The sequence below is a fragment of the Ktedonobacter robiniae genome (genome assembly GCF_016587375.1).
GTDB lineage: Bacteria > Chloroflexota > Ktedonobacteria > Ktedonobacterales > Ktedonobacteraceae > Ktedonobacter > Ktedonobacter robiniae.
On record NZ_BNJG01000001.1, the window covers coordinates 3,785,071 to 3,842,741 of the forward strand.

A 57,671-nucleotide genomic window follows, 5' to 3' on the forward strand; every position below is an offset into this window, starting at 1 on the left:
CATAAAATAGCTTGGATAGCCTCTCATCGCGCTCAGATGGTATAGCGAGTGCCCTATGCATTGTGTATGACTGTACCATCCGCCTATCCACTGGCCTATATCGTGCAAGAGAATAGAAAAAAGAGATAAAACAAGCAAAGCAAAAATAAAAACAGCGCCCCTGGGCGAAAAATGAACAAAAACCGAGCAAAACTAAGAAGATAGAGGCAGTTAGCGCAAACCTCGTGGTTATAGTGTATGTATTAAGAGGGAGAAGCGTCAAGCTGTCAGCTAAAATGTACTATAAAAAACATGAATGGGTGAATATCAGTATTTAAACATTATAAGTATAAGAGCTGAAGAAAAGATATATAGAGTTACTAAAATTGGATACAAGAAAAGTGCTGCGTGTATGTGATTTCGTGGCTAAGAAAGAGAGGAATGCCTGGAGTGATCAGGTGGATACATGCAATGGGGCAGATATTTGTGCATCTGTGTATGGTTTAATGCCTGCCTGTATACTAATAGCAAATGTCAGGCGTCTTTCTTGAAGATGACCAGAGATTTGATCCCTGGCTTCTTGTAGCGAACCCTCGATTCTGGGTGTGGGAAGATGTGGAAAGTGTCATCACGAGATTGCACATCCTCCTGAGCACCTGCTGAAACCTTGAGGCAGGAACCGCTTATGGCTGTAGAACATCGGCTTGAGAGTATTATTACGACCAGCAGGCACAAGGGAGGACAACTGTACGAGGTTGAGCCTCCCAAAGAACTCCACGCCAGGCATTTGCTTGCCGTTCTCATGCTCGTGGTACTGGCGGTTTCAAGTTTCAATGGATTGCGCCTGGTACTGGCTGCTGGTGGCGTCTTCTGGCTGCTGGGATGGGTCTTTATTCTCTGTTATGCCTATGTCCTTTTCTGGCTGGGGCACAATGTTTCTCTGGCTGGTGGACATTTCGCCTGGATCTCGCAACTTGCCAATCAGCAGTGGGGCCGCTTAGCTGGGCTGTGCATCTGGATTTGTTGCATTTTGTTTATTTTTCCTACATTTCAAAGTGCTCTCCTTTTCCTCTATGCTGTCAACGGTGGCCTTATCCCCGATATAAACGCTGTTCTTTGGGGAGGAATGGTGTGCCTTGTTATGGCTACGGGCCTGGCCTGTATTCCTATGCGCTATCTAAAGCATATCTTGCTGCTGGTTGCTGCGCTCTATACAGGGATGTTTATTGCCGCGGGGATACTTGGTATCTGGTGGGTTGGAACTGGCCACCCGCCTGCGCTGGAGCATATCGTCTGGCAGAATCGTGTGCCACATCTTCCCAATGAAGGGGCCTTTGGCATGATTATCTGGACGTTATTAGGGATCGAGACGCCTTTCCTGTTGATGGACGAGGTAAAAGGAGGTGTCATACAGCAGCGACGTGCCTGTCACTTTATCTGGTGGGGGATACTTGGCCTGGCTATTGCATACACGCTGGCGAACCTGGGATTGCTGCTGATTGTGCCACCCAGATTTGCGGGAGAGGTAGGAAGTTTTCTCCTGATATTTACCATCTGTTTAGGCGAATGGGTGGGGTGGGTTACCCTGAGTGTGCTTGTCGTGAGCCAGGTGGTAATCGCGGCTGTGTGTCTCTTGTTAGCGGCTCGCATGTTTATATTTATGGCTCGGCAAAGGCTGTTGCCGCAAAAGCTGCTCTCCCTGGATCGTTCTGGCGTACCGCGTTATGGAATCATGGTTCAGGCACTTGTGACCTTTGTATTTCTGTTGTTTATATATGGTCTTGTACCACATTTTGTTTTGTTTCCTGCCGCGCCTGTTCCTGGCTTACGTATCTATATCATTACTGAAGCTATTACCACAATTATCTGGTTGCTTCCTACCGCACAATTGTTTGTTCTTGTCGCATGGTCCATGCTCAAGGTGGAGAAAAGGTGCCAGCACAAGGAGAGCTATGAAGGAAGAGCTATGCAGAGAGGGTATACAAGGTGGTTGCTTTTTGGAGTCTCCCTGGTAGGGTTACTGCTGGCGGTATATGGGGTGTTCTCTACCCTGAGTCACTCATGGATACCTGACCTGATAGCTACGCCAAAATGGATGTGTTACGTTGGTCTCTGGTCGCTGATATTTTTGATTGTCAGCTGGCTCTGCATTGAGGTTCCCTATCAAGGGCGTCGCCTGGCGGACTTGAAGAAATTAATCACGAGCGAGAGGCAGTTACGGCAACAATTGCAAGCATCCTACCATGAGCATGAATTCCTTGCTCTCTCCCAACAAAAGCTCCTCCAGAAGCGCGATCAGCTCTATTGTGAGCAACGGTTGCTAGCGATTACCGATGCTGTGACGGGTTTATCTAATCATCGCGCATTGATGATGCGCCTGGATGCGGCGTTTGCGTATCATGGGAAGCAGAGAGAACATTATGCGCTCTTTTTTATTGATCTTGATCACTTCAAGCATGTGAATGATCGGTATGGACACCTGGTTGGCGATTTGCTTTTGCATGAGGTTGGCGTGCGCCTGGCACGGGTGGTGGGGGATGGAGGAATCGTAGGGCGGTATGGGGGAGAGGAGTTTGTCGCGCTGTTGTGGGTGCGTGATTTCTCCCATATGCGCGAGGTTGCTGAACGGCTGCGCATGCAGATAATGAAGGAGCCTTTTCTCTGGCGGCAGGAGAGGGAGCCTGTCCCCATTTGTTTGCGGATGACGGTGAGTATAGGTGTAGCTGTCTATCCCTTGCACGGAACCAGGCGACAAGAGTTAATCGCCCTGGCCGACAGAGCGATGTACCGGGCCAAAAGCAGTGGACGTAATTGTGTCTGTATCGTGGATCCAGGCGAGAGGGTGCAGATTGCAAAATGGAATGGAGAGCAGAAGTCAGATGCGGAGGAAATGGCTCTTCAGGCTTTACTGACCATGTTAAAAGTCCATAACGAGCCAATATATTGGCATGGGCAGCGCCTGGCTGTGCTGGCTGAAGCCGTCGCCAGGCGGTTACATTGTCGCGAAGAAGATATCGCGCACCTGCGCGTAGCGGCCATGCTCCATGATGTGGGTAAGATTGCAGTCCCTAAGGAGATTCTCTTTAAAAAGGAGCCTCTAGACAGGTCTGAATGGAGGCAAATGAGGCAACATCCGATCATTGGCAGAGCCATTATGGCGCAGGCAGGGGGAAGCTTTTCTCTGGTGGCGTCGATTATTGGTGCGCACCACGAGCGTTGGGATGGCACTGGGTATCCAGATGGGCTGGAGCGAGAGGAAATCCCTCTCCTGGCACGTATTCTCAGCGTGGTGGATGCCTATGACACGATGACCTCTGTGCGCCCTTATCATACGCCAAAGCGAGTCGATGAGGCGTGTAGTGAACTGGTACAGTGTATGGGAGCACAATTTGATCCTATTGCGGTACGAGCTTTTCTAGAGGTGTTATCGCAACGCGAAACTGAGGCCTATTTGCAACATGTACGGATGAGTGAAGCGGTCAGTAGTAAGCAGAAGCAAGAGAGGGGAGGGAGCACCTAGCTCCCTCCCTCTCGCGAGGAAGATCTTAAGCGTAATCGTGCAGCAGATGGATCTGGATGGGGTGGCGTAGCGTGCGCAACGCCTTGACTTCTATCTGTCGGATACGCTCGCGCGTCAGCTTAAAGTACGCGCTTAACTCTTCGAGTGTATGGCAGTAACCATCATAGAGTCCATACCGAAGCTCGATAACCTGGCGTTCACGCTGGCTCAGTGTTTCAAGGGCGCGCGAAATATGATCGCGTAGTACCTGATGCGTGACGACTTCAGCCGGAGCCGCCGCATGCGTATCCTCAAGCATATCAGCGAGATGGTACTGTTCATCCTCAATAAGTGGCGCATCCAGAGAGATGGGGGCCTCTGCGATACTTTGTAGCTCTACCACACGTTCTTTTGTTAGATTGATGGCCTGAGCGATTTCTTCGGGGAAGGGGTCGCGACCGAGATCCTGGTAAAGCTGCCGTGTGATGCGTTTCATCTTGTAGATGAGTTCAACCACGTGTACCGGCACATGAATTGTACGGGTGTGCTCGGCGACTGCGCGACTGATCGCTTGACGAATCCACCAGGTGGCATAGGTGCTAAAGCGAAAACCTCGTTGAGGGTCGAACTTCTGTACAGCGCGAATAAGGCCGAGATTGCCCTCTTGAATGAGATCGAGGAGCGATATGCCTTGATTATTATAGCGTTTTGCGATGCTTACGACGAGACGTAAATTAGCTTCGACCAGGCGTTTTTGTGCTTCCATATCACCATTGGCGACGCGCCAGGCAATAGTAAACTCCTGTTCAGATGTCAGCAGTGGGAAGCGACCGATCTCGGCCAAATATTGACGAATGGCATTGTCGACCTCTCTATCGCTTTCTCCCTCAGTTTCAGCCTCTTCTTCCTCTTCGAAAAAGACATCGTCCTGCATTTCGTTCTGAGCTGCTTTCCCTCTGCGGCGTCGGGTTGGCCCACCTGACTCCTCATTTGAGGAATCTCCATCGAGGAAGCTTTGTTCGCTGGAGTCTTCTTTCTGCCCTGAAGTCTTGCGTGTTGAGGGGCGTCCAGGTTTGCGGCCTCGCTTGCCGCGACTCTCCGTGGTTAATTTGCTTGCACCCTGGTGTGTATGCTGACTGGCGGATAATCCTTCACCCGTCACAGAACTTTGCTCGGGAAAAGCGAGATGAACAAGTGATTCAGTCTCTTGACGTTGTGTACTGGCTACCATATACCTACTCCTTATACCTCAAAACCCATTCCACTAATTGGTAACCGGGACTGGTGATGCATCATAGCAGCCGTTGTCCTTTTCAGGCTGCGTTTTGGTGTGTGGGCTGCATCGCCTATGCTCTTATGCGGAAACCAACCCCATTCGGGGCTGCGGCGTCACTGTCGTGACCAGCGCACCCCCATTCGGGGACCACCTAACCCCCATTCGGGGGCACAGCGGCCGCACGCTCAAGTTTCCGAATAGGCAGTATGTCCAAAAGTTTTTTAGACACATCCCCCTATCTCTCTTAGTTGCAAGATGTGTGCCAATAGTGAGGTGCGAAGATATAAAAGTGTGAATGTTTTTATAAAAATAGATGTAAAGGGGCTTTAGAAGCTACTGGAGGCTTGATTGATAATATTATATATTGGCGCCATTTAAGCGGAATGGTGCATTTAATCTCAATGGAACACACCAGAAAAAATTTACGTGTATTGTGGATATATCCACAGTTTAACTGGTGATCTATTTTACTGCGATGCAAGGCCTCCATGCTCTCTCCATGAGAAAAAAGCCTTGAGCCACGTTTATTTGTGCTAGAGCAGACAAACAGTCGTTCGCATGCTGAAGGGGACAACTACTGTGGGACAACGCAAAAAAAAACATACAAGGTCTCTCCCTGCTTATGCGCATCAGGCGCCTCAACCTCCTATCCAAAATTTAGCGCAGCCTCAGACGGAGGCCCAGCCGCGGCGAGCGCCTGAACAACGAATGTCACAAAGGAACAAGCTTACTGAGAATATTACGCGTCTCCCTACTCGCCCCTCGGGGCAGCCTTCTGAGCGGCGCGAGACCTCAGCTCTTTTTGTTACTGAGAGCAGCCTCCAGGCACTCTCGCTGATCCTCGCGGAGACGTCTCCTGTGTTGTCGGCTGTAAGCAGTGAACCCCCTACATTAAGCACGGATGAGTATAAACAGGCCTTAAGGCGTGAGACTCCTGTGCCCCCAGCCCTTACCCCTGCTACACCATCTGGGACTATGCCACAAGCCGTTCGAGACGATGGACTTGCTCGGGCAACCAGTGCCGCTGCTATGCAGCCTCGGCGTGATAGACACAGCTCTCAGGCTGAACCTCTCTCGCTCTCTCGGCCCTCCTGGCCACATGCAAACGGCCCATTTAAATTTGGCTGGCGCGACGCGTTGCGCTGGTGGCTCCTCTATCCAGGACGCATGGAGTTCTTACTCTGGCTGCTTGGCTCCCTCCTCCTCACTATTGTGACTGGCGCCTTGATTGTGGCGGTGTTGTGGAGCGTGGGCTGGCTGCACCTGGCTGTATCCACATCTCTGATCCTGAATTAGAGCTTGCGTTGCTGATAAAGAGAAAGTCCCACTTATATCAGTATATGCCGGTATAAAAGCATGTATTTGTTATAATGTTTTTTGGGTTAAGTAAAGCCGAAATTTTTACCATCTATTTGTACATAGGCTGCTTGTTTTATAAGCATGGATGGGGATGTTGTAAAGTTGTAGGGAAGGTTGTTTCACGTTTATGAGGATGCGTTGGAAATCTCTCTCTCGTCGTGTTTGGGGTTGGGGGTGTGGCATAGTAGGGGTCGCATTGATCCTGGCACTCGTTCCCCTTTGGCGGGCCTGGCAGGCAGAAAACAGGGCCGCAGGCGCCGCTCCCATACGTCGTAGTACATATACCACGCCTGCCGCACTCCCCTGGCGTGCCGCTTCTGATCAGAGTGGGCACATATGGGTGACGTTTCCAGGGTGTGATCCCGCTCCACGTTGCGCGCATCCCTTGCCTGGAAAGTTGGCCGCCTTTAGCCTGGCCGAGAGGCGTTGGCAGCAGACCGTGACGTTACCCCAGGGCTTTAGCCAGCCGCTCAACCTGGTGGTGGATCGGCTAGGGCGTATCTGGTTTACCATGTTTATGACCAATGCTCTGGGGATGTATGATCCCGGGCTGAAGGTATTTAAACAGTGGTCGCTGAAGACCAGGGACGCTGGCCCGTGGGATCTTGCCATCGATAGTCAGGGGCATATCTGGTTTACCGAGCATTATGTCAATAAAATTGGCTCTTTTGATCCAACGACCTGGGAGATGGGGCGAGAGGTAGCAACGCCAGCATCTGATAGTCATCCATACGGCCTGGCTATTGATGCTCATGACACGGTATGGTTTACAGAGAATAATGATGCTGTGGCTTTGATTGCCTGTTACCACCCCAACACACAGGAGGGCTTACGCGAGTACCGTATTCGCTCAAGGGGAGCCTCTATGAGTGGTGTGACGCCGCATAGTATACGCGTGGCCTCGGATGGCAAAATCTGGTGGACCGAAGGCTGGGCGAGTGCTTTGGGAGTCCTGGACCCGATGCTGGCAGTGGCGGGGACCAATCAGGGAGTGAAGGAGTATTTCTATCCAGGTATGGGGGCGACTCATACCTCGGGACTGGCCATGGGCACGCGTGGGGAGGTATACTTTACCGATTCCTTGCGAGAAACGGTAGGGGTGCGTACACCAGATGGTCACTTCGCTTTTCTGAAGCTGGCGCCGAATGCCCATCCTCATGATGGCGTGCTCCTGATTGGAGGCGAAACACTCTGTGTGCTGGAAGAGTTCGCGAACAGGCTTGAGCTGCTCGCGGTGCCTCTGAGCATAACCCATCCATAGGGGCTTGCTCGACTTGTCTTCCTCAAAGTGGTACAATGGCCTGCGATGAGCACAGGGGATGCACACACCGCCCAAGAAATGTAAGGAGAGTGCCATGCCGCGAGGTCGGGATAAACACGAGACGCCTCAAGAGAGTATCGATAGTATTCTGCTGGCTGTGAGTAGGCGTGAAGATATCGATCATGAAACCTTGTCGCATTATTTTGATCGCTTAGATGAAGAATGGACACAAGGGGCACGTGAAAAGGTCTTGCATCTGCTGCGGAGCCACGATGTCTCCGCGCATACCGCGGCTATTCTCATTCTCTCTGAACTGGCGACCGACTTCGATCTGGAAGAGCTTGAGGACTTTGTGACGGATCCTACGGTCAGTGATATGGCCAAACTGGCGCTCTCGCCGATTCTAAAAGAGCTTGGCTCTGAGATGGCCGACGAAGGCCTGGTGGAATACCTCAATGATCCAGCCGGGGCGATGTTGCGCATGCAAATGAATCTGCTAGAGCTGGTGGGGCAGAGCGAGAAGGGTGTGGAGTCGGTGCTGGAAGATGTTGCCTCCATGCCGCTTGAACGCAAAATGGCCTTTATCAACTGGCTGGGGAACAGTAATGATCCACGAGCCGCAAAATTGCTGATCCCGTTGATGGAGAACCAGGCGGGGAAGGTTGTCCTGGCGGTACTTGAAGCCTTGGAGCAGTTGGGCGCGACCGCCGCGACCCAGACCATTCCCGCTTTAAATTACCTGGTGTCGACGACCTCTAATCGGCAGGTCAAACAACAAGCGCGGGCCGTGCTTGGGCGCTTGATGATGCATGCCTCACCAGATATCGAGATGGAAGGGAACGTGGTCGCGCTCCAGCATCTGCATCCCTACCAGGCCCGTGTCAGTTTTATCGACGGTTCGGGTGCTCAGATGGTCTTGCTGTCCTGGCGGCGTCCTGATGGACGGCTTAAGGGTGTCAATGTCTTTATCCATGACCAGTGGGGTGTGAAAGATTGCTATGGCATCGATGATATGGAGTTGGAGCGCTGGGTAGAGCTTACCAATGAAATGCAGGGCCAGGGCTTTGGGAGCTTCCATGTCTCCTTTGAGTATGGCCGTGCCCTTATTATAGAGCACCGTTCCCTATCGAAGCGCCTACGCCATAAGCTTCCCATTGCCTATAATGTCTGGCGCCCCCTGATTGAAGCACGCCCAGAGGAATACGAGGACGCGCAACATGCAGAGCAGGCTCCACCAGAGGAGGTCCTGCCCGCGGTGGTCGCGGAGCCTTTGACGCTTGACGAGAAGATGCGTGCCCTTGTCGCCAAGGGAGCGGATCTCTATAAGCTTGCCGAGTTTGCCTCCTGGATGTTTGACCCGGTTGCACGCCTGGAGCCCTATATCAATCGCTACTGGAGCACGCACAGCGCGCAAGAGCTCCTCTTTCCCCCTACCACAAAACGCAAGCGACGCGGCGTAAGCGAGGAGCAGGAGAAGCAGGTCCAGGAAGATGTGGTACTGAACGAGGCCATCGACGAACTGATAGATGAGCAGTGGCAGACTCTCTATGAGACGCGCCTAAGAAAGCAAGCTGCACTCTTCGCCTATGCCGGGCGCAAGAAAGAGGCTCGGCTGATGAACGCAGTTGCCGCGGCCCTACATCCTGCATCGGGCCTTCCGGCGCGTGAGCAACCCTTTGTGCGGATGTTGATGAAGACCTCGATTGAGCAGGGGCCCCTGCGTATGATGGTTGAGGCCCTCGGCTCAGGCAGTGCGGAACCACTCCCAATAGCCCTCTTTGGTGATGAACCAGGCGAATAAGTCCGGTTCTGATAAATGATGTGCTACGCCCTGGTTGCCGAAGACAACCAGGGCGTAGCACATCATTTATCAGAACAAGCGCCGTAGGCGCGAGAAGTCAAGCGCTACATGTTAGCGCGCCGAGGCCAGGGCGGGTGCCTTCAGAAGCTCCTGGGCCGCATATTCACCGCTGTGCATGGCGCCCTGAATACTGCTGGATTTGGTATATTCACCGGCCAGATAGAGTCCTTCAATCTTTGTGCGATTGCCTGGAAGCGTGTCATAGATACCAGGCGGTTGTTCGAATTGAGAGAAAGGGACGCGATAAACGGCGAGCAACTGCCAATGAGCGAGATTGCGCTCGGGGAACCAGCTCGCAATCTCCTCGCGGCAGCGCTCGGCCAGCGTCTCATCATCCTCCGCGGGATTTCCCAGAACGGTTGCGCTCAGCAGATGCTTGCGCGGTGGAGCGTACGTTGGCGCAATGTTCGTCAGGAGGACGGCGTTGTTGACATAGGCGTGCTCATTGGCGTTCAGCAAGATTTTGCGTTGAGAGTAGAGACGTTCATCGCCCGCGAAATAGACGCAGACCGACCCGACTGTCTGAGTTGGTAGTGGCTCCTTGAGCCAGCGAGCCGCGACCGTGCTGGGGGTTGCCAGGACGACCTGCTCGGCGTGAATTTCCTCGCCATTGCTCAGGCGTACGCCATTGATACGCCCTTCGCTGATGAGTAACTCTTCGACACGTGTGTTAAAGCGGATGCTCCGTGGGGGGAGCGCGGCTGCGAGCTGCTCAGGAATACGCTGGATGCCTTCGGCGGGGAGAATGATGTCTCCTGTTGAGAGCGTCTTAAATGTGAACTGAAACATGCGTGCGCTGGTGCGCAGTGAGCGATCCAGGAAGATCCCGCCATAGAAAGGACGCGCAAAGTTTTGGATAAACTTCTTCTCCGAGAAGCCCAGGCGGCGCAAGTAGTCCTCAGTCGATTCGTCCTGTCCCTCGGGCTGCTCTTCGCCCGCGAAGATTGCGCTGGTGGACTCCCCCACGAGCTTGTTACGCAGGTAGAGTATACGCGCTTTGTCGGCTGGCGAGATCAACGGATTGAAGATGCCAGGGAGCAGAGCCTTGGGATCGCGCAGGGGATCTGAAATTTCATAGCGTTTCCCCTTTTTGACCAGGATGGCGCCCGGCTCAAACTTGCGGATCTTGAGCCGCTCATAGTCGAGGTGACGGCTGGCTGCGGCGTACGCGGTAAACAATACCTGAAAACCACGATCCAGGCGATAGCCATCCTCATGGTAATCTGTGCGCATGCGCCCCCCAACCTGGTCCGTAGCTTCCAGGACCAGGACGTCTTGTCCAGCCTCTACCAACTTTTTCGCGCATGTCAGTCCTGCCAGACCAGCACCGACGATGAGAATCATCTTCAGCTCCTTACCATAATGGGTTCATCACTAGTCCAGTGATGAGCTTGGGATAGAGATAGGTGGATTTCTGCGGCATACGATCATCTGCCTGGGCTACTTCGCAAACCTGTCGCAGGGGTGTGCTATTGAGGAGCAGAGCGGCCTGCGCCTCTCCCTTTTCTACTGCAGCAAAGACGTAGTCCGCGTCATGTGAATAGCGCACATAGGTTCCCGCCGTCATATCTTCTGCACGTAACCCCAGCGTCTCCTCTAGCAAGAGGCGTTGGGCGATCGCGACATCCAGATGCTTCCAGGCCTCAGAATGCTCGCTCGTTTGCATATAGTGGCGGCCTTGCTCCGTCAAGCGCAACAAAAGTGCCTGCTCGTTAGCGAGGATGACAAACGCAGGTTGCTCCTGCCCGGCCTTCTCCAGGTGTGCGTTTACGTCCTTGCTGGTGCGTGTCGCGAGCGCCTCTACCGTAAAGTAGCGCTTGAGCTGCTCGCCCGTGAGTTGAGCTTGCATCGTGGGCGCCAGGTTGGTGAGCAGGCGATGAGTCGGTAGAACCAGCATGCCTGGATCGTCGACATCAATGAGCGACATCAAGGTGAAATTGGCGGCGTCGCCAGGGTGTAGCTCTTTGCGCTGCTCTTTCAGTTCGTCCCGATATGCCAGCGCTGTCTCGTAGCGATGATGTCCATCCGCTATATAGAGTTGACGCTCACTGAAGAAATCCTGGATAAGCGCAATATGCTGTTGATCTTGAATGGGATGGAGGCGATGTTCTACGCCCTCTTCATCTTGAAACTGAATCTGAGGATGTTCGGCGTAGGTCGCGAGCAGGCGGCGCATGCGACCCTGTGGATCCTCAAACAGGCTCATAATCGGACTCAGGTTCGTCGCGCATGCGCGGTAGAGATTGAGCCGATCTGCTTTGGCCTTTTTCATCGTGTGCTCATGCGGGAGGACGACGCGGGCGCTCCAGGGTTCAAGGCGCACACGAGCTAGCAGGCTGGTACGTGTATATACCTGGTCCGTGTGAGTAAATAGTTGCTGATAGAGGTAGTAGCATGGCTGCTCCTCCATATGGAGCACACCCTGATTGCGCCATTCAGAAAGATAGGCCGCGGCACGTGTATAGACATTGTCTAGATCATTATCGTGATCGGTAGTCTTGCCTAGTTCCAGGCGAATAATATTATAAGGATCACGCTCATAATAGCGCGCTTGTGCCTCTGGAGTGATAATGTCATAAGGAGGAGTAACCACGCGAGCCAGGTTCGACACGCGGTCCTGTGCATAGCGTAGTCCACGCAGCGGTCGTACATCAGCCATAAAACGGAACTCCAATCTCTCTATTTACTTCTTCTCCGAAACCCTGAGCGCGCTTGCCGTGTCACCGCTTGCCCCCGAATGGGGGAAGCTCTAGTCACGCCAGTGACGTTGGGTTTCGGAATAAGATCTTACTACCTAAAGGAAGAAGTTATGGATGTTGGCGTGTAGAAAGTGATCAATCTGCCTTGAAGATGTACCAGGAGGGTGTTCTTGACCCTGTCTGGGCTACTATATCTCTTGCTCATTGTATCACAGGGTCATCGACGGGAAGAAATGCAGCCTTTTCTGGTACAATAAGAAAAAAAGTTCAAGAAAAGGCTTGACAGAGGGATGAGGCTATGGTAGTATATCGCTTGTAGAACAAAGGTTCTAAATGCTCTCCCAATCCCCATAGACTCCTCCGTATCGTCCTCATTCAGCGGTCGGGTTCTCCTCTCTCTCCCTCCCGACCGCTGGGGGTGGTGGAACTAGAGGTCCCTGCTTCATCAAGCTTTTCATTTTATCCTTTCTCTCTTATGCACATACTGGTTATAAGCATCAAACGCTCGATCTACCCACAAGTCCTACTTCGTGCGAAACGCATTGACGTGCACTGATACGGTATGTAGACTGATTGTAAGAGATTAAGGCCTGAAAAGAGCATCTTTGGATGGGTACTAAAGAAAAGCGAGCTTCTATGGGTGTTCTTGCATGCATAATCGAATGGTAGATCGTATCTGGAGTTGCATATGCACACATTTGTAGTGGATCAGCTTGTAGGACAAATTGTAGGTGGGGATGACTACCTCGTCGAGCGTTTCTTGGGGAAGGGGCGTTTGCAGGCTGTATACCTGGCGCGCCAGATCTCTACACAGGAGCATGTTGCGCTCACACTTTTTATCATACCAGAGCATTTCTCCTCTGAAGCGTGTGAGCGTTTTCAACAGCGCTTTGAGCGCGAGGCAGGTAAACTTCAGGGGCTTAAGCATCTACATATTCTGCCCGTATATGCATATGGCATATACCAGGGCTATCCATATATGTTAACGCCGTATATGATGCATGGTTCGCTGGTAGATGTCATCAAGCGGAAAGAGCGCCCGGCATATACGGATGTGGCACAGATCCTTGGGCAGGTAGTTGGGGGACTCAGCTATGCACATCGACGTAATATTGTGCATGGGGCTCTCAAGCCTGCTAATATTGTTCAGAGTGCCCAGGAAACGATGCAGGTGGCTGGTTTCGGTTTGATGCATATCCAGCAGATGTATGGTATTGAAGAGCATAAGCATCCATTCGCGCATCTCCTGAGCGTGGCTGGCACGTTTGTTACACCACCAGCATACCTGGCACCAGAGGTTTTGCGCGGCGAGAAGGTTGATGTGCGCTCAGATATCTATGCATTGGGCGTGATCCTCTTTGAGCTCCTGTGCGGACGCGTCCCGTTTGCTGGGAAGAAGCCAGCAGAGGTCTTGCAGCAGATGCAGCAGGAACCTCTCTCCTCGCTGCGTGGGTTCTGTCCTGATATGCCTATCGCGCTAGAACTTGTGGTGAAGCAGGCATTAGAACAAGAGCCGCAGCGTCGTTTTGCGCAAGTGGAAGAACTCGCCGAGGCCTTTTCCCAGGTCGCGCGCGGCTTGGGAAAGAGCGCCCGCCCGGCGCCGTATAAGAAGCCTCAACGCGAAGACGAGCCGCTACAGGATGAGCGAGACCCCTGGCAGCTCTTGCCTCCCATTATTACGGGTAAAAGTCCTGCATTGCATATTTTTCCTGAACCGCAGAAGTCACAGCCTCCATTGGCTGCGCCTCTTGTGCATATGTTACAGGAGGAGCAGGTTGCCCGCTCTGCCTCAGTGCTACAGCCCGATGCCCTGGTGCTTCCGCAGTCTCCTCGAGCACAAAAAGTCATTCTTCCGCCTCCCGACGCTGTCGCTTCCCAACAATATGCCGAGAGCGAAATTGATCTACCTCCAGACAGAGGAACGCGGTCAGGAGCACAGAGAGGCCGAACTGCGCCGCGACGTGCTGCGTCGTCCTATGAGCAACGAGTCCAAAGACCGGAGGCGCAGGAATGGGAGCAACAGCCACCAGTATTACCTCCTCTGTCCTCCGGGAAGCGTGCCGATCCCTGGCTCTCCCTGGCTGGCGGTGACGAATTTGAGTGGTCGCCTGATGTACGTGGTCCGCAGAGCGTAAAACGTCCACTTGTTATCCCGCCTGGAGCTGGTCTGCAGCGCTCTGGCTCACGTGTTGTAAATCGGAGACGTGTGCTAGCGTCGCTGGCCACGGGCGGTGTCGCGTTGGCGGGTCTGGCATTTGTGTTGCATCCAGCCTTGCCAGGAATCCAGGTACAGCCTGCTCCCAAGACTGGCCAGGGCCAGACGGCAACCACGGGAACACAGCCACAACCTGGTTCTGGGGGCGCTCCGAAACCTGGAGCGGGCAATGTCGTCTCGCTGCCAGGAGTCAACCAGTTGCCAGCCAATGGCGCACTTAACTTTACCAATCCTGTGGATCAGAAGGCGAGTATCCTGGTGCATATGACAGATGGGACATTTGTGGCTTTTGAGCGCGCCTGCACCCATGTGGGGGTGAGCGTCAACTATGACAAGGGGACACAGATGCTTGTGTGCCCAGCCCATGGCGCAGTTTTTGATCCCGCCAATGGCGGGGCGGTTGTCCAGGGGCCCGCCACCAAACCCCTTCCTAAGCTGGCTGTAAAGGTCAATGGCGATGGCACGCTTATGATCTCGTAGCGGCACCAGGGGCAGGGCGCGGCGAATGTATGCTAGCTTGCTAACGGCTGTACAAGGCGCTACAATACAATCCTGTCTATTGTTGCTGCCTGGAGAGAAAAGGATCTGTGCTTCATGAACCCGACGCTGATTACATATCTTGGCCTCATCGTCGCACTGGCTATTTTAGGCTGGGGTGGGCTTGTGTTGTTGCGTTACTACCATAAACCGCGCGCGAGCACGCGCCAGCATACGCGGAAACTAGATGCATGGGTCCCCTTCAATCCGATCTCTTCCAGTGAGGAGGAGTACCTGGAAGCGATTGGCGAGGATGAAGAGGACTCATCCAGTCGCTTGCATGCGCGTGCGCGCCAAAACGGTCACTCGCAAAATGGTCACTATAATACAGAGCATAAGCAAACCCGCTAGCGATTAGCTTCTGCATAGAGAGGAACTAAGAGACAGAGACGGAAATAGAGATCAGAGCAGATCCTGGCCTCTCCTGGGCGAGCGGTAGCAAGCGGCCGCCTCAGCGTCTATTTACCCTGGCTCTCGAGTATGCGTGTGACCTCGGCAAGAATGTCCTCCACATTTAGGTCAGGCAGTTCTTCCGTGGTTGTCTGCTGAGAGGCATACTGCTCTGTATCGGTGCTCTCCTGACCTGACTGGAAGAATTCACGTTCACAGCCCTGGATGGCCTCCAGGATGGGTTGATTCTGTTGAATGATGCGGGGGAAGAGGCTATGATAAATACCCACTGTTTGCATGATGGCGCCAACTGCCAGCTGAAATTGCTCAAAGGAGAGATCGTGAGTGGCGAGAGGAATCGTTTCTTCCAGGCGTACCTCACCATCTTCGAGATCCATACCAAATTTTCCAATTGCGATACGATAGTTGACAGCCATCAATGCCTCCAGGCATTCCAGGCGCTTGCGCTGGGAGACGCGCATGAAGTGAGGCACGACCAGCATCAACTTGCGTAAATCATCGCGACGCTGTAGTCCGACGATTAAACGCCACTGACCATGCTCACCGTGAAAGACCATCTCTAACAATTCCTGCTGCTCATCGATGCGAGAGATCTTCAGGCCCATGCGATTGAGATAGTCTATAAGTTGTGGAATGCCAAAGCTGTGTGACATGAGGTCTCTGCTCCTTCGTATTTCCATGTCCAAAATATTGGAGAAATGCTGCTAGTTTGCGTTCTACTGAAGAAGGAGGGGGTAGAAGGATCGTCTCGCGACCGCCTCTCTTCTGCTGTGTTGCTGAGCAGCACCATGTGGTTGGGTTCTCACTGTCTATAGATGTAGATTCAGCTATTTGTCCAAGTATAACATATTGTTGTGCTCGTTTCAGGCAAAAAAACAGCCTGACAGAGCCGCTGAAAACTGGGAAATGAAGACTTGCATACGCTTTTGATGGAATATATACAGGCCAGATAGAAGTAATGTATGCTTATAGTACTGTTAGGTGCCCAGGGGGAAGGCTGATATCATTGCCCGATTATAACCCTCTATAGAGGACGTATCTATGGCTTTTCTTGCTCCAGAAAATGGAGAGGTAGAGCTAGAGACCAACTTTGGTCATGTCCTACTTTGATGAAGACGAGAAGAACTGTAATGTATAGTGCTGAGTGGAGAAACTAAGATGAGTATTGAACAGCAACAGACGAATACGCAAGCCTCCCTTGATGCTCGCTTGCAGCGTGGAGCGGAGAACGCGGTCAAGTGTATGGGGATCGGCGAGACTGATCGCGTCTTTATTATTACCGACGAGGCACGCCAGGGAATTGCGGACCGGATTGCCCAGGCGGCCCGCGTTCGCCACGCCAAGGTCGAGACTGTGCTCCTGGAGCAGTTTGGCTCGCGCCCACTTACCGTATTTACCGACGAGTTTCGTCAGACAATCCAACAGGCACAGCCGACAGTGACCTTCTATATCGCGACCGCGCAACCGGGCGAGATTAGCTTCCGTATCCCTTTGCTACCATTCTTGCAGCAACTGGGGGTGCGTCATGGGCATATGATTGGCATCAACGAGCAGTTGATGATGGATGGCATGTGTGCTGATTATGACGAAGTCTTCGCCATGACAAACAAGGTCTATGCGATTGTCCGCGAAGCGAAACATATTCGCGTGACCTCGCCCAAGGGAACCGATGTCAGCGCAACCTTCCACCCAGAGTGGAAGTGGATACCCTGCCATGGACGCTACACAACTCCTGGGGCTTGGGGCAACCTGCCCGAGGGCGAGGTCTTTACCGCACCTGCCAGCGTGGATGGCGTGCTGGTCTGCGAAGTGCTGGGAGATTTCTTCTCGGAGAAATACGGAGTACTTGAGCAGCCATTGACCATTAAAGTGGAAAATGGGTATATTACAGAGATCAGCAGTGCGAATAATGCCCTGGCGCAGGAAGTGCATGATTATCTCTTCTCGACGCCTAATGGCAATCGCGCGGGCGAGTTCGCCATTGGTACTCTGACCAGCTTAAAGCGATTGGTTGGTAACCTGTTGCAGGATGAGAAGATGCCAGGACTGCATGTGGCCTTCGGCAATCCGTATCCCGAGTTTACTGGCGCGGATTGGGATGCCAAGGTGCATGTCGACGTCATTCCTACCCAATGTACAATTGAGATCGATGGGCGCATCATCATGCGCGATGGAGTATTCACACTCTAGGTTGGTTTTCTGGTTCCTGGTAGGGATGTGGTGTATCCTGGCTAGTCTGAAACTGCCAGGATACACCACATCTCTACCAGCTCACCTCTCGATGAGCAACTGAGCACTTCGACGGACTTCCCAGACCTGAGCCGCAACTGGGAAGAATGAAAGAGGAGATGCCATATGGCCGTGGCAAGAGGGCAGCACCTCATTGGCAAAAAGCTTGGTTCATACAGGCTGGAGCGGGTACTGGGCTATGGGGGGTCGAGCGCGGTATTTCTCGCGCAACAGCTTGAGCCAGAGCACAAGGTAGCAGTGAAAGTTTTCCTGCCGCGTCAGACGATGGATCGGCAGATGTTGCGCGAATATTACGACCGCTTTCTCCACGAAGCTGAGGCCGCCAGCGCACTCGATCACCCGCATATTTTACCCATTTATGCCTATGGCGAGCAGGATGGGCTGCCTTATATCGTGATGCCGTATATTTCAGGAGGCACGCTTGCTCAGCATGTGCAGAAGCGAGGTGCGCTTACATTACGCGAGGCGCGGAAGTATCTCTCTCAGATCGCCCAGGCTTTAGATTACGCGCACGCGCAGGGACTTGTACATTGTGATGTCAAACCCGCGAACATTCTTTTGACAGATGATGGGCAGGTGATGCTCTCTGACTTTGGTATTGCGCGCATCCAGGCTGCGCAGGCCCAGAGAGAAGGGCACAGTGAGGAGGGGCGTAGCGAGATGTTGATGGGAACACCAGATTATATTTCGCCCGAGCAGGCAATGGGCCTGGCTGTGGATGGACGTTCAGACTTGTACTCTCTCGGTATCACCCTTTTTTATTGGCTCACGGCCCGGGTGCCCTTCAACGCTGACTCAACAATTGCTCTGGCATTGCTGCATGTGCATGAAAAGCCTCTGCTGCCGGGATCGGTGCGCAAGGATATTCCACCCTCTGTTGATCGCGTGCTGGCCAGGGTGTTGGCCAAGGCGCCGGAGGATCGCTATCAGAGTGCTACGGCGTTCAGCGAGGCGTTTGCAGACGCCCTGTCCCGGCAAGCGCAATCCAGACGTCTACCTTTTTCCAGTTTTCCATCGGCGCCTGAGAGCGAAGGAAGCCCCCACAGGGTAAAAGTCGCGAACCATAGTGGCTTGATGCCCTCACTTCCTGGTCGTAGGCGTACTCGTGCCTCCCGGCGCAAACTCTGGTTGGGGGGAGTCGCGCTCCTGCTCTTCTTGATGAGTGCCATGGTGGCCTTAACAGGGGTACTCTCCGTACGCTGGACGGGTGGACATCTCGTGGCTCCGCCTATTGCCGCCAAAGGGGAGGTCCGAACGCCAGTGGTCTCCAGCCCAGATCTCTTCTCTGGGCACTCGGCATGGCCTTTGAGCCAATCGTTTTTCTTTGACAAGACGAGTGCGCGCTATCATGTAGTGAATACGTTACCGCAACAGATTCCCTTGATCTCACTGTATCAGCAGCAAGAGTTTAGCGATTTTCGCTTGGACATCGTGACTCAGGAGGTACGTACCCCTTCGCCCGCTGATGGCGGCGACTTTTATGGTCTTGTCCTGCGTGCCGACCCGGACCAGGCTCGTTATTATCTCTTTGAGGTTCTTACCTCAGATAATGGACAGTACATCTTCTTGCGTTACGATAGCACCGCCAGTCATCAGTGGACGACGCTGGATTCAGGTCCGGCCCCCATGCTCAACATTGGAGTGGGGAAGCAGAACAAGCTCCATGTTGAGGCCTCTGGTTCGACCTTTCGTTTTATGATTAATGGCCAGAATGTAGGATCGGAGGTAACCGATAGCTTGCCAGGGGCTGCCCTGCTGACCAATGGTCAGATTGGCTTGTATGTAGAGGAGAAGGATACCGAGGTTGCTTTCTCGCAGTTACATGTCCTTTCGCTGAAGAAGCAAAAGTCGCTAAACTAAGCTGTAATGGGAATGTGATACGCCCTGGCAGCCGCAGGCTGCCAGGGCGTATCACATTAGCCAAATACGAACGAGGGGCGTGTGGGGAAGAGTGCGACAAGCAGCGCCTCGGCTTCATCGGCAACATTGACATCTGGAAAGGCATGCCGTAGCTCTTCTAAGCTGCGATAGCCAAAGAGGAGCTGCAGGAAGACCAGGGGCGGAAAGCTGGCGCTGGAGTCCTCTTCATAAATGGGAACACGCCAGGGCTGAACCTGCTCAAGCTTCCCCTTATTAAAGGTAAGCTGTAAGCCATCACGGTAGAAATTCAGCTTGAGCTCACCACTGTACCCTGCGATGACTGAATTGGCCAGGCGGCGCTCTAGAATCGGAACCAGCCGCTTAAGAAAAGCTGGAAGATCAGGTACCCGCACATACCAGGCATATGGCTTTTTTATGACAGGCGTTAGCTGTTTGCTAATTACTGTGTAAAGAGGGTGGGAGCCTCCCAGGCAGAGCGAGAGCCTTTGTAGTGGCTCAGCGTTGGCTTGCGTGGTGATAGCTTGCTCTCCTAGCGCTTTGAGTGCGCGCAAGAGTGAGGGCATGATACGTTGGGCGTTGACGCCTGGGGCGACATCCATGGCCCAGACAATAAAACTGCCTTGCCAGCGGCGCGCTGAGCAGAAGATGTAGCCCAGCCGTTCCCCTGCTGGATCAAGAATGATCTGCACATCATTATGCACATTCAGTGGCGTATGTTGCCAGGCGTCAATGTGGTATTGCCAGAAGGCATCGGGAAGACTGTTCCAGACGATGCTATCGGCCTGACGGCGAGTATAGCAGTGCTGAATAAAGTCGATGTCTGCACATGTGGCGCGCCGAGGCTGGCAAGTCTCTTGCTCACCTGCTTTGAGTTGCGGTAGGAGTGCCAGGTTGATGAGACAGTTCCCCTCCAGGTCAAGAGCGTACTCATAGCCGAACTGGCGATAGAAATAAGGGATACCGGTAATGGCCTGTAAGGGATGTCCCTCGGCCTCGCTGCGCGCGTGCAGGAGCGCGAAGAGCTCGCGAATCAGGCCTCGATTGCGGTACTGGGGATCTGAAGCCACGATCTCAGGTCGTCCAACGGGAAAGCGCAGGCCCTCATATTCCCACTCGTGCCGCCAGAGGCAGGCGCAGGCTACGATGGGATTGCTCTCTTTAAGCGTATCCTCAACGAGTCCATAGTCATAGGGACTCATAAGCGGGTGGTCACCTTGCATAAGGGCGCGTACGTATTGACCTAGATGCTCGTTTGGAGGTTGATCAGCTTTATGGCGGAAGACATGCGCGACCAGTTGCGCGAGGCGTTCTGTATCGGCTGGCGTTGACCAGCGCAGCACCAGCCCATCTCCGAGCTCCTTGCGGTACGAGCTAGACGCGGCCGTTTGCGAATGCATGGTAAAATATCCCTTTTTAAAGTAACTATAAGCATGGAGGAGAGCCTCTGTCAAGGGAATTAGTGTGTAGCGTGAGGTGCGACCACAGCCGCACCTCACGCTACACACTATTCCCCTGAGCGCCGCAGGCGTGAAGGCGCTCCAGAGAAAGGGATTGCATTTGACATCGCTTGCACAACCCTCTATACTGAAACAGACTAAAAATAGAACTTAGCCGCTATGTTGGCTTTGGCTTGCATAGTAGGCCAAGAGGAGGATAGCTGGACATGGCTTATGTGATTACTCAGCCCTGCATTGGTGTCAGGGATGCATCCTGTGTCGATGTTTGTCCCGTTGACTGCATTCATCCCTCTTCTAACGAGCCTGGATATGAAGAAGCGGAGCAGCTCTTCATCAATCCTGATGAGTGCATCGATTGCGGAGCGTGTGAACCCGCTTGCCCGGTGACAGCCATCTTTGAAGAGTCGGCTGTTCCTGACGAGTGGAAGAGCTACATTAAGATCAACGCTGAGTTCTTCAATCGAGGTTAGTACCCGCGCTGAAGCGGGATGGCACCACCATATCTTCGATTTGCGTATCTATGGGGCAAGCAACGTTTCGATAGACAGAGGAGCGAGCTTGCTCCCATTGTTGTCCGGTATCTTTTTCATCTCTACGTGCTGTGATATAATACAGGTGCTACATTCTTTCAGTGTACACACTTATCTTCTGTATGGAGCGTACCCCAATGCCAATAACTCGACGTAGACGTGCTAATCCACCTGAACAGCCCGAGAATACTAACCAGAATTCCGCTGAGCAAGCAGAGAACGCTGCTGAGGCTGTGGAGACGCCCGCCACCGAGCAAACAAGAGAGAAGAAGTCAGCTCCCGCCGAGAATGGAACGGGTGGGGCAAGTGGTGAGGTCAATTACCCTCCTTATCAGCAGGCAGCGCCCAACCAGTCTACGGGCGTTGTGCCGCCTTTCAACGGTGAGCATCGCTCCGAGTTTAGAGGGGATCGGCCCGAGTATCCGCCTGCAATGGAGTCTACGCCTCCTCCGGTTACGCGCCGCCCTACTTTCCGTCGCCCTCCTTTGTCGTCCGCCAATGCGCTCAATGGCCCGACCCAGCCGGTGATTCCTCAGACTCCGCCGCCTGCACCAGTGGTGACCCCACCCGCATTGCCAACGCCAACTCACGAGATCAATTTGCCGTTGGGGAACCTGCTACACCTGGCATATAACCCTAGCTATACCGGCTCAGACGAGGCGCGTAAGACACTATTACAGAAACTGGCGCAAGAGAGTAAAGCTGGTGGGCGCGCGCGCTGCTGGAGCTGTGGCTCTCTGGCGATTGTCTATGATAACTGGAATACGCGCAGTAAGAACTTTGGCGAGGTCGGTGTCGCGTTCTGCGAAATATGTGGTGTGTGGAGTGTAATGTAGCGGCTCGTTTTCTAGTGGTTGAAGTGAATGGTGGCAAGGGTATAGGTGCCTCTCTACGTCTTCCTGGGCATGTTCTCCGACAAGATCGAGTATCCAGTTGAGGGATAGGGGCGCAAGATGTGCCCCTATAGTATTCTTACGCATCATGGATAACTGTCATATGTATTGTCGTCTGCCGTAGTCGTGTCGCGCATATTGTACTGATATCGTACTGCTCTTTTAGCTTGCTTAGGACGATATGAGGGAGTGCCATATGACCATGGACCAGGATGTCCCGGTAACATTTCTCTGTCCCCGTTGTAAAAGCCCGATGTATAAGCCAAATGGGAGCGTTTTATATTGGCATGCCGATACCAAGCATCCAGCTTGCAGTATCACAAATATACCCGACGCTGCTCCAGGCATACAGCCCGTACGTGAGCTAGAGTCACAGGGCGCGAGCGGCAACGCCTTCCTGCCTCCGCAGACCTTGCGCTAGTTTTCTGGATGCCTATGTGGGTTCTCTTTGCTGTACGCGCTCTGTTAGCCCGGTCTGTGGGCCGGTTTGGAGGGAAAGAGAAGCAACTTCAAGCCGTCTATGTACGTATATGCTAGTGAGTGGACGGGTAAAGGCTTGCCATTGAGATGCGTGGCGCTTCCCTGTGTGCTGGCAAAGAGCACGTGTTGTATGCTCTAATAGAAGAGAGCGTGTGCTTTTGCTAGATTTGTCTGCGAGGTAGACTTATGTACAATCCAAGAAACAATAATCCGTACGGCGGAGATCCCTATGGCAATCCCTACGGTGGTGGCAATCGCCGCAGGAGCCGCTTTGATTCGCCTTATCGGTATCAAACGTTGCCCTATGGGTATAGCAATACAGCGGCCCAGTCCAGCAGCTTGATGGCCAAAGTGCTCAATATGCTGGGTCTCTCGTTCCTGGTGGCCTCGATTGGCGCCTTTTTTGGCATTGCCATGAATTTGCCCAGTGGGACCTCGATTCTGTTTGCCCTGCTGGGCCTGGTCGTGCTCATCGCGCTCCAGTTTCTTATTCAGCGGCCCGGTATCAACCTCTTCTTGCTCTATAGCTTTACCTTCCTGGAGGGCCTGTCGCTGGCGCCCTTGCTGGGCTATTACCTGTATCACGCATCGGGTATTCTCTTTGAGGCCTTTGCCATCACAGCAGTAGCCTCGCTTGGATTGGGCGTCTATGCCTGGACGACGAAGCGCGATTTCTCGCGCCTGGGAGACTATCTCTTCTGGGGCTTAATCCTGCTGATTGTTGCCAGCCTGATCGGTTTCTTCTTCCATTCGCCACTTTTCTATACCGTAATCGCCTTTGTGGGCGTGGCCATCTTCTCGGGCTTTGTGCTGTTCTATATTCAGCGCGCCAAGTATATGGCCGATACCACACCAAACGCGATTGGTTTGACAATCTCCATCTTCTTGACAGTTCTAAACCTCTTCCTGTACATCCTGGAGATCCTCTCGATCTTCCAGCGTGGAAATAACCGGTAATACGCAGAAAAAAGAGGGGCGACGCATGTTGCGTCGCCCCTCTTTTTTCTGCGTATTACGCCCTATGCCTATTTTTGGCGGGACGCCTCGCGCCTGCGGCGCTCAAGGGTAAGGGGATGTGGGTGGAAAATGGCAGAGCCATTTTCCACCCACATCCCCTTACCCCGAGGCGAGCGTAGCGAGACGAGGCAAGAGCGATAAGAAAACTGGAAGGCCCTGACCTAGAGGCAATAGAGTTTCACTTTTTCCTGCTGAAAGCGTATACTGGTGGTAGGTTGTCGTGAGACGCGCAAGCTCATGGGAAAAACCTGGAATAGAATGAGGGAAGGTTTTGTTTTCCTGAGTAGCAGTCAAGAGTTACTGGTAGAAACGTCGCTTCGATCATAAAAAACTGGGGCCAGGCGGAGAAGCCAGGGGTAACCTTACAATATCACAATTTTGTGATATTGCCGCAGTAGATGCGCGATTGTATCCGTTAAAAAACTGATGTAGCCAGCGTTTTTCTTGCGCCTGGCCCGCAAAAAATAAAGTGAAGAGAGAAAGGAGCGTGGCGTTTTCCCCTTCTAATTGGAAAGAGCGTTGGAAATGGGGGTTGACGTCGCAAAAAGAGAGTATGAGCACACATAGCAATCTCATTTATGTTGGCGACCAGGATTTTGAGGAGAAGGTGTTGAAGTCTTCAACGCCTGTTATCGTGGACTTCTGGGCAGCCTGGTGCGGCCCCTGTCGCATGATCGCACCCCACTACGAGCGCCTGAGCGATGAGTACCAGGGGAAACTGGTATTCGCGAAGATGGATGTGGATGAGAACGGCAACGTGCCGCGCCAGTTTGGTGTGCAGGCGATCCCCACCCTGCTGGTCTTCAAAGGTGGTGAGCTCATTGGTCGCATGGTCGGTGCTGCGCAGCCCGCGAAATTGAAGGCCGATATCGACCGCATTCTGGCGGAAAATGGTGCTGCTACCGCATAAACCTATACCATAAATCTGGCTCCTTCGGGGGCCAGATTGCATTTTTGCCCGTATTACCACTCGACGCTTTCCTTTTTTTGTGATATTATTCTTCCCATACACATACAATACATATCTCATTTTTAACTGTTGTATGGACATAAGGGGAACCGTATATGCCAATTTTGGAACGATCAAATCCACTGCCACTGTATTATCAGCTAAAGGAAGTGCTTAAGCAGCAGATTCAGGCAGGCCATCTCGCGCCGCATACGGCGATACCATCGGAGCCGGAGCTGGTGGCGCAATATCATGTAAGCCGTGCGACCGTACGCCAGGCATTGACCGAACTGGTACATGAAGGGTTGTTGTATCGACAGCATGGGCGGGGCACATTTGTCTGTGAGCCACGCGTGCAGCAGCGCGTCGCCAGTGAGTTGACCAGCTTCTCTGAGGAACTGCGCCGCCGTGGTCTGAAGCCTGGAGGTATGCTTTTCGTCAGCGAACTGGTACGTGGCTCACAACAGGTGCGCGAGCAACTGCGCCTGAGCGATGAGGAGCAGGTGGTACGCCTGGAGCGTCTGCGCACGGCCAATGATGAGCCAGTAGCGTATGAAGTAAACTATCTGCCCTATCCTCGTTCGGCTAACCTCTACCAGCGTGCAAAAGAGGCGGGAGAGGGTTCTCTCTATCACTTGATGTCAACCGAAGGACTTGTCCCCTACATGGTTGAACACGCCTTTAAAGGCGATCTGCCTTCGAAGCGCGAGGCTGAATTGCTGCGTATTAAAGAGAGCGAGTGTGGTATGCGCTCAGCCTGCACAACCTTTGATGAGACGGGAGCGCCCATTGCTTTTACCGAGGCGTTTTATCCCAGCGACCGTTTCGAATATCGTTTGACTTTGCGCGTTACCAAGTAAGATCTTATTCCGAAATCCAACGTCACTCACATGACTAGCGCTTCCCCCATTCGGGGACAAGCGCGCTCAGGTTTTCGGAGAAGAAGTAAACCCATTATTGCTGGGCATGGACCATACCTTGTATCCCGATCAGCACGGCTGTTACAGTATGTTGAGGTGGGTGCGCCTACTTATAACAGAAGTAGAGCATGTGTGATCTGGTAGCGTTGTTGTGGCATGATGTATGTGGACTTTTTGTCTGCAGTGCAATAATGAGAAGTAAAAGAGAGAATGATGGATAACGAGCAAGATACACAAAACTCCGGGTCGAGCAATAATACCTTTCCGCTGCACTTTGTCAGCCGCGAGGAGATGCGCGAGCCTGATCCGGCGGATGGGCAGGCCTGGACTGACCGCGGCAATAACGCCGCGGCCAACGAAGACTATGAGACCGCCGCGGAATGCTTTGAGCGTGCCGTGGCGGCTGATCCTGAGGATGCGCGTGCGCGTTACAATCTCGCCCTGGCACAGCAGTATCTCGGCGATACAGAGCTGGCCATTGCCGGGTATCGTCGGGCGATTGATCTTGATCCAAACCTGATTGATTCCTACATCAATCTGGGCAATCTTTATGGCGAGATTGGCATGTATGAGGAGTCGCTGGAGACGTTCCAGCAAGGCCTGGAACTGGACCCCCAGAGCGACGAACTCTATTTGAGCGTAGGTGATACCTACAGGTTGCAAAATCTCTATCGTGATGCTATTCAGGCCTATCGGCAGGCCCTGATGCTCAATCCAGATAATACGCTGGCGGCTGACAATCTGCGTGACGTGCGCGAGCGCGTGAACGATCAGTACCGGCGTATGATGGAGCAGGAGCGCCGCATCGATGAGGATCCCGCCGATCCCACGCGCTATGCAGAACTGGCAAGCATTCAGCTTGATATGCATCGCTATGACGAGGCGCTTTCGCTGGCCAATCAGATGATCGCGCTTGATCCCCAGGGGCGTGCTGGCTACGATATGCTCGCGGCAGTGTACGAGCAGATGGGTGATGCCGAGCAGGCGGCAGAGATCTATCAGCGTATCGCGAACCAGCACCCAGAGGATCCCGACGTATGGGAGAAACTGGGTTTCTGGCGTTCCTTACAAGACCGCACAAATGAGGCCATCGTCGCGTATGAGCGCGCAGTTGAACTGGATGCGCAGCGTACAACGGCACGCTTCAGCCTGGCGGAAGCCTACCTGGAGGCGGATCGCTATGCCGACGCGCTTCCCATCTACCAGAACATGGTGGATACAGGAGAGGGGCTGTTGCAGGATGATGATCTTGCGGCTGCCTTCGCGGGCCTGGCAGAGGCCTACAACTCGCTGGGGCGCCATGATGAGGCGATGCGTGTGTCTCATCAGTTGCTGGAGCGCTTTGAGGACGACCCGGAAGGGTACTATCAGCTCGCTGTGGCCTATGATGGTTTGAATCGCCCCAATGATGCGATTGAAAACTATCTTAACGCCATTGATGCCGATCCGTTGAATGCCGATTACTATAACGACCTGGCAGACACCCTGCTGACGGAGAAGCGCTACGACGAGGCCCTGGAGTATGCGCAGCAAGCCATTGCCATGGACCCCTCGCTCACAGTAGCCTATGAGACGCTGGCCCAGGTCTATGACGCACTTGGACGCGGCGACGAGGCTGAGGAGGCCCGCATCCAGGCCCGGGAACTACGTTCCGCGACTGGGGCTTAGCGGTTCCAAACAATAAAAGCAATGAAGCGTCCTGGAGCCTACGGCTTCCAGGACGCTTCATTGCTTTTAGCCAGGCGAGCGCCGCAGGCGCGAGGTTATAGGCTAGAGATTATAGGCTAGCCTCGATTGCGGTGCTGAACTCTTCCAGCGTCTCCAGGCGATACTGGAGATGCTCGTAGACCAGCTCTCGTGTTTGAGACGAGGTCGTGCGAAGCAGCTCTTCGCGCAGATTCGTGAGCAACTCCAGACGGAAGGCTAGCGTGCGTGGGATAAGCTGCTGCGCCGCGAGGCTGCTGAGTAGATTATGGAAATCATCAGGTTTGGGCAGCCCCATTGCGGTCACGAAGGCGCTACAGATGTAGAGGTAGTTCTCGATTGCCTGCTGGAGGTAGCGCTCGGCCAGTCCATAGAGGCGATGATCGTTTAAGAATGTCTCGCGTGGTTCGGCCTGCAAGTTACGTAGAATGCGGATGGCCTCCCTAAGTTTTGTGAGTGGTGGACGGATAAGTTCAGGATCGACAGGCTGGTGTGCGGGACCACGTAAGCGACGACTAAGCGCTTGATTCTGTATCTCATCAAATTTCTTAAAGTCGAGGTAGGCCATGACGGCGCGCGACTCGAAGAGGATTCGCTGGCGCTCATCGCGGCTGAAGAGGATCTGACCATGTTTGATAATCTGAGACTTTAAGAGGAGAGAAGCCTTGTTGAGAATGACGACATCTATACTCTCAGACTCCAGGCGCTTGGCCAACTCGCTGAAAAAGTAGAGCTGGTAGTCGAGAAACTGATCGGCTTTGACCTGGTCCATGAGCAGAATGGCGATATCAACATCACTAAGCTGACCAAAGGAGGCGCGATTGGAGAGCGAACCCGTCAGGTAGGCGGCATTAACGGGATTCTGCGCAAAGAGCTGAGTCAATTGAGTCTGTTTTTCGAATAAGTTCATCAACGATCTCCAAGTTTCATCCGGGGACCTGTCTCAGGTCGTTGGCGAACACGGCAGGGCGGCTTTTTTAATGAAATCCTTGAACTCTCTGAACTCTTCATTGTTAATTGTAAGGGAGTTTTCTTTACTTAAAATATACCATAAAAAAGGCGCTTTGGGGGATATATGCCAGGAAGAAATACTCTGGATGAAGGAAGATCGATGGGGTGATGTGGAGAGGAATGGGTAGAAGGTTGGGGCTAACCTTCTACCCATTCCTCTCCAGTGGTGGCGACCTCTTTTTTCCAGATAGGGACGCTGGCTTTGAGGGTATCGATGATATAGCGGCAGGCATCGAAGGCTTCGGCGCGGTGAGGGCTGGCGACGACGATAATCACGCTGGCCTCTCCGATTTCCAGGCGTCCAAAGCGATGTGCAACGGCGACACGCTCGACTCCCCAGCGCTGTTCTGCCTCCGCAATAATCTCCTGAATGCGTTGGCGTGCCATCTCTTCATAAGCCTCATATTCCAGGTGGCGTACCTGTTTTCCGCGCGCATGGTCGCGTACAACCCCTTCGAAGACGACGATGCCGCCTACGCTGGGATGGCTGACCGCGGCAACAAGCGCGTCACGCTCAAGGGGCGCATGGGTTAGTTGGATAATAGGCTCCATATATCTCTCCTGACGTCTCTGATGGATTGCTTACGACGCGCCATTGTCTTGTGGCTCGCTCCCGCCACCCATAGGCGGAATAAAGACCAGCTCGTCGTTCTCATGCACTGCTGCCTCCGGCGGGACATAGGCGCGATTGAGCGCGCAGAGGCAGCGCTCCAGGATGTCCTGTAAACGCGGATAGCGCGTCACCAGGTCTTTTTTGATCTCAGCGATGCTCGTTCCATCAGCCATATCCAGTAGCTCGTCGCTCTGGCCTGTAACCTCGCGTAAGGAGGCAAAATAGCGAATGCGAATTTTCATGGCTCACAGTATAGCACAAAATAAGGTAAGGTGTGTGCGTGGAAAACGGCCCGTATGGCCGTTTTCCACGCACACACCTTACCCCTCGGCTCGCGTAGCGAGCCGAGACAAACGCCAGAGAGATGAAGGATGACTTTCTGCTAGAAATGGTGATGTTTGTTCTGCTATGAGACGTAGTATATATAAATTGAAAGAACCAGCCTGCATAGAATAGTAGCAATCTACAAGCAACAACTGTTTTTAGTAGGAAATGTTTGGCTATTTCCCTCAATTTCTCTTGCCAGAACGTAGAAAATCTGGTAAATATAGTGAATGGCAGCAAATAGAAATATTTGAGAAATTGTAGGCCATCGCCCGACACCTCTGTCAAAGTACTTTCCTCCGCGAAAAGGAGTACACCATGGTTCAATTTCTTGTGAAGCGGCTCATTGGATTTCTCTTCGTCGTTCTCTGCGTCTCGTTTATTACCTTCATTCTAGGTTATCTTGCTCCTGGCGACCCCATCCGGGCACTGTTGGGTCAGCACCAGGATCCCGTTCTTTATGCGGCCTTAAGACATCAGTATGGCCTGGATCAGCCTTGGTACCAGCAATATTGGCGCTTTTTGACTGGCGCCGTTCACCTGGACTTTGGGTATTCTTTCCATACCCAGGGACGCCCCGTCTCTGAACTGATTCTTCAGGGTATCCCCTACTCGTCTGAATTGGGCTTCTGGGGGACTGTACTTACCCTGGTGCTTGGTATTCCGGTTGGTATCGTCAGCGCCTTGAAGGCCAATAAATGGGTTGATACCCTGTTAATGAGTATCGCCCTGGTATGCTGGGCCTTGCCGACATTTATTGTTGCCATTTTCGCCCAGGTAGGCATTGTCTGGTTCGACAAATGGACTGGTGTCCAGTGGCCGGTGGCAAACTGGGGCCAACTCTGGCAGTACGGGCCTGATGATATCCAGTATAAGCTTTTCCCCATTGTCATTTTTGCGCTTGTCGGTTTTGCGTTCTACGCACGTTACGCACGTACGACGCTCCTGGAGACCCTGCGCCAGGATTATGTGCGCACCGCTCGTGCGAAGGGCCTGGCTGAGCGTGTCGTCGTTTATCGCCATGCCTTCCGTAATGCCCTGATTCCGCTGGTGACCTCGATTGGCCTGGCCTTTGGCCTGGTTATTGCTGGCGCGTTCTTTATTGAGCAGATCTTCAATATCCCTGGTGTGGCCTCAACTGGCTTGCAGGCCATTAACGACCGTGATTATCCTGTCATTCAAGCTTCAGTGTTGCTGGTTGCAGCCTGCGTCGTTCTGGGCAACCTCATCTCTGACTTGCTCTACACCGTTGTTGATCCACGCATTAAACTCGATTAGTGAAGGATCAGACGCGTACCTGAAATGTCAGGTACAGAGAGAGGCCCTCGCTCCCTAACATATACGTCAGGGAGCGAGGGCCTCTCTTGTTTCCTGATTTTGGCGTATGAAGCGCCTAGCGTGCGCTTCTGAGGGCTAGTTCTGTCAGGGTGCGGACACCGAAGCCTGTGCCGCCTTTCTCCATGTTTTTGGCGTTCTCAGAGAAGGCTGTGCCTGCAATATCCAGGTGCGCCCACTTCGCGCCGTTGCCCACAAAATGTTCGAGGATCTTGGCCGCCGTCACAGAGGAGGCGCCGCGACCACCCGTCTGTTTGACGTCAGCGATATCGCTCTTGACCAGTTCGCCGTATTCCTCGTCGAGGGGCATGGCCCAATATTTCTCACCTACGGCCTGGCCTGCCGCAATGATCTCCTGCTGTAGACCCTCATCATTGCTGAAGAGGCCCGACATGACGTTACCGAGTGCAACGACGATACCACCTGTGAGCGTTGCCAGGTCGATGATTGGTGAATGACCCTCCTGTGAAGCATAGGAGAGCGCATCGGCCAGGATGAGGCGCCCCTCGGCATCGGTATTGAGAATCTCAATAGTTTTGCCGTTCATGAGACGTAATACGTCGCCTGGGCGGAAGGCGCTTCCACTGGGCATATTTTCGCAGGTGGGCACAAAGGCCGTGACATTGGTTTTTGGCTTGAGCGCGGCGATGGCCTGCATGGCACCGATAGCGGCGGCGGCACCACCCATGTCGCTCTTCATCGTCTCCATGCTGCCAGCGGGCTTAAGGGAGAGGCCACCACTATCGAAGGTGATGCCTTTGCCGACGAGGGCCAGACCCTTCTCCTGGCTCTCAGGGGCGCCACGGTAGCGCAGAATGATGAAGTGTGGTGGTTCGACACTGCCCTGGGTGACTCCAAGGATGCCACCCATGCCTAGAGATTCAATCTTCGCCTGGTCGAAGACCTCGCACTCCAGACCATATTGTTGCGCCATGGCGCTGGCCCGGTTGGCAAGCTCGGTGGGGGTCAGGACGCGTGGAGGCTCGTTGACGAGATCGCGGGCAAAGTTGGTGGCTTCCGCGAAGATCTTGCCCTTCTGCACACCCTCTTCGACGGCGGCTTTATTACTCTCGGACGTTTGTAGCTGAACGTCTTTGAGCTTGCGCTCCCCGTTCTGATTCTGCTGGTACTTGCGGAACGCGTAGGCACCGAGGAAAAGACCCTCGGTCAGGGCCTGCGCGGCCTCTGAGACTGCGGAACCCTCTGCCAGGGCCAGGGTCGCACTGCGAGCATTGGTGCTATGCAGGTGACGGACGATGCTGGCGCCAATTTTGCGTAGCGCCTGTGGCTCGACCTTCTCTGCTGCGCCAAGACCAACAACCAGGATGCGCTTAGCTGCTAGTTTCCCCAGCGTGTGGATGGAGAGCAGTTCACCCGTGTTGCCCTTGAACTCTTCGTTTGTGCCACATTCGCTAATGACGCCGCCCAGGGCCTGGTCAATGACTTGTCCGGCGGAGGAGAGCTGGATGCCCTTTGCCTCACCAGAGGCACGCGTGGCCGTGATGACGAGGACATCGCTTGAGGTTTCTTTTAAGGATTGGGTTGTTACACGAAGATCCATACAAACACCTTCTAGGAACCTTCTCGTCGCTTGATACGGGTTCTGGCTCCTGGTTCGCGAGACGAGAAGATTGCCTTCTCTGCTATCGCTACTGTTCAAGGCTGAACCGGGCGATAGAGGACAAATAAACACCGCGGCTAAGATTGTCGCGTATGTATGGGATGGGTACACTCTGTATGATATTGCAGTTTGCCAGCTTTCCGCAAGGTCAAAGCGCTTATTTTTACTATAGACTATCTCTTCAGGGAAGCAGGCGCTCAACAATTTCAAGCAGCTGGCGTGGCTTGAAAGGCTTGGTCAGGTATTCTGTGCATCCGATTTCGCGGGCAGCCTCCCCCTCGTCATGTAAGGCGTAGGCGGTAACCGCGATAATGGGTATCTGCTGCATGCCGGGCCGAGAGCGTATGAGTTGGGTGGTGCGATAGCCATCCAGCACGGGCATGGAGAGATCAGTCAGGATGAGATCGGCGTGTTCACGATCAAGAATGGAGAGGGCCTCGCGTCCATTGGAGGCCGAGATACAACGATAGCCACGTGTCGATAACACGCGCTCAATCAAGATGCGGTTCGAGATCTCATTTTCAATAATGAGGATGGTACGTTGTGGTGTGGCTGGTGGTGTACTTTCAAACATCACTATCTACCCCCTTACTAACTTGCCGTCTGTTAACGGTTTGGATCTTGTACTGATTTTATGTTGATGGATGCTGCTGCGCTTCGGGTGTGCGTGTAGACGGGCTAATGGATGCGGCGACGGGCAAGGTAAAGGCAAAGGTTGATCCTCGGCCAGGAATGCTCTCGACGGCTATTTCCCCGCCCTGTAACTCGATCAGTTTTCGCGCAATGGTCAGGCCCAGGCCAGTACCGCCAAAGCGGCGCGTTGTACTTCCATCGGCCTGGCGAAATGCTTCAAAGATATATCCCAGGGAGGCTGGCGAGATGCCAATACCGGTGTCATGCACCGAGATCAGGACCTGGGCGCGTTCGGGCATATGCTGGCAGTGGATCGTCACGCCCCCTTTTTCGGTAAACTTTAAGGCATTTGAAACCAGGTTGAGTACGATCTGGCGCAGACGATGGCTGTCCGCAAGCACTTTGGGAACCTGGGGGTCGCACTCCATGTTAAGATACAGGTCTTTATTGAGCGCCATGGGCTTGAGTTGATTGACGACTTCGCTCAGGCTAACGCTCAGTTCAAGAGCCTCCAGCTTCATCTCGATGCGGTCGGCCTCAATTTTTGAGAGGTCAAGCATATCGTCGACCAGGTGTGAGAGGTCTTCGGCGCGCCGGACCATAAATTGAATGTGTTCTTCCTGTTCTGAGCTTAGCTCACCCTCGACATAGCCCTCCAGCAGTAGGGCGCCATAGCTAATAATACTATGCAGGGGCGTGCGTAACTCATGTGTCACATTGGCCAGAAATTGTGACTTTAAGTGATTGGCCTGTTCCAGGGCTGAGTTTTTCTCCTTGAGTTCGGAGAAGAGCAGTGTATTCTGGATGGCCATTGAAGCCTGAATAGAGGCTGAGCTGAGCAGGAAGGTTTCGTGGTTACGAATAGGCCGTGGCTCCTGCGCATAGAGCATTATTGCGCCAATTGCCTGATCCTGGAGCAAGAGCGGGACCGCGATCACAGAATGGTACCCCATCTCAAGCGCCAGCTCGGCCCAATGCTCCTGGCTCTCCCGGTAGACGAGTGTGACATCCTCGCCATAGGTGATTTTCTGACTCTGGATAACCAGGTGTGCCAGGAGCATATCCAGCTCGCGCAGGGCTGAGCCTGGAATGGGAGTCCGGCTTGCCTCTACTCCCCCTGATGAGGGGAACGGAGATGCGAAAGCGCTATTGGTGTTGGTCTCTGGCATGTTATATGCTATGCTACCACGCGCGGGCAAGGCAGCCATTTTTGTCGTGACGGCAAGTGTAATATCGCGGTTCGGGTCGGCGTAGACACTAATATTTTTGGCCTGGGCAAAGCGTATGCCATTGAATGGAGTCACGCCTGCGCTAGCTTGCGCCCGTGCACCATTCTCTGTTGTTGGGCGCTCCCAGTGGGCAACAGCCCAGGGCACAGGCATCTCACGGCCATAGAGCAGCAACGCGATATGGGTAGACTGCATGATGGTTCCCAGGCGTGAGACAATCTCACCAAGGAGCGGTTCAAGATGCAGTGTCGAAATAAAAGCATCATTCATGAGCAGGAGGTGGTTCATTTGCTCGACGATGGTTTGATTTTCATGTGCTAGTGACTGGGTAAGCTGACTGAAGGCATGTTCTGCTTCTAATGCATCATGTGAACTTGGGGGTGGGGCTGATGTTGGTCGTTGTTCATTTATTAACTTTGTCTTGAATAATCTTGATAGAAAACGCATGCGACCCCTTCTAACACCGTGAAAAGTAAGGAGAGGACGGGGTGCCAGCTCGTCCTCCCCTTACCACGTGTACGCAAACCTGCACACACGAAGCTCCAGGAAGGTGCGCGTGCAGACCCCATGGGGAAAAGGTCTCACGGAAAAGTAGATGTACGCTACAAGCTGCTCGTCGAGGTGGATCTGCTTGCTCACGCACACCCCGCTCTCCATCCCAGGCCTATGTATTATAACGTATAATACATCTTCTATGTAACGACGAGTTTTACATCTTTTTTTATGCTCAATTAGCCACCTTTACACTTGAATGGTTGGTAACAAAGCTGCACCGTTTTGCATGGTCTTTGATGTAAAAATGATGTATATCAAAACCATGTAGAAAGACGCTGTGAACTGGTTTATAACACATATAGATGGACCTGTCGAGCTCAACCCAGTGCGTTGCTACTTTATGAGCTTTTCTCTCCATTTTCACTCTCACTATCTTCTTCCGTAACTTGAGTGACTTGATTTAATATCTCTGTTAAGAATTGGATACTAGCAAGTAACTCCTGAGAAGGACTAACTTGTTGTGCATTTCTAATAGAGTCCAAAAGCACAATTGACTTTTGTATGTGCTTGTTGCTTTCTTCTAGATCCTCTGTAATCTTTGAAACTGTGAGATGTAAAAATATAAGTGTCCTATTTATTCTTACCCATTGAGAAAAATTATGCTCCCGTGTTCGCACCTCCAAGGCAGCCTGAAAGGCGGCAATAGCCCCTTGCAGGAGATCATGTTGTCTCTGTCCCTGAGCAAGGTTTGCCAGGCCGCCCAAGGTAATCCCCAGGTTATTCTGCGTCATGGCCCAATCTGAGGGCGTCTGCTCATGTGTATAAACTTCCAAAGCAGAACGATAGGCTGCTCTAGCCTCTTGCAACAGGTCGTGCTGTTTTTGCCCCTGAGCAAGGTTTGCCAGGCCGCTCAAGGTAGTCCCCAGGTTATTCTGCGTCGTGGCCCAATCTGAGGGCGTCTGCTCATGTGTATAAACTTCCAAAGCAGAACTGTAGGCTGCTCTAGCCTCTTGCAGCAGAGCATGCTGTTTTTGCCCCTGAGCAAGGTTTGCCAGTTCACCTAAGGTAATCCCCAGGTTATTCTGCGTCATAGCCCAATCTGAGGGCGTCTGCTTACGTGTATAAACTTCCAAAGCAGAATGAAAGGCTGCTATAGCCTCTTGTAGCAGACCGTGTTGTTTTTGCCCCTGAGCAAGGTTTGCCAGCTCACGCAAGGCATTACCCAGGTTGTTCTGTGTCGCGGCCCAGGCTGAGGGCGTCTGCTCACATGTATAAACTTCCAAAGTAGAACGATGGGCTGCTCTAGCCTCTTGCAGCAGATCGTGCTGTTTCTGCCCCTGAGCAAGGTTTGCCAGTTCACCTAAGGTAATCCCTAGGTTGTTTTGCGTCATGGCCCAATCTGAGGGCGTCTGCTCACGTGTATAAACTTCCAAAGCAGAACGATAGGCTGCTATAGCCTCTTGCAGCAGGTCGTGCTGTTTTTGCCCCTGAGCAAGGTTTGCCAGTTCACCTAAGGTAATCCCTAGGTTGTTTTGCGTCATGGCCCAGGCTGCGGGCGTCTGCTCACGTGTTTGCACCTCCAAAGCAGAACGGTAGGCTGCTCTGGCCTCTTGCAGCAGAGCGTGTTGTTTCTGCCCCTGAGCAAGGTTTGCCAGGCCGCTCAAGGCATTACCCAGGTTATTCTGCGTCATGGCCCAGGCTGCGGGCGTCTGCTCACGTGTTTGCACCTCCAAAGCAGAACGATAGGTTGCTCTAGCCTCTTGCAGCAGATCGTGTTGTTTCTGCCCCTGAGCAAGGTTTGCCAGGCCGCTCAAGGCATTACCCAGGTTATTCTGCGTCGCCGCCCAATCTGAGGGCGTCTGCTTACGTGTATAAACTTCCAAAGCAGAACGATAGGCTGCTCTAGCCTCTTGTAGCAGAGCGTGTTGTTTCTGCCCCTGAGCAAGGTTTGCCAGCTTGTTCAGGGCAGTTCCCAGGTTGTTCTGCGTCATGGCCCAATCTGAGGGCGTCTGCTCACGTGTTCGTACCTCCAGAGCAGAACGATAGGCTGCTATAGCCTCTTGCAGCAGATCGTGCTGTTTTTGCTCTTGAGCAAGATTCGCCAGCTCGCCCAAGGCAGTCCCCAGGTTGTTCTGCGTCATGGCCCAGGCTGCGGGCGTCTGCTCACGTGTTCGTACCTCCAAAGCAGAACGATAGGTTGCTCTAGCCTCTTGCAGCAGATCGTGTTGTTTCTGCCCCTGAGCAAGGTTCGCCAGTTCACGCAAAGCAGTCCCCAGGTTGTTCTGCGTCGCCGCCCAATCTGAGGGCATCTGCTTACGTGTATAAACTTCCAAAGCAGAACGATAGGTTGCTATAGCCTCCTGTAGCAGATCGTGTTGTTTCTGCCCCTGAGCAAGGTTCGCCAGCTCACGCAAGGCAATCCCCAGGTTATTCTGCGTCCCAGCCCAGGCTGAGGGCAACTGCTTACTTGTGTAAATATCAGTTGCTTTGCGGAAGCACACTTCTGCATGTTTTTTATTCCACTGTTGGTTTCCTAGTAACCTTCTGGCAAAAGCTAGACCCAGACTATTTAATCCCCCGGCATCTTGATGATAGCTTAAACTTACTTCAAGCTGCGGCCACTCATCTATCAAGGATTGATGAGGTGATGGATAATCAGTAATGACTTTATCTTCAAGGTAGATATCAGCAGTAGGTTCTAGGAGAAGTTCTTCTTTAGCTGATTTTCGAAATCGAAGAAAGCCTTCTCGGTCAAGCAATGCGCAAGACAGGCGCCAGTCTTTTCTATCAAAATTGAAAAAATCACCGGCCACAGATTGTACTCTTGTTTCTGAATATGCATATATGCGTGCTGAACGAAGCAATTTCATTGTCTTCAAAATTTGCTTTGCTGCTTCTGTAAGATTCAGATAACGGGACTTCATCCGGCTCACTCCTAATACGAGTGAGCCTGGCGTTCCATCAAATTCGTCACCTCGGATATCTACACCTTCTTTGGTTAGAGCTTTTGTTAGCTCTATAACTTGAGCATCATTAATGTCTTCAAGTTGAATAATAGTTAGTTGCTCAAGAATATTACCTAGATATTTCTGAGCAAGTAAATAGTCTTCTCCATCACGGGACGTTGCAATAATAATAAGTTGTGCATCAACTTCAAGAAAACGACGAGGAAGATCATTGATAGATGTTGCTTCATTTGGCTTGGCATACTCATGAAGATCGTCAAGCCAGAGGATGACCTGTTTGCCTTTAAGAGCCTGAAAATCAAAGGAATGCTCGCGTTCATGTGGCCAGTGCACCAATGTCCAATGAGGTAACTCATCTTGCATTGCTTCCCAGGTCAGCCGTGTCTTTCCCTGAGCGGGCTTACCAACAATACAGATTCCCAACATTTTAGAATAAGCATTCAGAGATTCATTAGAGAGTTGTTGCAAAATCTTGTGCGCCGTTTCATCAACCTCTCGCAGAACATATGCCTTTTCTACATAGCGAGCCAGTTTACAGTCAATTGGCTTAAGCTGACTTACAGGCCGCAATGTATATTCATTTTGAGGTGGAGCTAATCGTACTCTCTCTAGACGCTTATGAGCTTTGTTGGAAGTATATGTTAGGGCGCTAAATAGCAAAACGGCCAATACAGTTACCAATGGATATTTTATTACTAGTTGGACAGCTGGCAAGTTAGGAGCATCAATAGGGTCAAATTTCCCTTTTGTAACATATGCATAAGCAGCATTACCAGTAATGCCTCCCATTATTCCTGCTACTACAAGGTAAACCCATATCCTGTGGATACAGTTCCAATAGAGATTGAGGATATGAAGAGAACCATTTTTGATAACTTCTTGAAACCGACTATTCTTCCTATGGTTCTTAAATCGCGGTCTTTTGTCTAACAAGTGTTGCTGCATACTCATTTGATCCTAATATATTGTACAAATTTATGCATCAAAAGAGAGCATTTATAATTTTCTTAAAGGCTTTAGTAGCTATATAGGTAAACGAAGATTAATGAACAAAATCACATGTAAAAAGAGTTCTGTGGATATTATTTTAAGTTGGTTCTAAGAAGAAGGACTGAGTGCTTAATTGAGCGCTCAGTCCTTCTTCTCTTTCATTATAGCTAGAAATACCATCCAAACGAATTGTTCCATCATTATGCTCAACTAGTACAGTAAGCCAAAATCTACAAATCCATGGTGGTACACCTCCATCTTCGCACAAATGCGATCACCTATTTTATTTCTGTGCGTACCCTTGCAAGCGCTTCTCGCGCTCTTCCCAGTCGGGCATGTAGGCGTAGAGAAAGAGTTTGAAGACTCTGCCGTGGTTGGGGGCAAGCTGGTGAACGAGTTCGTGGACGATGACGTATTCTCCCAGCGCTTTGGGGATTCGTAGGAGTATGGGGTCCAGGGTGAGCCAGCCTGATGAGGTGATAGTGCCCCACTGGGCCCCCAGCATCTGAAAGCGGACACGCGGCTCTTTGACGCCGATACGTGTTGCCCATTGACGGATGGCCCAGCGCATTTCCTCGTCATCGTACCAGGTTTCAGGTTGTCTCTTGTGTGTGGAAGTCTGTGATCCTTGTTTCAAATTCGTTCCAGCTTTATAAGTTTTGTGGCTACTTCCATGTATTTTACCACGCTACCCCAAGAGATCAGGACCTTGTACAGGAGCGCACGTAGTAGCTTCTCTTGCTGATTGTTCCATCTATAGTCTGGATACTGCATGAAGAGATCGTTAACCTCCTGAGCCTGTTGAGGCGTCACAGTGGGCATATCATAGCGTAATGCCATATAGATGGCAAAGGCATTAGCATCTAGACCAAGGTTTTGACGCTCATCACTTGCATGTACATACTGTTCAGTCAGCTTTTCATAGGTATCAAGGGCCTGTTGTGTGGCAATATGGCGCTCTTCATACTGCTGTGCAACAGCTTCGGCACGCTCCCCAATTGGTATGATATAAGGTTCATACGGCGCCTTTTCCTGAACCACAGCATTAAGTATTTTGCGCAGGTTGAGGAGCTTAATTGTATCGGAGACTCTACTCTCCTTGAGCATAGCCAGTTCTTTTGCTCCAAGCTCTCGAATAGCCCCTGGGAGTTGAAGCGGGCTGCTGGTTGTGTTCTGGCGAAGAAGCTCGCGGGTCTTACGTGTCAACTCTTTGTCCGGGCTTACAGCATCAAGGTCGCGTCGAACAAACATGAAGAGGTCAGCGAGAGCTTCATAATCCTCCAGATAGGGGCGCAGGAATGGCGAGGGCGAGAGCACCTCGTAGAGATTTTGCAGGCGGCGGAAGAAGGTCAAGAATTCTTCGCGGCGCTTCTTGTCACTATAGAAGAAGTCAACCGTCTTCTCTATGGCCTTATCATCCTTTGCGTGTGCATAGGGAAGATATTGAGGCGCGATCTCCTTCATCCAGGTCGCAAAGAGTTGCTTGAGCGTATCGATGTTCTCGATAACTGAGTCGACAACATCAGAGTCGAAGGCGAGCGCGCTCTCTAGTTTCTCAAAGATGCCGACGAAATCGAGGATAAAGCCGTATGGTTTCTTCTGTCCATCCTCGTCTTCATAGGGACGGTTGACACGCGCAATAGCCTGGAGCAAGACGTGATCGCGCATGGGCTTATCCAGATACATGCAGTAGAGAATGGGCGCGTCGTAGCCTGTGAGTAGCTTCTCAGTGACGATGAGGATCTTTGGTAATTTCTCCTTCTTGAGAAAGTCGCGCCGGACCGTCTTCTCTTCCTCCTCTCGAAGGGCATATTTCTTGAGATCACCAGTGTCATTATGAGCGGGAGAGTAGACAGCCTCAATCCAATCGCTGGGCAGGTACTGCTCAAGCGCCTTCTTGTAAAGGATACAGGCTTCGCGGTCAACAGCGACGAGCATCGCCTTGAAACCCATCTTGTCAATGTTATTCCGAAAATGTTCGGCGATATATTGGGCAATCTGCTCAATACGTTGCGGCGACTTCATAATCTCTTTCAGCTCGACCGCCCGATCCAGGATGGCATTCAACTCGCTAACATCGTTAACCCCCTCCACATCGGTCAAGCTGAGAAATTGCTTCTCCAATGTCTCGCGATCAACACGCAGCTGTGAGGGAGCAAGAGCATAGTTGAGCCGAACGGTGGTATTATCCTCGATGGACTCGGCAATGGAGTACTTGTCGAGATAGCCCTGCTCATCATCGGCGCCAAAGACCTTGAAGGTGCCTTTGCCCTGAGAGAGGCGATCAATGGGAGTGCCGGTAAAGCCGATATAGGTCGCGTTTGGAATTGCTCCCATGAGGTAGTCACCCAAGCCGCCCCCAGTTGTGCGATGTGCCTCATCGACCAGGACGATAATACTTTTGCGCCTGTTGCTTCGGCCACGGATCTTATCAAACTTGTGAATCATAGAGACGACCAGGCCGCGGTAGTCTGAATCAAGAATATCTTGCAAATCTTGCTTACTATTGGCCACACGCACATTGTTGATGCCATATGCCTGAATATTCTTGAAGAGCTGGCTTTCTAACTCATTGCGATCCACAATCATAATCACGGTGGGCTTCTCACCCTGGGGAGATTGCAGGAGACGCGCGGCGATGGTAATCATGGTGAGGGTCTTACCGCTTCCCTGAGTATGCCAGATCAAACCGTGATATTTTACGCCTTCATCGATGCGCTGCAAAACCTTCTCGACGGCTCGCACCTGGTGCTGGCGCAGGATGACTTTGGTCAAAATATCGTCTTTTGAGAGGAAGATAATATAGTCGCGCAAAACGTGTAGAAAACGGCGCTGATCAAAGAAGTTTTTGACCTTCTGCTCAAAATCGCCGGGGACAACGTCTTTCCAATTGAAGAGATTTTTGCGGCTAGTGCTCCAGGTCGCACCATAGTAGAAGTCAAAGAGTTGCGTGACCTCAAAGACCTGGGGGATCGTTAGCATCTCCGGCGTTTCCTGGTGATAGCGGCGAATCTGCTCTATACCCATACTCAGCCCATCCGTCGCGTTGGCTTTCTTTGTTTCTGCAATTGCCACAGGGAGGCCATTAATCAGGAAAACTACATCTGCCCTGTTCGTTACCAGACCGCTAGAATCTTTATGTCGCCACTCATCGGTTACTTGAAAGACATTGCGCTCGATACGCTCAAAATCGATCAGGCACACATTCAGTTCTCGGTTCTCTTCAGGAACAAAGATCGACTGCTCGCCACGCAGCCAGCGCAGAGCCTTACGATTCCCCTCAATGATAGGACGAAGCAGATTCAGCTGACGCATGACCTCCTCTGCCCGCTGCTCATTGAGCACACCCGGATTGAGCGCGAGCAACTGCCGCTTGAGTGTATCATATAAAAAGCGTCCAGTATCCCCTCGCCGCTCGCGCAGCGCATCGTCCCGCTTAAGACGCTTCCAGCCGACCTGATCCGCGTATTTGATCATCGGCTCCTGAACTGTCCTTCGTTCGCTGCTCACGGTTTGAAATCCCTTTCTACTCCACGAGCGGGAGTGCCGAAAGCTTGCCCGTCATTAACTCATCGAGAAGGGCGCGGAAGAGTTCCTCGTGTAATGCTATTTCGTTTTCAAGAGCTTTAATTTTGGAATCACATGTTTGTAAGATATTCACTATTTCTGCTTGCTCTGATTTACTTGGTAAAAAAATATCAAGCATACGTAACGAGGTGCCTGTTAAATTCTTTTGAATAGCTCCTGTCGCTAATTGCAAAACTCGTTTCCTTCCCATAGAGGAGTTAAGATAATATTTTAAGAAAACAGGATCTATTTGCAATGAAAGCCGGAAGCGAATTAAGAATGCCCCAGGTAAAACAGGCTTGCTAAATGCTGTAAAAACAGAGGCAATACCGCAGGTACCACTTCTTGTTATTACTAAATCTCCAGCTTGAAGAAAATGCTCTTCAAAAGCATCAGTGTCTAGCTGCGCAAATGGCATAGTTTCGTAATTGATGTTTCCGTCATCATCTAAATCAGTAGTCCGCAAAGTTGCAATATTGCCATTCGCATCATAACATGTAGAACTAAAACGGGGGCCAAAAGCGCTTGAATTGCATAGTTGCCCAAGCTTGACAACATTCCAGCTCGCTGGTGCCTCTCCTATATCAGTCTGTTTTGTTAGCTCATCTCGTGTGCCATACGTGAAGAGATACTGCATCAAGGCAGCCTTGCGCTCACGCTCCAATTCCAGCTCTTTGAGGCGTGCCTGAATAGTGTCTTGCGCTGATTGAAGGACGCGAGCGATAGCACGTTGTTCGGGGAGAGGTGGTATTACAACTGATAAATCAGTTAATGTAGCCTTATTGATTGACTCAAAAATCGTACCTGAACCTAGAGCTTTAATGTCCTTTTGCTTATGTAGGAACAGGTAAAATAAGAAACGATCATCTCCATATTTAAGCCTGATAGCTGCTAAGCCCCTGCCAATAATATAATTTTGATCTGCCAAATTGCAACTACCAACAGGGGCTCGCACAGAAACTAAAGTGCTTCCTTGCTCCGCAATTCTAAGCGGATTTGTACAGTAGGTAGATGGTATTGGATAGAGGTCTGTAAAATCCGCTTTTCCTTGCAGAAAAGGAAGACCTTGACCAGACTTATTATAAGTTTCTGAAGATGGAGATTGTCCCATCACAATATTGCTAATCTGTTCTAACTTTGCCTCAGTCCAATGTAAGGGATATGCATCTCTTTTTTTATTTGAAACTTGGCTGGTATTGCTTAACTCACCAGCACTATCTGCTGCAACTGATTTTGATACCAACATTTTAAATTTCCTCAAACAAAACCAACTTCGAAAGATTTTGTTGCAATACTATATCAGCCTCTTCTCTGTGCGCCTTTGCTTCAGCTAAATCAGCTAGAATAGCACTTACAGGACGATACACATTTTCTGTATCGACAGAAATAAAATGTGATGGGCTTAGATTGTAATCAGCATTGCGCGCTTCTTCAAGCGAGATGACGCGGCTCAGTTTCTCTTGGGTCTCCCAATTGCGATGGGCATCAGCAATAGCGGTAATGCCATCGCTAGTCAGTTCGTTCTTGGGTTTGCGCTTGACAAAGTAGTTCGAAGCATTGATGAGCAGAATCTGGTTCTTTCGCTCAGTCGGCTTATCACGATTAAGCAGAATAACAACGCCAGGAGCGGTAGTATTATAGAAGAGATTTTCAGGCAGCAAGATAACGCATTCTATGACGTCTTCTTCGACGAAGCGCTTACGAATATCACGCTCTCGATTACTAGATTTGCTGCCAGAACCACGCGAAACAGCACCCGTATCTAGCACAACTACAGCGCAACCAGAGGTATTGAGCGAGGCATAAATGTGCTGGAGCCAACCCCAGTCAGCTGAAGAGCGTGGTGGAATACCAAAGTGTGTGAAGCGTTCCCAGGAGTCATGCTCATAGAAAGACTCTTCATAGACATCCTGGTTCCACATAGGATTGGCGACCACGTAGTCAAACTTTTGTAGACCCGAACCTTTCGCGCCAAAGCCAGGGTTGGTGAAGGTATCGCCGATAGCAAAGCTAGCATCCGTGTAGTCATGCAGGAACATATTCATCTTTGCCATCGCGAAAGTGACAGAGTTCAGTTCCTGGCCAAAGAGCTTGGGAGCCTTGGCTTTATCCTCATTGTGCTCTTCATAATACATGCGTGCCTTGATGAGCAGACCACCGGAGCCACAGGTCGGATCATAAATTGTGCTCTGTGGGCGAGGATTGATCAGGTTGGCGATGAGCCAGCCGACCTCTTTCGGCGTATAGAACTCGCCCGCGCTCTGGCCCTGGCCCTCGGCGAACTTGCGCAAGAGATACTCATAGGTGCGTCCCAGGATATCAGGCTCTGCATTATGCAAGCCCAAGCGATGGCGGCTAATGATCTCAATCAGAGCGGCAAGACGATTATCATCCAGTGTGCGCTGGCCGCTCTGGCGCTCGTTATAGTCCTTCACATCGAGCACACCACGCAGAGGCGGGTTCTTATCGGCTACTGTGCGCATCGCTTCCGTCACAAACTCGCCCAGGCGTCCATCCGCGCCATGGTTGCGCAATTTGCTCCAGCGATACTCGTCAGGAATGAGGAAGCGCACAATAGGCTGCCTGCCTTCAAGCAAAGCTTGCTGGTGGTCAGCCAGAATAATCTGATAGGCCAGTTCCTCGCCACCATAGAGTTCAACATACTGCTGAAACTCATCATCAAACACATCCGAGAGGCGCTTATAGAAGATCAGCGGCAAAATAAAATCTTTATATTTCGGTGCATCAGCCGTGCCACGAATCACACAGGCCGCATCCCACAGCCATGTCTCAAGTTCAGAAATAGTCAGGTGATCGTCAGATTGAATCGCAAGGGGTAATGCTGATTGGCTTGCTGCTGTGTTTCCTGCCTGGTAGCTTCCACTTCTATTTTTCTTACGTGTCAAGGTCCGTCTCCTACCGTTAGTATGCGCAATATAGTTGTAGAGGTGAAAGTATTATACACGCATCTGTCTGTAAGAGAAAGATCTTTATCAAAGACAAAGAACCCAGCAACATCAGGCCAGCAATCTGTTCCTCGGTCAGTTTCCTCCTCAGCAATGAGATTGCAAGTCAGACACGAGAGGTAGCAGCCTTGCAACTCAAGCCTAACATCGTTACCAGCCAGAAAAACCTTAGCAGCACGAGCAGTTTCTTTCATCAATAAAGAAGCCCCTGGGTCAGAGATGGGTTCTGACTCAGGGGGTGTTTTTATTCCATCGAGAGAAAGGCTATAGAGATAACTCCCAGGATCAACCCTATAACCTGATAGATATTTACTTTCTCATTGTACAAAACATAGGCCACGATAAGAGCGCCAATAGCAGAAAGGACTGAGAACAAAACCGCCCCTTTTCCTAATTCGGCTCCTGTACGCAGGCTAATGAGCCATGCCGTATTTGCTGCAATGAAACCGATGATAGATAGAACTGCAAAGGCATATTTACCACTTAAGGCAAACTGCTTTGCCAGGATATCAGCGATCAACTCAAACGCCACGAGTAGTAAAAGAAACCAAAGCCATTTAGGCGGTACTGCCAGCCATTCCCTTATCATCTTATTTGTCTATCCTTTCTCGCTTCTCACGCACGCAATTTTGAAACCCACGCACGATAGGAGATGGGTTATAGTGCTCTAAATCTAGCTCCCAGGCATTTTCAGCAATATCGTACCGAGGACTAAAGTATAGCTTTCTAATCATCCTAAGCCCATCGTTTTCCTCTCCCATGTTCCCAGCTGCCCCTAAGGCGAAGGCGTAAAGTTTGCGTATATTTACCTCTGGATGATCACACCAGTAGCCTATGACGCTTTTCAGTAGTAGGTTGAAAAAGTGCCTCTTAGCAGGTCTAATGACGCATGATGCAATGTAACAAGAATATTCTTTATCAGGCTCATAGCTTAGAACGTGCTCTGAGTGTATCTCTTGTTCAGTCATCTCATCACGTAAGATCTTGAAGATATCTTCTTCTTGCATGGGAAGTAAGGTCAGACATCCCCAAATGTCCTTGCGGTTGTTTGCATCAAAAATGACACGTATTGCTGTCTGGTTCTTCTGCCACCATTGATACGTGATATTTGGAGGAGCTGAATTTTCAATACCATAAACTTCGCAGTCGAGAGCAAAGATATAGGGTAAGTCTTCCTTCGTACACCAGTCCGTTCTGGCATCACTTTTTGACTCAGTTTTTGCTTCACTGGCTTTGGTTCGTGGCTTTCTACTCTCCCAACGCTTATGGAGCTCTTCTTTAACCCTTAAGACATCCTCATATTTGTACTCATAACGGTCTTTACCTCCGCCTTCAGTCTCTTGCCTCTCTATATTTCTTGATTCAACGTAGTAGAAGAACGATTGCCGAGGTACTTGCAGCAATTCAGCCCCTTCTTTGGAGGATATATATTTTCCTTGCTCATCTTCCTGACTCATTATTGCCCACCTTTTCTCAAATTTGACTCGCACAACAATATTATAGTCAAAAAAACATATATAATCAATGCTGTCTGAGAATATGTATCTTGAGTCAATATTTGAATGAATTATATATTTTGAGTCAGAAAGTATTGACAAACGCATTCCTGACTGTTTATAATCTGATTGTAGCAAATTTGAGTCAGTAAAGAAGTTGACTCAAATAAAGCTGGGTACTTTAACAACGGAAATATGGTTTCGCTACCGAGTGAGCGCTGGCGCGTGCGTATACACGGCGTGCTGGGCTGACGAATGGGGTCAGACAATGGAAGCTCAAGCTTCTATCGTATGTTGCAAAGCAGCGATTACGCCCACGGTAGCATACGGCTGGTAAAGGCCGCTCACAAGCACTGGCAAGGAAAAGGAAGGGAGGGTATTAACGTTTCCCATCCGGTGCTTGTGCAAACTTCCCCTTTTATTGGTTGAGTTCTGACACCTTGTGAGAGTTGCCAGAACTGAGCCAATAGGAGGCTCAGCGAGTTTTGCAAGGAGGTTTATCAGCAATGAGCAATGGCGACCCAGGAGAAAGCACCGCCTTTTGCTCTGAGCTCCCATCTTTTGAAGAAGTGAGCCAGGTCTTACAGCATCTGGGTTTTCGCCTGGTTCGCCAGATGGGGGCAAGGACATGGAAGCACGTTCCTTCACTACCAGCCCAGTATCACTACCGTCATCAAGCAGATGAGATGTGCGAAGTGATCTTTCTGGCGGGAGAGGATCACGACGACGATGAGAAGACGTTACCCGCGCATCAATCGCGCTTCTTTGGCTGGTCAGGACGTAACCCACACTTGTACCAGCGCGTCAGGTCAGAGCTTTCCCAGCACTGGCCGCTCACATGGCAGGCTTCGGCCTAGCACACATTTGAGGAGGAACATCGCCTATGGCAATCACCGAACAGCAGTTGACCCAGGTCGAGCAGCTTCGCAAGAACATTCTCGACACCGTGAAACAGGGAGTCGAGGATGAGTACCTGCTGGCAACCTACAACGGTCTTCTACGGCATCTTGATAAGCGTCTCCCGGCAATTAAGCACCGCGTCGAGGGCAATACCTACAAGAACGAAAGCCGTGCAATCGTTCGTAGCCAGCGCCAGGCACGCGGCCAGAAAACCGGCGCATCTTCTAGTAAGTCGCAAGGTTCCGGTCAAAAAGCTTCGTAGTTTGCTCTCGGTTTCCCTCGGGGGTTTTCGTGGCAGTCAACTAGCAGTTGTTTGTCAGTGACCCCCGTTTTTGAGCTCAAATTAGTGGGTAACTTTCGGGTAACCAATGGAGATTTAAAATTTTCCCTTCCGTTTTTCAATCGGTTTTCATGAAAGGATGCATGCAAAATGCCTCAGGGAAAATCCCAAGCGTTTAGCAGTTGGGTTGGCTCTCAGTGGCGCAATCTGGGCAATCGGTTTAGCCAGTGGGGACAATCCAGAGGTGATCCGCTTCCCAGCCCCAAAGAAGATCCGCCTGCTGATGGTCCACGCACGATGGAAGCGCGCCTGGACCAAAGTTTTCAACACATGATGGCAGAAGTGGACGAGCTTGATAGCGAGAACTACAACGTTGAAGAACACGCTGAATACTTCTGGATCACGCTCGTCCGCTTTGTTCTGCCGCTCATCTTCTTCGTTGTTCTGGGCTATGAGGATGGCCTCTTCATGACAGGCTTCCACTACTTCAGCTGGGAGCCGTTTATCGCTATCATGTACGCCATTGGCTATGGCCTGGAATCCCTACGCGTGGCAATGGTCTACTCCATGAACTTCAGCAAAGGCGACGGCCGCAAGAAAGCCTATCGCGGTCAACTCATCGTCTGGCTGATCATGAGCCTGGGGTGTGGCGTCGCCCAACTTGCTTCAGCCCTGGTCATTCAAGCCCTGGGAGGAGATCAAGCCGTCTCAGGACAGAATGCGATTGCGCAAGGGGCCAAGACGATTCTGGCATCGATGCCCTGGCTGGTCTACCTTGCCATCATCCTGCGCGTGGCCCTCTGCGCGGTCGCTGACTGGGCCTGTAGCGGTTTCTTGCATCGTAAGAAGAAGAACATTGAGCAGAAGGTTGCCAGCATCACCACGCGGGCGCAAAACATTGCAACCCTCTCGCAAGCCCACATCAATGCCCGCTCAACCATGGATAACGCCAAGAAGTTTCAAGACATGATGGAGAGCCAGCGTAAGGAGCTAGAGGCCCTGCGCAAGCAACAACAGACGGTCTTCACGATGGTCTTTGACGCTGGTATGAAGCAGATGAAGCGCAATGCGGGAGCCGATGAGGGCGATGATCCGTATGCCGCTGGTGACGAGTAAGGTAGAAAGGAGGGTCGCGCATGCCAGCCAAACGGCGCTACACCAAGTATAGCTTTGAGGATACTCAACGGGCGATTCAGCACCAGCAGCGACAGGTTGGCGTGCGCATTCTTCCCGGCTCAGCCTCTCCGAGTGGGCGACGCATTCGCATCTACTCAGAAAAGCACAGGTGCGAACTGTGGACAGTCATTCTCGCTCGCTCCTCTGACTGGTACCGTTTTTGTTTAAACACGTATCACACGGGGCTAGAGGCCGCAATAGTGGGTACGCATGATTCATGTGTCTCGGTTCCCGTTCTGGCAATGGATAGCCTGGAATGGTATGAGCCATTCAAGATCCGCTTTGAACAATCCTTGCCCCCGGCCAGGGACTTACAAATACCTGGGAACCCTGACAAATTTGAACTTCTCAGAAGAACCACGTATGGCCATCGCGTGCTTATTGGCGCGCTCATTGTAGGACGGAAAGAGGCTGTAGCCCGATTGATGACGCTCCCAGAACGAACGCGCTTTCGTCTTGAAGCTGAAGTAAAGCGCTTGCGTCACCGTCGTGCAGGACGGCCGCTCAAGTTGTGGGATTAGTGAAAGGGAAACTTTTTCATGCACATTCTTGAGCAATTCGTGATCAACTTTCTTGTTGTGGTTGGCATCGTTACCATAAGTATTCTTCTCCTGGGGCTGCTTTTCAACAGGCCAAGAAGAAGAAGGTAGCCTCATAATCGCTTGTAGAGTGATCCTGTAGCAGATAGTGAAGAAAGATAGGAAGGAAAACCCACAATGTTTACACTTGCAGTTGGTCTCGTGCTCGGTGTGATTATTCTCGTTTGTGTGTGTAGCGGCCAAGACAGTAATGAAGGCAGGTAACGCGGCCCTGTAGCCTCATCTTTGGTAAAAAAGACAAAAAGAAAGCGCGGCTCTCTGCCTTAGTTTGGCGACTGACCAGAGATTGGCCGCGCGCGGACCAGAAGCCCACATGCTCAAGACATTATAGCATGTGGGCTTTTCTTTGGGAAGGAGGACCCACTATGCTTATCGTTGGTTGCATTCTGGTTTTGATTGGTTCCATTTGCTGGTTTACTGATAGGGGGCCACGGAGTAAAGGGGTAAGCGTCCCCTACCTGTTCTTGGCTGTACTGATTATTATCGCGGCCCTCTGGGTCTCGCTTGCACCTCAGACACTTCCAAAACTGCCGACCTTTGCCCCGCTCCCAGGACAAACAACCCTGTCAGGCTCAGACATCATCACGGGCAAGCCCACGATCACAGCACAGCAGATTGATAGTGTTCTTGCTCAGGCAGGCTCACCCGCGAAGGGGCTAGGCTCCCTCTTCTATGACCTTGGTGTGAACTCTGGCATCAATCCCGCCTACGCGCTGGCCTTCTTCCACCATGAGTCAAGCTACGGGCTTCGCGGCGTCGCGGCCCTGACGCACTCCATAGGCAACATCATTTGTACCAGTGGCTGGCCGCGATGTGTAGGGCGCTTTCGCTCCTACACCACCTGGTCAGATGGCCTCATGGACTGGTATCGACTGATCAAAAATGAGTACCTGCCTCAAGGCTGGAATACCCTGACAACCATCATTGCGCACTATGCGCCCTCTTCGGATGGAAACAGCGAGCAGGCCTATGTCCAGGCAGTTAGCAGCGACGTACAGCGCTGGTCTCGTGGGCTGGTGTAGTCATGGCTCGCTCTTCACAGTCTTCCTCTTCTCGTGGCCCTAGGCACACCAATGCCCAGGCCACGGTATGGTATCGCAAGCCCTTTAACCTGATGACTCCTGAAGAGGGTCAACGCTGGCTAGAGGGCTTGCGCAACCAGTTAGTACACAAACAACAACGCGAACGGGCCTATCTCGACCGGAGGGCGGTCCGTGGCACGCATACTCCCACAGACGACGCCTATGAAGCTGATCAAGTCCTTGAAAGCGAGCTGATCAGCCTTCTCGATAGGCTTCTTGAGGAAGCCAGGAAAGGAGAACAACAGCCATGAGTGAGCAGCTATGGGATGTCGTTCTTGCCCAGCTGGCACAGGCACAGCAGCAGACATCACGCCTTTGTGTTGGGTGCTGGTATAAGCAGCATACACTTCCTTTTCCTCCACAAGCCTCTTCGTGCCTTTGCCCGACGTGTGCGATTGAAACCAGAAAGCGAGATCACAGCCATGATGTGGCGACGCAGGCGCATGTATCCCCCTTGCTGGAAAGCTCTTTCTACAGCCTGTAAAGCGCGTGCGCAGTGGCAATGTGAGATATGCTGCGTGCATCAACAGGCCACACGACGCAGTAAGCGCACTGGTAAGCCCTATATTGTGTGGCTGCACGCGGCCCACGTCAAACTACATGATACGCTCAACTCCCAGCCTGCTTTGTTGTGTCTCTGCCCATCATGCCATGGGTACTACGATTTCTTGCTCCGCTTACGTGAGCAGGGCATTCGCCTGGAGCGCATCAAGCACCGTCAGCAGATACGAAAGCGTATCGCCTCTCTCGTCTCGTAAGCAGCATAAACGTGTCTCGGCTCTCTCATGGAGCCTTTTGATAGTAGGAGAATGCTATGAAGCAGCAAAAGCTTCCCCCTGGGTATGCAGTCGCCCAACTCGACGGCGAATGGTACCCCATCAAAATAGAAAAAATGCATCCAGAAGAGTTCATCTTCCTTGATCCCATCTTTGATGACGCTCTCGAAGATGCACGTTTCCCACGGCGGCAAGATGCCGTTGAAGCCTGCCTTCGCCATGAAAGCGATAAGATACAGCGCGAACAAACCAGCTGGTTCTGGCTAGCAGTGTACAGCGATGTCTACCCGGATCGCTGCGTACACTACATTGACGAGATTGAGGCACTCACCGGCAGGAAACCATATATCAGGTACGAGCACGGGAGCAGCCCCTACTGCTACAGCGTTGTGGTCAATGTGTACGCAGGTAGATGTCCTCACTGTCGGGCCTGGCAGGATGAGTGCTATATCTATGGCCTTACTATTGATGAGGCATTGGCCCAGGCCGCACAAGAAGCGTATGCGTCGCGCTGTCGCTGTCAGCGCATCGTTGAAGAGCACACCCAGGCGGTTGCCTAGAAGGGGAAACACATGCAGTACATCATACTTGCTATGAACCCCTTCATCATTCTTGCCGTCCTGGTCTGGCTCTTGATTCTTGCCTCCATCTGTTCACGTGGCGGGCGTAGACGACGAGCACGCAAGGCTCAGGCGCGCATGTGGCGAGAGGCTGAAGCGCGTGGAGAAATTACTATCCTTGATGATCGCGGCTCAGACCGCCCCACCCTCGCCATGAAGAGACGACGTGATTAGCTCAGTAACGTATGCTAGATAGCCCTTGTAGCGCCTGCTATGAGGGCTTTGCTTATGGAGAAGTAAACAGCAAATGACCGAAGAACAATTACAGTTAGGTGATCATGTGCAGATCATCAACCAATGGCCCAAAGGAGCCAAGGGAAAAGTGACACAGTTTGTACATGATCGTTCGTATGCAGAAAGTTTGGTGAAGGTCGTCTTTGACCGCCCCCATCGTTTAAAAGGCACTAGCTACCCATCTTCCTGGTATAAGCCCAGTAAGCTTCAGCGCATCTAGGCCCTACATTCAGTGATAGAACCAGCCCTTATAGCACCTGCTGTAAGGGCTGGTTGCATCATTAGTACACTGAGGCCGAGAAACATCCATGATAGCAGAGGAGAAAAAAACCAGGAGGAACCTATACCGAAACACGACATAGGAGTCGTTCTCAGGGAACAAGCGCTGGAAGCTTCACGAATATAGTAATGCCTTTTCCCTGCGATAATTCTGCCCAGATGTTTCCTCCATGCCTCTCGACAATCTTTTTACTGATCGTGAGGCCCAGGCCCCACCCTGGTATGGGTGAATATTCTACATCGGGTGTACGAAAAAAAGGCTCAAAAAGACGCACTAACTGCTCCTGGGAAAACACCGGACACTCGTTGTGGACTTGCAGCATGACATGGGTATCCTCTGCATGCGCACGCACAGAGATGTTGGTGTTTTCTGGTGAATATTTGACGGCATTGCTCACTAAGTTGACGAGGACTTGAGAGAGACGTTTGTCATCAGCTTGAAGCAGAAGAGGATCGGAAGGAAGCTCTAACTCAATAGTACGGCCGGAAAGCGCCTGTTGGTCCTCAATGACATCACGGCAGAGGTTTCCAAGATCACAAGGGGTCAGATGTAAGGGATTTCCCTCTGCGTAGACATTGCTCAGATCCAAGAGTTCCTCGACCAATGCCCGCAAATGGAGCGTGCGTTTTTCCATCACTCCTATATACTTCTGCACCGCTAACCAGTTTTCAGGGGTTTCTCCGAATTTTTCCAAACGAGATGAGAGGTGTTGTGTGCGGCCCAGGATCGTGGTCAGCGGCGTTCTGAGTTCGTGTGCTGCCCGTATAAGCACATAGTCTTTCAGCGAATTTGCTTGCTCAAGCTGGCTATTCACCTGGATTATGATATGCTGAGCAGCAAGAATCTGCCGGCGAGACCGCTCTAGCCATATCACGGTTACCAGCGCCACGAGTTGTGCCACGATGAAAGGCCCGACTATGATGCTATCCGCCACAATGTCAGAACTAAGAATATTGGGCGTGAGAAATTGGGTGATCACAAGTATCCCCAGCACCATAGAGACCAATGCGGGCCCAATACCCCAGATGAGGGCCACCATAATGGAGGCTAGACCAAAGGGGGCGCCGAGAAAAAGTGGGGCATGTGGAATATATTGGTCAATTTTTTCTAGAAGCGTCAGAGCTCCTATGAGGAGGAAACAAGCACAATACCCGAATAGAGGAGATTGTAACCAGGAGAAGCGGGGTTGATGGCTGTCCTCGTGGCTTTGAGACTGCTGAAAAGACTCTTTTTTAGGATGATGGCCATGTACCTTTGCGAGCATCAAAGTCTTAGAGATTCTCATCACTGCTGACCTTCTTTCAGGAGCTTGGCCAGATGAAACCTAATCTCTCTATACGGACACGTTTGGAAGGTAGGGGGTGTTTCTCTCTTGACGAAATTTGCTCATGGAATTGGTTTGGATTTTTCTTCCATTGCACCAGACTAGCCAGGGAAATATCCCTCTCCTACCAGTATAACCAGCCCTTATAGCAAAGGCTATAAGGGCTGGTGAAAGTTGAACTAGATAGGTCATTGTACGTGTACTGTCTGTTCCTTGCGAAGACACATTGGATTAACGTACAAAGTAGTGGTTCCACAATTTAGGCAAGCTAATGCTTGCAAATGAACTTCTTGCTGGGAGTTTTTAAGTTTTACGAGCATGAACGGGCTACATTCCACTGGTATACGTTGATCTCCGCATACTGGACAACTCAATGGATCTTGCTCTCGCATGAATACCCATTCCTTCCATGAATATGACACTTTCTTTTCTACACGCCTCTTTGGCAAGGAAAGTTTTAGCCTGCCCTTATAGCACCAGCTATGAGGGCTTTTTCTTTTGAGGTGAAACCTATGAGCCTCTCTGTTCTGGATGAATATATTGCTGGCCTGTATCAAGCAACACGGGTTGTTGTCTCAGTGAGTGGCGGTAAGGATAGCATCGCCATGTTGCTCCAGGTGCTGGAAACAATTCCCCGCGACCTGGTGATAACGCACCATCAAATTGTGTTGGAGGACTGGCCTGGTACAGTGGAGTATTGTGAAAGGGTTTGCCAACAGTTAGGCGTTCCTTTTTACTGCACACAGGCAAGCTACAGCGGCTATGAATGTCTAGAGTGTCACCATCGCTACCTGATCTCGTGTGCCACGCTTTCAATTCCCTGGTGTCGGGCGTGTGGCTCACGTCAAGCGGCTTACCTGCGCCAAGTGGAAAGTGTGCTTGACCTGGTGGAGTGGCGGCAAGCATGGCCCTCGTTGTCGGTTCGCTTCTGTACGTCCTACTTCAAGCGCGATAACTTCAACTCGTGGGCCAGGGCCAACGCTCACATGCTGGGTGAGCATCCCGTGATCTGCCTGGGTGAGCGGGCCTTAGAGTCTCGTGGACGTGCAAAGTTGCCTGTATGGCGTGTGCGTTCTGGCCTGAAGCAAGGATGGATGCATGAATGGAGACCCGTACTATCCTGGCGACGAGTCGACGTCTTTCAGAAGATGCGAGCCTACCAAGTCGAGCCTCACTATTGCTATGAGCTCCAGGGCATGAGTCAGCAGGATATGTATGAAACGGATATTGAGGGCGGCCCTCGGATGTCGTGCGTGATGTGTTTCCTCAAGAGTCCTGAGCAGCTGCGTACTGGCTACTACACCCAAGAGGGCCGGGCTGTGATGGAGCGAGCATTAGCAATTGAAGCCAAGACAGGACACACGATCCAGTATGGGCATGCTCTTGCTGAGATGTTGGCGTAAAAACATTCAGTCCTTACCATAAGGGCTTTTCTTTTGGGAAGAAACAAAAAACATCATGATGAGGCTTGTAAGAAACATCTACTCCATGCGCCTTGAGACAAAAGTACAAGATGCTTGGATAGGAGCCTATTGGAAGCAAGAACGATATGTGTTGCACATCTGGATTTGCTTTGTCCCGATGCTCCCTTTGCATATTATTGTGTTGCGATAGTTTTGTGGGGCGCGGTCTAGTAACGCGCGCTCTTCTCTATACCGGGTGGAGAGACCACCTGGAGGGCTGTTCTTGTCTCGAAAGGAGACTCATGATTAAAGCAATTCGCATTGTGTGGAGAATATTCAGCACCATTTTTATGGCCCTTCTGGTCTTTGTTCTGGTCTTAGTTGCTCAGCACGATCCTGCCAGGTTTTTCTCAGCGCTTGAAAGCGTGGGTATTGGGATTGGGGCTTCTCTTCTCATACTCGGCTTCATCTTCTGGCAATTCAAACGCAGATAAGGAGGTTCCTTCATGTTCAATTTCTGGCTCAAGTGGCGCTATCGATTGAAGTGGAAACGCGATTTACTTCTCTGGAAGTTGAAAGACTTCAACGAAAGCTACAACCCCTATGCGCGTATCGCAAACCTTACCAGGTACACCCAACGACTCAGTGACTTGCTCGACCATGCTTCGTGTGTGTGCGGGAAGCGCCTGGACCTAGAAAATGCCTATGGCTGTATCGAGTGCGAACACTGTCATGGTCTTGCTATTGCTGACTGGCCTCATCATTGCGATGCATACCTGGGAGACGGTCACTATTGGTGCAAGTTCTGCGTCGCTGACATGGCTTGCAAGTATCAGCTGGTCTCACCTGAAGAACAGGAAGACTTCCAGGCTGATCCTGATATCGCAGTCGAATGGGTTTCTATGCTTCCTGACAAACGATTTTTGCAACTGGTACAGGAGGCTGAGCAACGTTTGTCCTCTGTCGAAAATGGTGTGGGCGCGGTCGAGTGACACGCGCCCTTTCTTTTTCCCACGTTTTGTAACGCGTTCACAAGCGAAAGGAAGGTGTGTATGGCTTCAAAGCGTTGTCTTCCCACGCGTTTCTTTAAAGACCCCGATGTGATAAGCCTGAGTAGTAAGGACGCTCAATTGATTTTGATAGGCCTAGTGCTTCTGGCTGACGATGAAGGCCGCGAGCTGGCTCTTGCATCCCTACTCAGTCGCGAACTCGATTATAGTCCTGACCTGATTGAGCAAGTGCTTTCTGAATTGGAAGCCAATGACCTGATTATTCTCTACCAGGTCGGCCGACACCGTTACTACAGCCTGACCCGCTGGAAACAGTGGCAGAGTCTGAGTCTGGCAAAGATCACGCCTTCGAAGCATCCTGCACCGCCTTCTGAGAAGGGAGAAAAGACGGTTTCGCTTTCATCTTCAGACGAAAGCGAACATTCCCAGGGAGACGGCGGAATTCCCCAGGGAAATTCTGGGAAATCCAGCGAAAGTCCGTCCCAATATAATTTAAGTCAATATAATCTAAGTCAACGTAAGCGAAGTGAAGAGCAAGACTCCGAAGCGCAACCGTTACCGCCTGCAAATGTCATCCCTTTTCCTCCCAGCACCGACAGCGACGACGCCCATGGAGAGCAAAATCTTGAAGCTCTCACTGCTCAGGTCGCTACGATTCTCCAACTGCCTGCAAACGCTGCTCTGTCTCGCCTCGTGCATGAGTTCTCCCAGGAACCTGGTCTCTCACTGACAGGCGAAGCCGACGCCGCACGCGAATGGATTGATGATCGGCAGCGCAACCGCAAGGGGAAACGCATGTCACCCGCCTTTTTCCGTGAGTGGCTCAAACGAGAGTGCGCAAGCATACACAAACGACGATCGTCATTGTCTGAACATGAGGCGACGGGTACCGAGAGTAGGACGCCCACATCTCCCCCAACGAGTAAGAGCCTGGCCGGGAAAAGTTTGATGCACATGGAGCAGCAATACCAACAGTTCCAGGCCCAGCGCGGCCCGCGAAAGGGAGGATGACGCACGATGGTTGAACGACTTCCTCCCTCCAACCTGGAAGCAGAGGCCGCGCTTCTTGGAAGCCTCATCATCGACCCTGAAGCTATTGGCCTGATTGCTGACGTGCTCGCTCCTGACGACTTTTATCGCCATGCTCACGGTATGATCTACGACGCGATACGAGCCCTCTATGAGCAGCAAGAACCGGCCGACTTGGTGACACTCTGTGATGAGCTCAGCAGGCGCGGCAAACTGGAAGAAGTGGGGGACGCTGATTATATCACGTCTCTAGTGAGCTTCGTTGCGACAAGCGGCAATGTGGAATACTACAGCCGTATTGTTGCCCGTACGGCTCAGGCCCGGCGGCTCATTCATGCCGCTGGGCAAATCGCGACCACGGCCTACGAAGATGACGAGCAGGCCACAGAGAAAGCGGAACAACTCATTTTCTCGCTTTCGCAAAGGCGCGGCACATCTGACTTCGCATCGGTCAGTTCCATCCTAAGCGACTGTATCGCGATGCTAGAAACAGCCAGTAACCGCGAAGGGAAGCTGTTAGGCGTCCCAACGGGC

51 protein-coding genes (1 of these 51 running past the window's edge) are annotated in these 57,671 nt (G+C 51.7%); 32 read left to right on the forward strand and 19 right to left on the reverse strand.

Going from position 1 to position 57,671, the window contains the following annotated elements; translation table 11 throughout:
* Positions 1–664 precede the first annotated feature (664 nt).
* The gene (locus JMJ04_RS15815) at positions 665–3,499 is read left to right on the forward strand and encodes an amino acid permease (RefSeq protein WP_201371422.1); all 2,835 of its coding nucleotides are present in this window, start codon (positions 665–667) and stop codon (positions 3,497–3,499) included.
* 25 nt (positions 3,500–3,524) lie between these two features.
* On the opposite strand, the gene JMJ04_RS15820 is transcribed toward JMJ04_RS15815, so the two are convergent.
* Entirely contained in the window at positions 3,525–4,709 is a 1,185-nt protein-coding gene (locus JMJ04_RS15820) for a sigma-70 family RNA polymerase sigma factor (RefSeq protein ID WP_201371423.1), read from the reverse strand.
* A 753-nt stretch (positions 4,710–5,462) separates the two neighbouring features.
* Here JMJ04_RS15820 and JMJ04_RS15825 point away from each other — a divergent pair.
* The 3 genes from JMJ04_RS15825 (at position 5,463) to JMJ04_RS15835 (ending at position 9,175) form a co-directional block, all read left to right on the forward strand.
* A complete protein-coding gene (locus JMJ04_RS15825; protein WP_201371424.1) occupies positions 5,463–6,050 on the forward strand; it encodes a hypothetical protein in 588 nt (195 codons plus the stop codon).
* Between the two features lie 190 nt (positions 6,051–6,240).
* Positions 6,241–7,374, forward strand: coding sequence for a Vgb family protein (locus tag JMJ04_RS15830; RefSeq protein WP_201371425.1), 1,134 nt, complete (start codon positions 6,241–6,243; stop codon positions 7,372–7,374).
* 94 nt (positions 7,375–7,468) lie between these two features.
* Positions 7,469–9,175, forward strand: a complete 1,707-nt coding sequence (locus tag JMJ04_RS15835; protein WP_201371426.1) for a HEAT repeat domain-containing protein — start codon at positions 7,469–7,471, stop codon at positions 9,173–9,175.
* Positions 9,176–9,286: 111 nt separating this feature from the next.
* On the opposite strand, the gene JMJ04_RS15840 is transcribed toward JMJ04_RS15835, so the two are convergent.
* Positions 9,287–10,579: an NAD(P)/FAD-dependent oxidoreductase gene (locus tag JMJ04_RS15840; RefSeq protein WP_201371427.1), complete on the reverse strand. Its 1,293-nt coding sequence runs from the start codon at positions 10,577–10,579 to the stop codon at positions 9,287–9,289.
* Between the two features lie 10 nt (positions 10,580–10,589).
* A complete protein-coding gene (locus JMJ04_RS15845) occupies positions 10,590–11,894 on the reverse strand; it encodes a DUF1015 domain-containing protein (protein WP_201371428.1) in 1,305 nt (434 codons plus the stop codon).
* Between the two features lie 728 nt (positions 11,895–12,622).
* Here JMJ04_RS15845 and JMJ04_RS15850 point away from each other — a divergent pair.
* On the forward strand, positions 12,623–14,629 hold the full coding sequence (locus JMJ04_RS15850; RefSeq protein WP_201371429.1) for a protein kinase domain-containing protein: 2,007 nt from the start codon (positions 12,623–12,625) through the stop codon (positions 14,627–14,629).
* A 114-nt stretch (positions 14,630–14,743) separates the two neighbouring features.
* Positions 14,744–15,037, forward strand: coding sequence for a hypothetical protein (locus JMJ04_RS15855; RefSeq protein WP_201371430.1), 294 nt, complete (start codon positions 14,744–14,746; stop codon positions 15,035–15,037).
* Between the two features lie 107 nt (positions 15,038–15,144).
* On the opposite strand, the gene JMJ04_RS15860 is transcribed toward JMJ04_RS15855, so the two are convergent.
* Positions 15,145–15,750: a YbjN domain-containing protein gene (locus JMJ04_RS15860; RefSeq protein ID WP_201371431.1), complete on the reverse strand. Its 606-nt coding sequence runs from the start codon at positions 15,748–15,750 to the stop codon at positions 15,145–15,147.
* Between the two features lie 505 nt (positions 15,751–16,255).
* Between JMJ04_RS15860 and JMJ04_RS15865 the strand changes: the two genes are divergently transcribed.
* Both JMJ04_RS15865 and JMJ04_RS15870 read left to right on the forward strand, forming a co-directional pair.
* The gene (locus tag JMJ04_RS15865; protein ID WP_201371432.1) at positions 16,256–17,287 is read left to right on the forward strand and encodes an aminopeptidase; all 1,032 of its coding nucleotides are present in this window, start codon (positions 16,256–16,258) and stop codon (positions 17,285–17,287) included.
* Between the two features lie 165 nt (positions 17,288–17,452).
* Positions 17,453–19,207, forward strand: a complete 1,755-nt coding sequence (locus tag JMJ04_RS15870; protein WP_201371433.1) for a protein kinase domain-containing protein — start codon at positions 17,453–17,455, stop codon at positions 19,205–19,207.
* Positions 19,208–19,263: 56 nt separating this feature from the next.
* Here JMJ04_RS15870 and JMJ04_RS15875 read toward each other — a convergent pair whose 3' ends face one another.
* Positions 19,264–20,625 (reverse strand): GNAT family N-acetyltransferase, encoded by a 1,362-nt coding sequence (locus JMJ04_RS15875; protein ID WP_201371434.1) that lies wholly within the window; start codon positions 20,623–20,625, stop codon positions 19,264–19,266.
* A 266-nt stretch (positions 20,626–20,891) separates the two neighbouring features.
* Between JMJ04_RS15875 and JMJ04_RS15880 the strand changes: the two genes are divergently transcribed.
* From JMJ04_RS15880 to JMJ04_RS15910, 7 genes are all read left to right on the forward strand, one after another.
* Positions 20,892–21,155, forward strand: coding sequence for a 4Fe-4S dicluster domain-containing protein (locus JMJ04_RS15880; RefSeq protein WP_007906263.1), 264 nt, complete (start codon positions 20,892–20,894; stop codon positions 21,153–21,155).
* 197 nt (positions 21,156–21,352) lie between these two features.
* Entirely contained in the window at positions 21,353–22,051 is a 699-nt protein-coding gene (locus tag JMJ04_RS15885) for a hypothetical protein (protein ID WP_201371435.1), read from the forward strand.
* Positions 22,052–22,304: 253 nt separating this feature from the next.
* Complete coding sequence (locus tag JMJ04_RS15890; protein ID WP_201371436.1) at positions 22,305–22,529, forward strand: hypothetical protein; 225 nt, start codon at positions 22,305–22,307, stop codon at positions 22,527–22,529.
* Positions 22,530–22,774: 245 nt separating this feature from the next.
* On the forward strand, positions 22,775–23,545 hold the full coding sequence (locus JMJ04_RS15895) for a Bax inhibitor-1/YccA family protein (protein ID WP_201371437.1): 771 nt from the start codon (positions 22,775–22,777) through the stop codon (positions 23,543–23,545).
* Between the two features lie 613 nt (positions 23,546–24,158).
* On the forward strand, positions 24,159–24,515 hold the full coding sequence (gene trxA, locus JMJ04_RS15900) for a thioredoxin (protein ID WP_201371438.1): 357 nt from the start codon (positions 24,159–24,161) through the stop codon (positions 24,513–24,515).
* A 155-nt stretch (positions 24,516–24,670) separates the two neighbouring features.
* Complete coding sequence (locus JMJ04_RS15905; protein WP_201371439.1) at positions 24,671–25,414, forward strand: GntR family transcriptional regulator; 744 nt, start codon at positions 24,671–24,673, stop codon at positions 25,412–25,414.
* 270 nt (positions 25,415–25,684) lie between these two features.
* Entirely contained in the window at positions 25,685–27,142 is a 1,458-nt protein-coding gene (locus JMJ04_RS15910) for a tetratricopeptide repeat protein (protein ID WP_201371440.1), read from the forward strand.
* A 109-nt stretch (positions 27,143–27,251) separates the two neighbouring features.
* Here JMJ04_RS15910 and mntA read toward each other — a convergent pair whose 3' ends face one another.
* The 3 genes from mntA to JMJ04_RS15925 all read right to left on the reverse strand — a co-directional run bounded on the left by mntA (position 27,252) and on the right by JMJ04_RS15925 (position 29,044).
* Positions 27,252–28,088, reverse strand: coding sequence for a type VII toxin-antitoxin system MntA family adenylyltransferase antitoxin (gene mntA / locus JMJ04_RS15915; RefSeq protein WP_201371441.1), 837 nt, complete (start codon positions 28,086–28,088; stop codon positions 27,252–27,254).
* 239 nt (positions 28,089–28,327) lie between these two features.
* Positions 28,328–28,741 carry a molybdenum cofactor biosynthesis protein MoaE gene (locus JMJ04_RS15920; protein WP_201371442.1) on the reverse strand — a complete coding sequence of 138 codons (414 nt, stop codon included), beginning with the start codon at positions 28,739–28,741 and terminating at the stop codon, positions 28,328–28,330.
* A gap of 30 nt (positions 28,742–28,771) precedes the next feature.
* A complete protein-coding gene (locus JMJ04_RS15925) occupies positions 28,772–29,044 on the reverse strand; it encodes a MoaD/ThiS family protein (RefSeq protein ID WP_201371443.1) in 273 nt (90 codons plus the stop codon).
* Between the two features lie 400 nt (positions 29,045–29,444).
* Here JMJ04_RS15925 and JMJ04_RS15930 point away from each other — a divergent pair, with 400 nt between their 5' ends.
* Positions 29,445–30,404, forward strand: a complete 960-nt coding sequence (locus tag JMJ04_RS15930) for an ABC transporter permease (RefSeq protein ID WP_201371444.1) — start codon at positions 29,445–29,447, stop codon at positions 30,402–30,404.
* 115 nt (positions 30,405–30,519) lie between these two features.
* Here the strand turns inward: JMJ04_RS15930 and JMJ04_RS15935 are convergent, their stop codons facing one another.
* The 10 genes from JMJ04_RS15935 to JMJ04_RS15980 form a co-directional block, all read right to left on the reverse strand.
* A complete protein-coding gene (locus JMJ04_RS15935; RefSeq protein WP_201371445.1) occupies positions 30,520–32,022 on the reverse strand; it encodes a leucyl aminopeptidase in 1,503 nt (500 codons plus the stop codon).
* Positions 32,023–32,263: 241 nt separating this feature from the next.
* Positions 32,264–32,656 carry a response regulator gene (locus JMJ04_RS15940; protein ID WP_201371446.1) on the reverse strand — a complete coding sequence of 131 codons (393 nt, stop codon included), beginning with the start codon at positions 32,654–32,656 and terminating at the stop codon, positions 32,264–32,266.
* 58 nt (positions 32,657–32,714) lie between these two features.
* The gene (locus JMJ04_RS15945; protein WP_201371447.1) at positions 32,715–34,391 is read right to left on the reverse strand and encodes a sensor histidine kinase; all 1,677 of its coding nucleotides are present in this window, start codon (positions 34,389–34,391) and stop codon (positions 32,715–32,717) included.
* A gap of 446 nt (positions 34,392–34,837) precedes the next feature.
* Entirely contained in the window at positions 34,838–38,350 is a 3,513-nt protein-coding gene (locus JMJ04_RS15950) for a tetratricopeptide repeat protein (RefSeq protein WP_201371448.1), read from the reverse strand.
* A 328-nt stretch (positions 38,351–38,678) separates the two neighbouring features.
* Positions 38,679–39,032, reverse strand: a complete 354-nt coding sequence (locus tag JMJ04_RS15955; RefSeq protein WP_201371449.1) for a M48 metallopeptidase family protein — start codon at positions 39,030–39,032, stop codon at positions 38,679–38,681.
* Positions 39,029–41,905 (reverse strand): type I restriction endonuclease subunit R, encoded by a 2,877-nt coding sequence (locus JMJ04_RS15960; protein ID WP_201371450.1) that lies wholly within the window; start codon positions 41,903–41,905, stop codon positions 39,029–39,031. The genes JMJ04_RS15955 and JMJ04_RS15960 overlap by 4 nt, the downstream gene beginning before the upstream one ends.
* Before the next feature lie 16 nt (positions 41,906–41,921).
* Complete coding sequence (locus tag JMJ04_RS15965) at positions 41,922–43,208, reverse strand: restriction endonuclease subunit S (protein WP_201371451.1); 1,287 nt, start codon at positions 43,206–43,208, stop codon at positions 41,922–41,924.
* Between the two features lies 1 nt (position 43,209).
* Positions 43,210–44,868: a type I restriction-modification system subunit M gene (locus JMJ04_RS15970; protein ID WP_201371452.1), complete on the reverse strand. Its 1,659-nt coding sequence runs from the start codon at positions 44,866–44,868 to the stop codon at positions 43,210–43,212.
* A gap of 304 nt (positions 44,869–45,172) precedes the next feature.
* Positions 45,173–45,517: an EamA family transporter gene (locus JMJ04_RS15975; protein WP_201371453.1), complete on the reverse strand. Its 345-nt coding sequence runs from the start codon at positions 45,515–45,517 to the stop codon at positions 45,173–45,175.
* 1 nt (position 45,518) lies between these two features.
* Positions 45,519–46,385, reverse strand: a complete 867-nt coding sequence (locus tag JMJ04_RS15980) for a hypothetical protein (RefSeq protein ID WP_201371454.1) — start codon at positions 46,383–46,385, stop codon at positions 45,519–45,521.
* A 545-nt stretch (positions 46,386–46,930) separates the two neighbouring features.
* Here JMJ04_RS15980 and JMJ04_RS15985 point away from each other — a divergent pair.
* The 11 genes from JMJ04_RS15985 (at position 46,931) to JMJ04_RS16035 (ending at position 52,311) form a co-directional block, all read left to right on the forward strand.
* The gene (locus JMJ04_RS15985; protein WP_201371455.1) at positions 46,931–47,281 is read left to right on the forward strand and encodes a hypothetical protein; all 351 of its coding nucleotides are present in this window, start codon (positions 46,931–46,933) and stop codon (positions 47,279–47,281) included.
* A gap of 26 nt (positions 47,282–47,307) precedes the next feature.
* A complete protein-coding gene (locus tag JMJ04_RS15990) occupies positions 47,308–47,586 on the forward strand; it encodes a hypothetical protein (protein WP_201371456.1) in 279 nt (92 codons plus the stop codon).
* Between the two features lie 168 nt (positions 47,587–47,754).
* On the forward strand, positions 47,755–48,720 hold the full coding sequence (locus JMJ04_RS15995) for an ABC transporter permease (protein ID WP_236038038.1): 966 nt from the start codon (positions 47,755–47,757) through the stop codon (positions 48,718–48,720).
* 20 nt (positions 48,721–48,740) lie between these two features.
* Positions 48,741–49,301: a hypothetical protein gene (locus tag JMJ04_RS16000; protein WP_201371457.1), complete on the forward strand. Its 561-nt coding sequence runs from the start codon at positions 48,741–48,743 to the stop codon at positions 49,299–49,301.
* 443 nt (positions 49,302–49,744) lie between these two features.
* The gene (locus JMJ04_RS16005; protein WP_201371458.1) at positions 49,745–50,401 is read left to right on the forward strand and encodes a glucosaminidase domain-containing protein; all 657 of its coding nucleotides are present in this window, start codon (positions 49,745–49,747) and stop codon (positions 50,399–50,401) included.
* 2 nt (positions 50,402–50,403) lie between these two features.
* Entirely contained in the window at positions 50,404–50,712 is a 309-nt protein-coding gene (locus tag JMJ04_RS16010; RefSeq protein WP_201371459.1) for a hypothetical protein, read from the forward strand.
* Complete coding sequence (locus JMJ04_RS16015; protein WP_201371460.1) at positions 50,709–50,945, forward strand: hypothetical protein; 237 nt, start codon at positions 50,709–50,711, stop codon at positions 50,943–50,945. Before JMJ04_RS16010 ends, JMJ04_RS16015 begins: the two co-directional genes overlap by 4 nt.
* Before the next feature lie 34 nt (positions 50,946–50,979).
* On the forward strand, positions 50,980–51,219 hold the full coding sequence (locus tag JMJ04_RS16020; RefSeq protein ID WP_201371461.1) for a hypothetical protein: 240 nt from the start codon (positions 50,980–50,982) through the stop codon (positions 51,217–51,219).
* 56 nt (positions 51,220–51,275) lie between these two features.
* The gene (locus JMJ04_RS16025; RefSeq protein WP_201371462.1) at positions 51,276–51,797 is read left to right on the forward strand and encodes a hypothetical protein; all 522 of its coding nucleotides are present in this window, start codon (positions 51,276–51,278) and stop codon (positions 51,795–51,797) included.
* A 12-nt stretch (positions 51,798–51,809) separates the two neighbouring features.
* On the forward strand, positions 51,810–52,031 hold the full coding sequence (locus JMJ04_RS16030; protein ID WP_201371463.1) for a hypothetical protein: 222 nt from the start codon (positions 51,810–51,812) through the stop codon (positions 52,029–52,031).
* 73 nt (positions 52,032–52,104) lie between these two features.
* On the forward strand, positions 52,105–52,311 hold the full coding sequence (locus JMJ04_RS16035) for a hypothetical protein (RefSeq protein ID WP_201371464.1): 207 nt from the start codon (positions 52,105–52,107) through the stop codon (positions 52,309–52,311).
* Between the two features lie 151 nt (positions 52,312–52,462).
* On the opposite strand, the gene JMJ04_RS16040 is transcribed toward JMJ04_RS16035, so the two are convergent.
* The gene (locus JMJ04_RS16040) at positions 52,463–53,350 is read right to left on the reverse strand and encodes a sensor histidine kinase (RefSeq protein ID WP_201371465.1); all 888 of its coding nucleotides are present in this window, start codon (positions 53,348–53,350) and stop codon (positions 52,463–52,465) included.
* Positions 53,351–54,207: 857 nt separating this feature from the next.
* Here JMJ04_RS16040 and JMJ04_RS16045 point away from each other — a divergent pair.
* From JMJ04_RS16045 to dnaB, 5 genes are all read left to right on the forward strand, one after another.
* On the forward strand, positions 54,208–55,098 hold the full coding sequence (locus JMJ04_RS16045) for a phosphoadenosine phosphosulfate reductase domain-containing protein (RefSeq protein ID WP_201371466.1): 891 nt from the start codon (positions 54,208–54,210) through the stop codon (positions 55,096–55,098).
* 302 nt (positions 55,099–55,400) lie between these two features.
* Positions 55,401–55,592, forward strand: a complete 192-nt coding sequence (locus JMJ04_RS16050) for a hypothetical protein (protein WP_201371467.1) — start codon at positions 55,401–55,403, stop codon at positions 55,590–55,592.
* A 12-nt stretch (positions 55,593–55,604) separates the two neighbouring features.
* Positions 55,605–56,090, forward strand: coding sequence for a hypothetical protein (locus tag JMJ04_RS16055; RefSeq protein ID WP_201371468.1), 486 nt, complete (start codon positions 55,605–55,607; stop codon positions 56,088–56,090).
* A 60-nt stretch (positions 56,091–56,150) separates the two neighbouring features.
* Positions 56,151–57,119 (forward strand): helix-turn-helix domain-containing protein, encoded by a 969-nt coding sequence (locus JMJ04_RS16060; RefSeq protein WP_201371469.1) that lies wholly within the window; start codon positions 56,151–56,153, stop codon positions 57,117–57,119.
* A 6-nt stretch (positions 57,120–57,125) separates the two neighbouring features.
* Positions 57,126–57,671, forward strand: the 5' end (the start) of a protein-coding gene (gene dnaB / locus JMJ04_RS16065; RefSeq protein ID WP_201371470.1) for a replicative DNA helicase. 795 nt of this gene lie beyond the right edge of the window; only the first 546 of its 1,341 coding nucleotides appear in the window; its start codon is at positions 57,126–57,128; its stop codon lies beyond the right edge, outside the window.

Coding starts and splice junctions, on each gene's coding strand:
- JMJ04_RS15815 (WP_201371422.1), top strand. CDS start 665: ATGGCTGTAGAACATCGGCTTGAGAGTATTATTACGACCAGCAGGCAC.
- JMJ04_RS15820 (WP_201371423.1), bottom strand. CDS start 4,709: ATGGTAGCCAGTACACAACGTCAAGAGACTGAATCACTTGTTCATCTC.
- JMJ04_RS15825 (WP_201371424.1), top strand. CDS start 5,463: ATGTCACAAAGGAACAAGCTTACTGAGAATATTACGCGTCTCCCTACT.
- JMJ04_RS15830 (WP_201371425.1), top strand. CDS start 6,241: ATGAGGATGCGTTGGAAATCTCTCTCTCGTCGTGTTTGGGGTTGGGGG.
- JMJ04_RS15835 (WP_201371426.1), top strand. CDS start 7,469: ATGCCGCGAGGTCGGGATAAACACGAGACGCCTCAAGAGAGTATCGAT.
- JMJ04_RS15840 (WP_201371427.1), bottom strand. CDS start 10,579: ATGATTCTCATCGTCGGTGCTGGTCTGGCAGGACTGACATGCGCGAAA.
- JMJ04_RS15845 (WP_201371428.1), bottom strand. CDS start 11,894: ATGGCTGATGTACGACCGCTGCGTGGACTACGCTATGCACAGGACCGC.
- JMJ04_RS15850 (WP_201371429.1), top strand. CDS start 12,623: ATGCACACATTTGTAGTGGATCAGCTTGTAGGACAAATTGTAGGTGGG.
- JMJ04_RS15855 (WP_201371430.1), top strand. CDS start 14,744: ATGAACCCGACGCTGATTACATATCTTGGCCTCATCGTCGCACTGGCT.
- JMJ04_RS15860 (WP_201371431.1), bottom strand. CDS start 15,750: ATGTCACACAGCTTTGGCATTCCACAACTTATAGACTATCTCAATCGC.
- JMJ04_RS15865 (WP_201371432.1), top strand. CDS start 16,256: ATGAGTATTGAACAGCAACAGACGAATACGCAAGCCTCCCTTGATGCT.
- JMJ04_RS15870 (WP_201371433.1), top strand. CDS start 17,453: ATGGCCGTGGCAAGAGGGCAGCACCTCATTGGCAAAAAGCTTGGTTCA.
- JMJ04_RS15875 (WP_201371434.1), bottom strand. CDS start 20,625: ATGCATTCGCAAACGGCCGCGTCTAGCTCGTACCGCAAGGAGCTCGGA.
- JMJ04_RS15880 (WP_007906263.1), top strand. CDS start 20,892: ATGGCTTATGTGATTACTCAGCCCTGCATTGGTGTCAGGGATGCATCC.
- JMJ04_RS15885 (WP_201371435.1), top strand. CDS start 21,353: ATGCCAATAACTCGACGTAGACGTGCTAATCCACCTGAACAGCCCGAG.
- JMJ04_RS15890 (WP_201371436.1), top strand. CDS start 22,305: ATGACCATGGACCAGGATGTCCCGGTAACATTTCTCTGTCCCCGTTGT.
- JMJ04_RS15895 (WP_201371437.1), top strand. CDS start 22,775: ATGTACAATCCAAGAAACAATAATCCGTACGGCGGAGATCCCTATGGC.
- trxA (WP_201371438.1), top strand. CDS start 24,159: ATGAGCACACATAGCAATCTCATTTATGTTGGCGACCAGGATTTTGAG.
- JMJ04_RS15905 (WP_201371439.1), top strand. CDS start 24,671: ATGCCAATTTTGGAACGATCAAATCCACTGCCACTGTATTATCAGCTA.
- JMJ04_RS15910 (WP_201371440.1), top strand. CDS start 25,685: ATGATGGATAACGAGCAAGATACACAAAACTCCGGGTCGAGCAATAAT.
- mntA (WP_201371441.1), bottom strand. CDS start 28,088: ATGAACTTATTCGAAAAACAGACTCAATTGACTCAGCTCTTTGCGCAG.
- JMJ04_RS15920 (WP_201371442.1), bottom strand. CDS start 28,741: ATGGAGCCTATTATCCAACTAACCCATGCGCCCCTTGAGCGTGACGCG.
- JMJ04_RS15925 (WP_201371443.1), bottom strand. CDS start 29,044: ATGAAAATTCGCATTCGCTATTTTGCCTCCTTACGCGAGGTTACAGGC.
- JMJ04_RS15930 (WP_201371444.1), top strand. CDS start 29,445: ATGGTTCAATTTCTTGTGAAGCGGCTCATTGGATTTCTCTTCGTCGTT.
- JMJ04_RS15935 (WP_201371445.1), bottom strand. CDS start 32,022: ATGGATCTTCGTGTAACAACCCAATCCTTAAAAGAAACCTCAAGCGAT.
- JMJ04_RS15940 (WP_201371446.1), bottom strand. CDS start 32,656: ATGTTTGAAAGTACACCACCAGCCACACCACAACGTACCATCCTCATT.
- JMJ04_RS15945 (WP_201371447.1), bottom strand. CDS start 34,391: ATGCGTTTTCTATCAAGATTATTCAAGACAAAGTTAATAAATGAACAA.
- JMJ04_RS15950 (WP_201371448.1), bottom strand. CDS start 38,350: ATGCAGCAACACTTGTTAGACAAAAGACCGCGATTTAAGAACCATAGG.
- JMJ04_RS15965 (WP_201371451.1), bottom strand. CDS start 43,208: ATGTTGGTATCAAAATCAGTTGCAGCAGATAGTGCTGGTGAGTTAAGC.
- JMJ04_RS15975 (WP_201371453.1), bottom strand. CDS start 45,517: ATGATAAGGGAATGGCTGGCAGTACCGCCTAAATGGCTTTGGTTTCTT.
- JMJ04_RS15980 (WP_201371454.1), bottom strand. CDS start 46,385: ATGAGTCAGGAAGATGAGCAAGGAAAATATATATCCTCCAAAGAAGGG.
- JMJ04_RS15985 (WP_201371455.1), top strand. CDS start 46,931: ATGAGCAATGGCGACCCAGGAGAAAGCACCGCCTTTTGCTCTGAGCTC.
- JMJ04_RS15990 (WP_201371456.1), top strand. CDS start 47,308: ATGGCAATCACCGAACAGCAGTTGACCCAGGTCGAGCAGCTTCGCAAG.
- JMJ04_RS15995 (WP_236038038.1), top strand. CDS start 47,755: ATGCCTCAGGGAAAATCCCAAGCGTTTAGCAGTTGGGTTGGCTCTCAG.
- JMJ04_RS16000 (WP_201371457.1), top strand. CDS start 48,741: ATGCCAGCCAAACGGCGCTACACCAAGTATAGCTTTGAGGATACTCAA.
- JMJ04_RS16005 (WP_201371458.1), top strand. CDS start 49,745: ATGCTTATCGTTGGTTGCATTCTGGTTTTGATTGGTTCCATTTGCTGG.
- JMJ04_RS16010 (WP_201371459.1), top strand. CDS start 50,404: ATGGCTCGCTCTTCACAGTCTTCCTCTTCTCGTGGCCCTAGGCACACC.
- JMJ04_RS16015 (WP_201371460.1), top strand. CDS start 50,709: ATGAGTGAGCAGCTATGGGATGTCGTTCTTGCCCAGCTGGCACAGGCA.
- JMJ04_RS16025 (WP_201371462.1), top strand. CDS start 51,276: ATGAAGCAGCAAAAGCTTCCCCCTGGGTATGCAGTCGCCCAACTCGAC.
- JMJ04_RS16030 (WP_201371463.1), top strand. CDS start 51,810: ATGCAGTACATCATACTTGCTATGAACCCCTTCATCATTCTTGCCGTC.
- JMJ04_RS16035 (WP_201371464.1), top strand. CDS start 52,105: ATGACCGAAGAACAATTACAGTTAGGTGATCATGTGCAGATCATCAAC.
- JMJ04_RS16045 (WP_201371466.1), top strand. CDS start 54,208: ATGAGCCTCTCTGTTCTGGATGAATATATTGCTGGCCTGTATCAAGCA.
- JMJ04_RS16050 (WP_201371467.1), top strand. CDS start 55,401: ATGATTAAAGCAATTCGCATTGTGTGGAGAATATTCAGCACCATTTTT.
- JMJ04_RS16055 (WP_201371468.1), top strand. CDS start 55,605: ATGTTCAATTTCTGGCTCAAGTGGCGCTATCGATTGAAGTGGAAACGC.
- JMJ04_RS16060 (WP_201371469.1), top strand. CDS start 56,151: ATGGCTTCAAAGCGTTGTCTTCCCACGCGTTTCTTTAAAGACCCCGAT.